The sequence below is a fragment of the Marinobacter sp. F4218 genome (genome assembly GCF_019443085.1).
Taxonomy (GTDB): domain Bacteria; phylum Pseudomonadota; class Gammaproteobacteria; order Pseudomonadales; family Oleiphilaceae; genus Marinobacter; species Marinobacter albus.
In genome coordinates this window covers 1,932,173-1,988,985 of the sequence record NZ_JAHZIL010000003.1, presented here as the reverse complement: position 1 = coordinate 1,988,985, position 56,813 = coordinate 1,932,173, and the positions used below count along the sequence as shown (strand labels likewise).

Annotated in this window: 54 protein-coding genes (1 of these 54 cut by a window edge); 22 read left to right on the top strand and 32 right to left on the bottom strand. The window is 61.3% G+C overall.

Annotation, left to right across the window (positions count from 1 at the left end; translation table 11 throughout):
- A protein-coding gene (locus tag K0B93_RS13090) for a nitrate- and nitrite sensing domain-containing protein (RefSeq protein ID WP_219867629.1) crosses the window boundary here: on the bottom strand, positions 1 to 179 show its 5' portion. The gene continues 1,120 nt to the left of window position 1, outside the view; 179 of the gene's 1,299 nt are visible here — the first part of the coding sequence; its start codon is at positions 177 to 179; its stop codon lies beyond the left edge, outside the window.
- Positions 180 to 524: 345 nt separating this feature from the next.
- On the opposite strand from K0B93_RS13090, the gene K0B93_RS13085 reads away from it, so the two are divergent.
- From K0B93_RS13085 to nirD, 3 genes are all read left to right on the top strand, one after another.
- Complete coding sequence (locus K0B93_RS13085) at positions 525 to 1,757, top strand: NAD(P)/FAD-dependent oxidoreductase (protein ID WP_219867628.1); 1,233 nt, start codon at positions 525 to 527, stop codon at positions 1,755 to 1,757.
- A 28-nt stretch (positions 1,758 to 1,785) separates the two neighbouring features.
- A complete protein-coding gene (gene nirB / locus K0B93_RS13080; protein WP_219867627.1) occupies positions 1,786 to 4,293 on the top strand; it encodes a nitrite reductase large subunit NirB in 2,508 nt (835 codons plus the stop codon).
- 157 nt (positions 4,294 to 4,450) lie between these two features.
- The gene (nirD, locus tag K0B93_RS13075) at positions 4,451 to 4,819 is read left to right on the top strand and encodes a nitrite reductase small subunit NirD (protein WP_219867626.1); all 369 of its coding nucleotides are present in this window, start codon (positions 4,451 to 4,453) and stop codon (positions 4,817 to 4,819) included.
- Between the two features lie 154 nt (positions 4,820 to 4,973).
- Here the strand turns inward: nirD and K0B93_RS13070 are convergent, their stop codons facing one another.
- Positions 4,974 to 8,144: an efflux RND transporter permease subunit gene (locus tag K0B93_RS13070; RefSeq protein WP_219867625.1), complete on the bottom strand. Its 3,171-nt coding sequence runs from the start codon at positions 8,142 to 8,144 to the stop codon at positions 4,974 to 4,976.
- Entirely contained in the window at positions 8,144 to 9,244 is a 1,101-nt protein-coding gene (locus tag K0B93_RS13065) for an efflux RND transporter periplasmic adaptor subunit (RefSeq protein ID WP_324125059.1), read from the bottom strand. The genes K0B93_RS13070 and K0B93_RS13065 overlap by 1 nt, the downstream gene beginning before the upstream one ends.
- Before the next feature lie 162 nt (positions 9,245 to 9,406).
- On the opposite strand from K0B93_RS13065, the gene K0B93_RS13060 reads away from it, so the two are divergent.
- Positions 9,407 to 10,771, top strand: coding sequence for a WS/DGAT/MGAT family O-acyltransferase (locus tag K0B93_RS13060; RefSeq protein ID WP_219867624.1), 1,365 nt, complete (start codon positions 9,407 to 9,409; stop codon positions 10,769 to 10,771).
- Here the strand turns inward: K0B93_RS13060 and K0B93_RS13055 are convergent, their stop codons facing one another.
- Both K0B93_RS13055 and K0B93_RS13050 read right to left on the bottom strand, forming a co-directional pair.
- On the bottom strand, positions 10,772 to 11,179 hold the full coding sequence (locus K0B93_RS13055; RefSeq protein ID WP_219867623.1) for an NINE protein: 408 nt from the start codon (positions 11,177 to 11,179) through the stop codon (positions 10,772 to 10,774).
- A gap of 257 nt (positions 11,180 to 11,436) precedes the next feature.
- On the bottom strand, positions 11,437 to 12,543 hold the full coding sequence (locus K0B93_RS13050) for an AraC family transcriptional regulator (protein ID WP_219867622.1): 1,107 nt from the start codon (positions 12,541 to 12,543) through the stop codon (positions 11,437 to 11,439).
- 224 nt (positions 12,544 to 12,767) lie between these two features.
- On the opposite strand from K0B93_RS13050, the gene K0B93_RS13045 reads away from it, so the two are divergent.
- Positions 12,768 to 13,673 carry a metal-dependent hydrolase gene (locus tag K0B93_RS13045; RefSeq protein WP_219867621.1) on the top strand — a complete coding sequence of 302 codons (906 nt, stop codon included), beginning with the start codon at positions 12,768 to 12,770 and terminating at the stop codon, positions 13,671 to 13,673.
- 47 nt (positions 13,674 to 13,720) lie between these two features.
- Here K0B93_RS13045 and K0B93_RS13040 read toward each other — a convergent pair whose 3' ends face one another.
- The 3 genes from K0B93_RS13040 to K0B93_RS13030 form a co-directional block, all read right to left on the bottom strand.
- Positions 13,721 to 14,503 carry a class II glutamine amidotransferase gene (locus tag K0B93_RS13040; RefSeq protein ID WP_219867620.1) on the bottom strand — a complete coding sequence of 261 codons (783 nt, stop codon included), beginning with the start codon at positions 14,501 to 14,503 and terminating at the stop codon, positions 13,721 to 13,723.
- A gap of 52 nt (positions 14,504 to 14,555) precedes the next feature.
- Positions 14,556 to 15,662, bottom strand: coding sequence for a GGDEF domain-containing protein (locus tag K0B93_RS13035; protein ID WP_219867619.1), 1,107 nt, complete (start codon positions 15,660 to 15,662; stop codon positions 14,556 to 14,558).
- Positions 15,663 to 15,769: 107 nt separating this feature from the next.
- Positions 15,770 to 16,585 carry an SDR family NAD(P)-dependent oxidoreductase gene (locus tag K0B93_RS13030; protein ID WP_219867618.1) on the bottom strand — a complete coding sequence of 272 codons (816 nt, stop codon included), beginning with the start codon at positions 16,583 to 16,585 and terminating at the stop codon, positions 15,770 to 15,772.
- Positions 16,586 to 16,654: 69 nt separating this feature from the next.
- Here K0B93_RS13030 and K0B93_RS13025 point away from each other — a divergent pair, with 69 nt between their 5' ends.
- Together K0B93_RS13025 and K0B93_RS13020 are read left to right on the top strand one after the other, a co-directional pair.
- Positions 16,655 to 17,245, top strand: a complete 591-nt coding sequence (locus tag K0B93_RS13025) for an NfeD family protein (protein WP_228743369.1) — start codon at positions 16,655 to 16,657, stop codon at positions 17,243 to 17,245.
- Positions 17,246 to 17,247: 2 nt separating this feature from the next.
- Complete coding sequence (locus tag K0B93_RS13020) at positions 17,248 to 18,282, top strand: SPFH domain-containing protein (protein WP_219867617.1); 1,035 nt, start codon at positions 17,248 to 17,250, stop codon at positions 18,280 to 18,282.
- A 25-nt stretch (positions 18,283 to 18,307) separates the two neighbouring features.
- On the opposite strand, the gene yfbR is transcribed toward K0B93_RS13020, so the two are convergent.
- The gene (yfbR, locus tag K0B93_RS13015; protein ID WP_219867616.1) at positions 18,308 to 18,901 is read right to left on the bottom strand and encodes a 5'-deoxynucleotidase; all 594 of its coding nucleotides are present in this window, start codon (positions 18,899 to 18,901) and stop codon (positions 18,308 to 18,310) included.
- Positions 18,902 to 19,025: 124 nt separating this feature from the next.
- Here yfbR and K0B93_RS13010 point away from each other — a divergent pair, with 124 nt between their 5' ends.
- Entirely contained in the window at positions 19,026 to 19,832 is an 807-nt protein-coding gene (locus K0B93_RS13010) for a substrate-binding periplasmic protein (RefSeq protein ID WP_228743368.1), read from the top strand.
- On the opposite strand, the gene K0B93_RS13005 is transcribed toward K0B93_RS13010, so the two are convergent.
- Entirely contained in the window at positions 19,829 to 22,627 is a 2,799-nt protein-coding gene (locus K0B93_RS13005; protein ID WP_219867615.1) for a DUF748 domain-containing protein, read from the bottom strand. The genes K0B93_RS13010 and K0B93_RS13005 overlap by 4 nt on opposite strands.
- Before the next feature lie 84 nt (positions 22,628 to 22,711).
- On the bottom strand, positions 22,712 to 23,998 hold the full coding sequence (locus K0B93_RS13000; RefSeq protein ID WP_219867614.1) for an MHYT domain-containing protein: 1,287 nt from the start codon (positions 23,996 to 23,998) through the stop codon (positions 22,712 to 22,714).
- A 223-nt stretch (positions 23,999 to 24,221) separates the two neighbouring features.
- On the opposite strand from K0B93_RS13000, the gene pdxH reads away from it, so the two are divergent.
- The 5 genes from pdxH to K0B93_RS12975 are packed head-to-tail and all read left to right on the top strand — an operon-like array spanning position 24,222 to position 27,002.
- Entirely contained in the window at positions 24,222 to 24,857 is a 636-nt protein-coding gene (pdxH, locus tag K0B93_RS12995; RefSeq protein ID WP_219867613.1) for a pyridoxamine 5'-phosphate oxidase, read from the top strand.
- Positions 24,826 to 25,602, top strand: a complete 777-nt coding sequence (locus K0B93_RS12990; RefSeq protein WP_219867612.1) for a 4'-phosphopantetheinyl transferase family protein — start codon at positions 24,826 to 24,828, stop codon at positions 25,600 to 25,602. The genes pdxH and K0B93_RS12990 overlap by 32 nt, the downstream gene beginning before the upstream one ends.
- Before the next feature lie 3 nt (positions 25,603 to 25,605).
- On the top strand, positions 25,606 to 26,187 hold the full coding sequence (locus tag K0B93_RS12985) for a DNA-3-methyladenine glycosylase I (RefSeq protein WP_219867611.1): 582 nt from the start codon (positions 25,606 to 25,608) through the stop codon (positions 26,185 to 26,187).
- Positions 26,188 to 26,244: 57 nt separating this feature from the next.
- Positions 26,245 to 26,550, top strand: a complete 306-nt coding sequence (locus K0B93_RS12980; protein ID WP_219867610.1) for a DUF6482 family protein — start codon at positions 26,245 to 26,247, stop codon at positions 26,548 to 26,550.
- On the top strand, positions 26,547 to 27,002 hold the full coding sequence (locus K0B93_RS12975; protein ID WP_219867609.1) for a DUF3429 domain-containing protein: 456 nt from the start codon (positions 26,547 to 26,549) through the stop codon (positions 27,000 to 27,002). The genes K0B93_RS12980 and K0B93_RS12975 overlap by 4 nt, the downstream gene beginning before the upstream one ends.
- A gap of 5 nt (positions 27,003 to 27,007) precedes the next feature.
- Here K0B93_RS12975 and K0B93_RS12970 read toward each other — a convergent pair whose 3' ends face one another.
- The 8 genes from K0B93_RS12970 to K0B93_RS12935 form a co-directional block, all read right to left on the bottom strand.
- Entirely contained in the window at positions 27,008 to 28,006 is a 999-nt protein-coding gene (locus K0B93_RS12970; RefSeq protein ID WP_219867608.1) for a sigma-70 family RNA polymerase sigma factor, read from the bottom strand.
- A 252-nt stretch (positions 28,007 to 28,258) separates the two neighbouring features.
- Positions 28,259 to 29,710 (bottom strand): aspartate kinase, encoded by a 1,452-nt coding sequence (locus tag K0B93_RS12965; RefSeq protein ID WP_219867607.1) that lies wholly within the window; start codon positions 29,708 to 29,710, stop codon positions 28,259 to 28,261.
- Between the two features lie 51 nt (positions 29,711 to 29,761).
- Entirely contained in the window at positions 29,762 to 31,030 is a 1,269-nt protein-coding gene (ectB, locus tag K0B93_RS12960; RefSeq protein WP_219867606.1) for a diaminobutyrate--2-oxoglutarate transaminase, read from the bottom strand.
- 196 nt (positions 31,031 to 31,226) lie between these two features.
- Positions 31,227 to 31,742: a diaminobutyrate acetyltransferase gene (ectA, locus tag K0B93_RS12955; protein WP_219867605.1), complete on the bottom strand. Its 516-nt coding sequence runs from the start codon at positions 31,740 to 31,742 to the stop codon at positions 31,227 to 31,229.
- 150 nt (positions 31,743 to 31,892) lie between these two features.
- Positions 31,893 to 32,843, bottom strand: a complete 951-nt coding sequence (locus K0B93_RS12950) for a hypothetical protein (RefSeq protein WP_219867604.1) — start codon at positions 32,841 to 32,843, stop codon at positions 31,893 to 31,895.
- 9 nt (positions 32,844 to 32,852) lie between these two features.
- On the bottom strand, positions 32,853 to 34,256 hold the full coding sequence (locus K0B93_RS12945) for a sodium:solute symporter family transporter (protein WP_219867603.1): 1,404 nt from the start codon (positions 34,254 to 34,256) through the stop codon (positions 32,853 to 32,855).
- Between the two features lie 168 nt (positions 34,257 to 34,424).
- Positions 34,425 to 35,393, bottom strand: coding sequence for a radical SAM protein (locus K0B93_RS12940; protein ID WP_219867602.1), 969 nt, complete (start codon positions 35,391 to 35,393; stop codon positions 34,425 to 34,427).
- Entirely contained in the window at positions 35,380 to 37,569 is a 2,190-nt protein-coding gene (locus tag K0B93_RS12935; protein ID WP_219867601.1) for an FAD-dependent oxidoreductase, read from the bottom strand. Before K0B93_RS12935 ends, K0B93_RS12940 begins: the two co-directional genes overlap by 14 nt.
- Positions 37,570 to 37,847: 278 nt before the next feature.
- Between K0B93_RS12935 and K0B93_RS12930 the strand changes: the two genes are divergently transcribed.
- Positions 37,848 to 38,465: an RNA polymerase sigma factor gene (locus K0B93_RS12930; protein WP_219867600.1), complete on the top strand. Its 618-nt coding sequence runs from the start codon at positions 37,848 to 37,850 to the stop codon at positions 38,463 to 38,465.
- Complete coding sequence (locus K0B93_RS12925; protein ID WP_219867599.1) at positions 38,459 to 38,695, top strand: anti-sigma factor family protein; 237 nt, start codon at positions 38,459 to 38,461, stop codon at positions 38,693 to 38,695. The genes K0B93_RS12930 and K0B93_RS12925 overlap by 7 nt, the downstream gene beginning before the upstream one ends.
- On the opposite strand, the gene K0B93_RS12920 is transcribed toward K0B93_RS12925, so the two are convergent.
- The 3 genes from K0B93_RS12920 to K0B93_RS12910 form a co-directional block, all read right to left on the bottom strand.
- A complete protein-coding gene (locus tag K0B93_RS12920; protein WP_219867598.1) occupies positions 38,658 to 39,023 on the bottom strand; it encodes a DUF6969 family protein in 366 nt (121 codons plus the stop codon). The genes K0B93_RS12925 and K0B93_RS12920 overlap by 38 nt on opposite strands.
- Positions 39,020 to 39,700, bottom strand: a complete 681-nt coding sequence (locus tag K0B93_RS12915) for a c-type cytochrome (RefSeq protein ID WP_219867597.1) — start codon at positions 39,698 to 39,700, stop codon at positions 39,020 to 39,022. Before K0B93_RS12915 ends, K0B93_RS12920 begins: the two co-directional genes overlap by 4 nt.
- 116 nt (positions 39,701 to 39,816) lie before the next feature.
- The gene (locus tag K0B93_RS12910) at positions 39,817 to 40,722 is read right to left on the bottom strand and encodes a DUF3179 domain-containing protein (protein ID WP_416383213.1); all 906 of its coding nucleotides are present in this window, start codon (positions 40,720 to 40,722) and stop codon (positions 39,817 to 39,819) included.
- A gap of 393 nt (positions 40,723 to 41,115) precedes the next feature.
- Here K0B93_RS12910 and K0B93_RS12905 point away from each other — a divergent pair, with 393 nt between their 5' ends.
- Genes K0B93_RS12905 through K0B93_RS12895 form a run of 3 tightly spaced genes read left to right on the top strand, consistent with a single transcriptional unit; the run spans position 41,116 to position 43,305 of the window.
- Positions 41,116 to 41,868, top strand: coding sequence for an amino acid ABC transporter substrate-binding protein (locus K0B93_RS12905; RefSeq protein WP_219867595.1), 753 nt, complete (start codon positions 41,116 to 41,118; stop codon positions 41,866 to 41,868).
- 19 nt (positions 41,869 to 41,887) lie between these two features.
- Positions 41,888 to 42,562: an amino acid ABC transporter permease gene (locus K0B93_RS12900; protein ID WP_219867594.1), complete on the top strand. Its 675-nt coding sequence runs from the start codon at positions 41,888 to 41,890 to the stop codon at positions 42,560 to 42,562.
- Positions 42,559 to 43,305, top strand: a complete 747-nt coding sequence (locus K0B93_RS12895) for an amino acid ABC transporter ATP-binding protein (RefSeq protein WP_219867593.1) — start codon at positions 42,559 to 42,561, stop codon at positions 43,303 to 43,305. The genes K0B93_RS12900 and K0B93_RS12895 overlap by 4 nt, the downstream gene beginning before the upstream one ends.
- 10 nt (positions 43,306 to 43,315) lie before the next feature.
- Here the strand turns inward: K0B93_RS12895 and K0B93_RS12890 are convergent, their stop codons facing one another.
- From K0B93_RS12890 to K0B93_RS12860, 7 genes are all read right to left on the bottom strand, one after another.
- Entirely contained in the window at positions 43,316 to 44,014 is a 699-nt protein-coding gene (locus K0B93_RS12890) for an SDR family NAD(P)-dependent oxidoreductase (RefSeq protein WP_219867592.1), read from the bottom strand.
- Positions 44,015 to 44,136: 122 nt separating this feature from the next.
- Complete coding sequence (locus K0B93_RS12885; RefSeq protein WP_219867591.1) at positions 44,137 to 44,823, bottom strand: TVP38/TMEM64 family protein; 687 nt, start codon at positions 44,821 to 44,823, stop codon at positions 44,137 to 44,139.
- A 431-nt stretch (positions 44,824 to 45,254) separates the two neighbouring features.
- Positions 45,255 to 45,488 (bottom strand): formate dehydrogenase subunit delta, encoded by a 234-nt coding sequence (locus K0B93_RS12880; RefSeq protein WP_219867590.1) that lies wholly within the window; start codon positions 45,486 to 45,488, stop codon positions 45,255 to 45,257.
- On the bottom strand, positions 45,485 to 46,363 hold the full coding sequence (gene fdhD / locus K0B93_RS12875) for a formate dehydrogenase accessory sulfurtransferase FdhD (protein ID WP_219867589.1): 879 nt from the start codon (positions 46,361 to 46,363) through the stop codon (positions 45,485 to 45,487). The genes K0B93_RS12880 and fdhD overlap by 4 nt, the downstream gene beginning before the upstream one ends.
- Complete coding sequence (gene fdhF / locus K0B93_RS12870) at positions 46,344 to 49,259, bottom strand: formate dehydrogenase subunit alpha (protein WP_219867588.1); 2,916 nt, start codon at positions 49,257 to 49,259, stop codon at positions 46,344 to 46,346. The genes fdhD and fdhF overlap by 20 nt, the downstream gene beginning before the upstream one ends.
- 2 nt (positions 49,260 to 49,261) lie before the next feature.
- Positions 49,262 to 50,821 carry a formate dehydrogenase beta subunit gene (locus K0B93_RS12865; protein ID WP_219867587.1) on the bottom strand — a complete coding sequence of 520 codons (1,560 nt, stop codon included), beginning with the start codon at positions 50,819 to 50,821 and terminating at the stop codon, positions 49,262 to 49,264.
- Between the two features lie 17 nt (positions 50,822 to 50,838).
- Complete coding sequence (locus tag K0B93_RS12860; protein ID WP_416383212.1) at positions 50,839 to 51,330, bottom strand: formate dehydrogenase subunit gamma; 492 nt, start codon at positions 51,328 to 51,330, stop codon at positions 50,839 to 50,841.
- Between the two features lie 127 nt (positions 51,331 to 51,457).
- Between K0B93_RS12860 and K0B93_RS12855 the strand changes: the two genes are divergently transcribed.
- On the top strand, positions 51,458 to 52,534 hold the full coding sequence (locus K0B93_RS12855; protein WP_219867585.1) for a substrate-binding domain-containing protein: 1,077 nt from the start codon (positions 51,458 to 51,460) through the stop codon (positions 52,532 to 52,534).
- Between the two features lie 121 nt (positions 52,535 to 52,655).
- On the opposite strand, the gene K0B93_RS12850 is transcribed toward K0B93_RS12855, so the two are convergent.
- Positions 52,656 to 53,279 carry a YbhB/YbcL family Raf kinase inhibitor-like protein gene (locus K0B93_RS12850; RefSeq protein ID WP_219867584.1) on the bottom strand — a complete coding sequence of 208 codons (624 nt, stop codon included), beginning with the start codon at positions 53,277 to 53,279 and terminating at the stop codon, positions 52,656 to 52,658.
- 174 nt (positions 53,280 to 53,453) lie between these two features.
- Between K0B93_RS12850 and K0B93_RS12845 the strand changes: the two genes are divergently transcribed.
- The 3 genes from K0B93_RS12845 to K0B93_RS12835 all read left to right on the top strand — a co-directional run bounded on the left by K0B93_RS12845 (position 53,454) and on the right by K0B93_RS12835 (position 54,786).
- A complete protein-coding gene (locus K0B93_RS12845; protein ID WP_219867583.1) occupies positions 53,454 to 53,786 on the top strand; it encodes an ankyrin repeat domain-containing protein in 333 nt (110 codons plus the stop codon).
- Positions 53,787 to 53,793: 7 nt separating this feature from the next.
- Positions 53,794 to 54,534 carry a spermidine synthase gene (locus K0B93_RS12840; RefSeq protein ID WP_219867582.1) on the top strand — a complete coding sequence of 247 codons (741 nt, stop codon included), beginning with the start codon at positions 53,794 to 53,796 and terminating at the stop codon, positions 54,532 to 54,534.
- Between the two features lie 75 nt (positions 54,535 to 54,609).
- Positions 54,610 to 54,786 (top strand): hypothetical protein, encoded by a 177-nt coding sequence (locus K0B93_RS12835; protein ID WP_219867581.1) that lies wholly within the window; start codon positions 54,610 to 54,612, stop codon positions 54,784 to 54,786.
- Between the two features lie 40 nt (positions 54,787 to 54,826).
- On the opposite strand, the gene K0B93_RS12830 is transcribed toward K0B93_RS12835, so the two are convergent.
- Positions 54,827 to 56,215: an alanine/glycine:cation symporter family protein gene (locus tag K0B93_RS12830; RefSeq protein WP_219867580.1), complete on the bottom strand. Its 1,389-nt coding sequence runs from the start codon at positions 56,213 to 56,215 to the stop codon at positions 54,827 to 54,829.
- Between the two features lie 37 nt (positions 56,216 to 56,252).
- Positions 56,253 to 56,813, bottom strand: a complete 561-nt coding sequence (locus K0B93_RS12825) for a TIGR00730 family Rossman fold protein (protein WP_219867579.1) — start codon at positions 56,811 to 56,813, stop codon at positions 56,253 to 56,255.

The window sequence follows — 56,813 nt, the reverse complement described above, 5'->3', positions numbered from 1 at the left end:
AACACGTTGGACGCTCCCCGTTCCCGCTGCAGTCCGTGCACCAGATTGCTGATGCTCTGGACCACCTTGCCCATTTGCAGGAAATACTGAAGGTTCATCAACTCACACTGCCGCGAGGCAATCAGGTAATCCGCCGCAGAGGGCGGAGTGGGGGCTTGCTGCTTTCGACTGGTGTTCATGGCGTGACTCCCGGCACGTAGCCGTACTTTCTCGATACCGAATAACTCAGCAATTACCGCGCCAGCAAAAGCCTCAAAGTCGTGCAATCCGCCCCAGTACAGGGCAACCGATTCCGTGTTTCCCCGACCCTTCCGCCCCCATTAGTACGTATCCAACTGATTTTAATAGCCTTAAAAAAGTGGCACGAAGATCGCTTAGCCAAAACCAAGGACGAACGTCCCGGCCATGGATTGGGCCGGACCATCAGATCATAGTTGTTGGCATTGGCGCCGGACCATCGATTCCCCCACGGGGATGAGATGCTCCGGCTTTTTTTGTTTGTTCGGAAAGTAAGAGGAGCAGGTATGACCCGGAACAGGGAACGCACTCTGGTCGTCTGTGGCCATGGCATGGTGGCACAACGATTCCTGGAGGAGCTGGTGGCCCGGGATCCTGCGCCCCGTCTGAACATTGTTGTCTTCAACGGGGAATCCCGTCCGGCCTATAACCGGATCCAGCTGTCGGCACTGCTGAGTGGCGATGCCGACGAGGACAGCCTGACCCTCAAACCCGGGGACTGGTTCAGCCGCCACGGCATTCAGGTCCATGGCGGCGAGTCGGTCCGGGCCATCGACCGTCAGGGCCAAACCGTGACAACCACCACCGGGCGCGTCCAGCGGTACGACCGACTGGTGATCGCCACCGGATCCCGGCCCGGACAGCTCGGCATTCCCGGGGAGGACCTGCGCGGGGTTACCCAGTTTCGGGACTTCAATGACACCTGCCACCTGATTGAGCAGAGCCGGACCCGGCAACGGGCGGTGGTGGTAGGGGGCGGCTTTCTCGGTCTGGAGGCTGCCGCCGGCCTGCTGCGTCGGGGGGTAGCCGTGACCGTCCTTCATCGCAGCGGGCACCTGCTGAACAGGCAACTGGACCCCACCGGCGGCAACCTGCTCGCCGACGCCCTGACGTCTAAGGGCATGGACATTCTGACATCGACCGCTCCGGTCCAGTTTCTGGGTCGGGACAGCGTTCGGGCGGTGCAGCTGAACGATCAGACCGTCATCAGTACCGACCTGGTGGTCGTCGCCACCGGTATCGTGCCGAACCGGGAACTGGCGGAAGCGGCAGGCCTGGACTGTGGCCGTGGCATCCGGGTGAACCGGCAACTGCGCACCAGCGATCCAAACATCCATGCCCTGGGGGAATGCTGTGAGCTGGAGAGCGAGACCTTCGGCCTGGTTGAACCCGGATACCAGCATGCCAGGGTGCTGGCCCAGGTACTTACCGATGAAACCAGCAGCGCCAGCTACCGGAGTTCGGTGCTCGCCACCCGACTCAAGATCAGCGACGTTCCGGTCTTCTCCTGCGGCCTGCAAGCCCCGGACGACAGCACCGAATCCCTGATCTGGCAGGACTTCGAAACCGGCGGTTACAGCCATCTGATGATCCGCGAGAACCGCCTGGTCGGCGCCATTCTGGTTGGCGACACCGGCCAGGGCCCCTGGTATCAGGAACTGATCACCGAGAACGCCAACATTGCCCGGTTCCGGGCGCAACTGCCCTTTGGCAGGCAATTTTGCGAGGTGGCGGCCTGAGCCGCCACCCAGGAGAGAGGACATACCCATGAGCAAGAAAACCCTGATCGTGATTGGCAATGGCATGGTGGGCCATCACTTCCTGGAACAATTCGTTGCCACCCCCTCGGCCTCCGACTACGAGATTATCGTCTTCGGTGAGGAGAAGCAGCTGGCCTATGACCGGGTCCACCTGTCCGAATACTTCGCCGGCTCGACCCACGCCGATCTCGCCATGGGGACTGCGGACTGGTACACCGAACAGGGCATCCAGCTGCGTCTGAACGAGGCGGTCACCAGCCTTGACCGTGACCAGCGCACAGTGACCACGCCCAAAGGGCAGTACCGTTACGACGAACTGGTGCTGGCCACCGGCTCCTACCCGTTCGTACCGCCCATCGAGGGTCGCGAGCACCCGCACTGTTTCGTGTACCGGACCCTTGAGGACCTGGACGCCATCCGGGCCAGTGCCCAGAGCGGCAAATCCGGCGTGGTGGTCGGCGGTGGCCTGCTCGGCCTCGAGGCCGCCAACGCCCTGAAAAGCCTCGGCCTGCAGGCGCATGTGGTGGAGTTCGCGCCCCGGCTGATGCCGGTGCAGCTGGATACCGACGGCGGCGCGCTGCTGCGCCACAAGATCGAAGAGCTCGGTGTGCAGGTTCATACCGAGAAAGCGACCACCGCCATCGTGGAAGGCGTGGATGCTCGCCTGCGCATGAACTTCAGCGATGACAGCCACCTGGAAACCGACCTGATCGTGTTCTCCGCCGGTATCCGCCCCCAGGACGCCCTGGCCCGGTCCAGCGGCCTGGAGATCGGTGAACGCGGTGGCATCGTCGTCAACGACCAGTGCACCACCTCGGATCCGCACATCCACGCCATCGGCGAGTGCGCCCTCTGGGACCAGCGGATCTTCGGCCTGGTCGCACCCGGCTATACTATGGCCCGCACCCTGGCCTCGGTGCTGAACGGCGATGCCGAGGCCGCTTTCACCGGCGCCGACATGAGCACCAAGCTCAAACTCCTTGGCGTGGATGTCGGCTCCATCGGCGATGCCCACGCCCAGACCCCAGGGGCGCGCAACATCCGCTTCAACGACGAACAGGCTGGGCATTACCGCCGCATGGTGATCAGCGAGGACGGCAAGACCCTGCTGGGCGCCATCCTGGTGGGCGACAACAGCCATTACGACACCCTGCTGCAGTACACCCTGAACGACATCACCCTGCCGGACAATCCGGAAACCCTGATCCTGCCGGAAAGCCAGGGCGGCGCCCCGGCATTGGGTCCGGATGCGTTACCGGAAACCGCGTCCATCTGCTCCTGCCACAACGTCAGCAAGGGTGACATCTGCGGCGCCATTGACGCTGGCTGCGGCGACCTTGGCAGCGTCAAGGCCGAAACCAAGGCCAGTACCGGCTGTGGTGGCTGCACCGCTCTGCTCAAGAATGTCGTCGACAGCGAACTGGAAAAACGCGGGGTCGAGGTCAGCAAGGATCTGTGCGAGCACTTCCCGTACAGCCGTCAGGAGCTCTTCCACCTCGTCAAGGTCAACGGCATTCGCACCTTCCGCACCCTGATCAGCCAGCACGGCAAGGGCCACGGCTGCGACATCTGCAAACCGACGGTGGCCTCCATCCTGGCCACCTGCTGGAACGACCACATTCTGGCCACCGACCACGTGCCACTGCAGGACACCAACGACACCTTCATGGCCAACATGCAGAAAAACGGCACCTACTCCATCGTGCCGCGCATCCCTGGCGGTGAAATCACCCCGGACAAGCTGATTGTCCTGGGCGAGGTGGCCAAGCAGTACAACCTGTACACCAAGATCACCGGCGGCCAGCGGGTCGACCTGTTCGGCGCCACCCTGAGCGAACTGCCGGAAATCTGGGAAAAACTCATCGCCGCCGGCTTCGAGACCGGTCACGCCTACGGCAAGTCCCTGCGGACGGTCAAATCCTGCGTCGGGAGCACCTGGTGCCGGTACGGCGTCCAGGACAGCGTGGGCATGGCCATCCTCCTGGAGAACCGCTACAAGGGCCTGCGCGCGCCGCACAAGGTCAAAATGGCGGTGTCCGGCTGCACCCGGGAGTGCGCCGAGGCCCAGAGCAAGGACTTCGGGGTCATTGCCACCGAGAACGGCTGGAACCTCTACGTCTGCGGCAACGGCGGCATGCGCCCGCGCCACGCCGACCTGTTTGCCACCGATCTGTCGGACGAGGAACTGATCCGGACCATCGACCGGGTAATCATGTTCTACGTGCGCACCGGCGACCGGCTGCAGCGCACCAGTGTCTGGATGGAAAACCTGGAGGGCGGCCTGGATTACCTGAAGCAGGTAGTACTGGAGGACAGCCTGGGGATCTGTGCGGAACTGGACGAGCACATGGACGGCATCGTCGACACCTACCAGTGCGAGTGGAAGACCGCGGTGGAGGATCCGGAGAAGCGCAAGCGGTTCCGGGAGTTTGTGAACGCGCCGGAGCAGAAGGACCCGGTGCAGCAGTGGACGACCGAACGGGATCAGCGGCGGCCGGTTTTGGAGTCAGCCTAGCCTGTTTTCTGGGTGCAGGAGCGTGGCGGCAAGGGAGTACTTTTCCTCTGGGAAAAAGAACTCGCTGCGCTCAGACATCTATTTCCCGGCGGAAAAGCACACCCATACCGCCTCACTCAGGGAACCCTGAGATAGACAAAGCTAAAGGAGAACAACCATGAAAGCTCGGACCTGTTGGGACGCAGTTTGTACCGTTGAGGATCTGGTGCCGGAATCCGGTATTGCGGTCTGGACTGACGACGGACCGGTGGCGGTATTCTATCTGCCGCACCGGCTGCCCGCCCTGTTCGCCATCAGCCATACCGATCCGTTCAGCGGCACTAACGTTCTGGCCCGGGGCATTACCGGTGATCTGAAAGGCGAACCGGTGGTTGCCTCACCGCTCTACAAACAACACTTCAGCCTGGTAACCGGTCAGTGCCTGGAAGATGAAAACGTGTCGGTCAAAACCTATCCCGTGCTGTTGGACGGCGACAAAATCCGTCTGGAAGTGCCAATCGACCAGTCAGAATCCGCCGTAGCCTGAAAAGCGGTCTATCTGAGCAGCCGAACAAGCCGATTTGGGGGTGCGGTGTCTTTTTTCTGCCAGGAAAAAGCTGTCTGAGCGCAGCGAGTTCCTTTTCCCAAACAAAAAAAAGACACCGCACCCCCGAAGCGGCGATACCCCCCAAAGAAGACCGCTACCGGCCAGCCCCCGAAGCAGCCTGCCAACGCTCCCGCCAGCCCAGAACAACAATGGTCAGCGCCGGCAGAAACGTCACCGTCACAATAGCCGCACCCACCAGGCCAAACAGCACAATCGCCCCCACACCACGATAGAGCTCCGTACCCTCGCCCGGCAGGAACACCAGGGGCGACAGGCCACACAGCGTGGTCAGGGTCGTCATGGCAATGGGGCGCAGGCGGGTGCGGACCGCATCCGTAACCGCGTCCACCACCGAGGCGCCCTTGTGGCGCAAATTCTGGCGCGCCTGGTCCAGCACCAGAATCGGGTTATTCACCACCGTGCCCATCAGAATCAGGAAACCCAGCATGGTGATCATGTCGAAGGGCTGGCGCAGCGGCTGCAGGCCGAGCAACGGCAGCTGGCCCCCGACCAGGTTCATCAAGGCCAGGCCGACAATGCCGCCGGCGACACCCAGGGGAATCGCGGTCAGGATCAGCAGGGGGAAGCCCCAGTGCGCAAAGATCGCCACCAGCACGAGGTAGACGATCGCTATGGCGATGATGAAGTTGCCGGCCAGGGCGTCACGGGTGGCGTTGAGCTGGTCACTGGCGCCGGAGATGTCGACGTTCACGCTGGCCGGCAGCGTGCCTTTCTCTCGCATCGCCTGCAGCAACTCGGTACGCACCCGTTCCACGCCGGCTTCCAGCGGGACATCCCCGGGTGGAATCACGTTGAGCGTGACCGTTCGCCGACCGTCCACCCGCCTGACCACACTGGTATCCACGGTTTCCTCGATGGCCGCCACACTGGACAGCGGCAGGGTGGCGCCTTCCGGAGTGTGCACCATGACATCCGGCAGCCGGGCGAGCTTTGAACCCCGGCCCTCTCGGCCGTACAGGTAGATATCGATCTTGTCGTCATCGAGGAAGAAATCGTCGATGTAACTGCCTTCAGTCAGCGACGCTACCGTGAAACCGATGGCTTCGGTATCCAGGCCCAGTTCGGCCGCCCGGTCCCAATCCGGGCGGATCTGGATCAGCGGCTGCGCCAGGGACAAGGTGGGCGGCTGGCTCTGGATCCGGGGGTTGTCGAAAATGGCCTCGGCCCGCCGGTAGGCGGCGTTGGCGGCCTGATAGACCGAGACCAGGTCCGGGCCGGAAATATCCAGATTGATGCTGCGGGTGCCGCCATCATTGCTGGAAATAATCGACCCCTTGGCGGCAAACGCGCGCATGCCCGGAAACTGCTCGTAAACCCGGGTGATCTCGTCCATCAACGCCTCGATGTGCGTCGGCTCCAGGGTCTCCGCGATGATTCTCAGGCCGGTGGGCGTGATCTGCAGGTTCAGGTAGGCCATGGGTGGAACGCCGGTCTCGCCGGCTGCGTAGGCCGCGCCATCCGCATTCACATGGGGCAGGAAATGGTCCTCCACCTGCTGCCCGATCGCGGCCATTTCGTCCAGGTTGTAGCCGGGCGGTGCGCTCATGGCGGCAAAGGTCTTGGGTTCCTCGCCCTCAGGCAGGTACTCCGCCGGTGGCGTCAGGAACAGGATCACCCAGGCGCTGACCAGCACCGTCGTGGCGATCACCAGGATGCGGCGCATTGATCCGGCCACCAGCCAGCGCACGGCCGCCATCACGGTGGTGGCCCAGCCGCCGGCGGTCTCATTGCCGTACTGGTCGGTCTGGACCGATCCGCGGCCAAAATCGAGCCGGGCGCAGAGCGTCGGGATCACCGTGATGGCCACCAGCATGGACGCCAGGATGGCGGCCGAAATGGCGATGGCGACGTCGGAATACAGCTGCCCGGCTTCCTCTTGAATGAACAGGATCGGCAGGAAGACCAGTATGGTGGTGGCGGTCGAGGCCAGCACCGCCGGCCAGACTTCCTTCACGCCCTTGAGGGCCGACTCGAAACGATCCAGGCCCAACCGTCGATGCCGTTCGATGTTCTCCAGCACCACGATGCTGTTGTCCACCGTCATACCGATGGCGAAGGCAATGCCCGCCAGCGAGATCACGTTGATGGTGCGACCGGTGATCAGCAGGCCGAGGAAGGCTGCGATGGCACACAGGGGGACCCCGCACACGCCGGCCAGGGTGGCCCGTCCGGAACGAAGAAACAGGTACATGACCAGGGTGGCGAACACCGCGCCTATGCCCAGGTTGGTCCAGACGTTGGCGACGGATGCCTCGACGTAGCGGGCATCGTCGGCCGTCAGTTCCAGGACCAGACCCGCCGGCCGGAGGACCTCCTCGTTGATGGCCGCCACCTCGTTCATCATCGCGTGCTTGATGTCGATAACGTTGGAGCCGCTTTCGCGCCGGACCTGCAGACCAATCACCCGGCGGCCATTGATCTTCGCCAGTTGCCGGATGCGCGAGTGCCCGGGCTCGATCCGGGCAACGTCCGCCAACCGCACCACACTGTCACCCGTGCGCCGCACCACCAGCCGTTCAAGCGCCTCGATATCGTCGAAGCGGCCGACGGTGCGCAGCAGGTAGCGGCGCTTGCCGGACTCGATTTCGCCACCGGAGATGTCCCGGTTGCGGTCGGTAACCGCATCGCGCAGCTCCACCAGGCTCAGGCCACGCTGGGCCAGCGCCGCCGCGTCGACAATGATCTGCATCTGCCGGTCAGCGCCGCCACCGACTTCCACCTCGGACACCCCGGGTACGCTTTCCATCCGGGGGCGCACCCGGTCTTCAATGAAATCGCGCATCAGCTCGATGTCCAGCTCCCGCGGGTTGCCTTCCAGGGTCGAGACGCGCAGGTACATGAACGAATTGGAGGAGAAGGAGGCGGCTACAATGCGCGGTTCATCCACGTTTCGGGGGTAATCAGGAACCTGGCTGAGGGCATTGTTGATCTGAATGAGGGTTTCGGTGATGTCGACACCGAACGGAAACTCCAGCTCGATCTCCGCATAGCCACTCTCGGAGGTCGCCATCATCCGGCTCAGGTTCGGCACATTGCGCAGGTAACGCTCCTGCTCGATCAGGATCTCTTTCTCGATGTCCTGGGGCGTGGCGCCCGGCCAACGGGTTTCCACGGTCACGGTACGGACTTCCAGGTCCGGGATCATCTGCACCGGTATCCGGAACGCAGCCGCCGTCCCGAGAATTGCCACAATCAGTGCGATAACCGCAACGAGGGTGCCGTGTCGGATGATGCCGGCAAACATCAACGCGCCTCCCGCTCGGCAATCCGGACGGTGATGCCCTCACTGAGCGACTCGTTGCCCCGGACCACGACCTGCTCACCGCCGCTAAGGCCATCGGTCACCTCGACCCGCCCCTTGAAGGCGGTCCCCAGACGGATCCGTTTCTCACTCACGGTGTAGGTTCCACCCTCGGCGGCCCGGGCGATCCAGACCGTCACCCGGCCCTCCGGGTAGCGATTGATCGCGTCCCGAGAAACGGTCAACCCTTCTTTGCCTGTGCTGACCCGAAGGACGGCCTGCACCGCCATGCCAGGCCAGAACCCGGCGCCTTCCGGCTGCAGCGCCCGAAGCAGGAAGGTTCTGGACTGCGGGTCGGTTACCGGAACCCGGGCGTTGATGGTCGCCTGAGCAAGGTCGGAACCCTGCCGCACAAGCAGCTGCGAGCGCTCATCCAGCCGGTTGAAATAGTCCTGGGGTACCTGGAAATCCAGCCGAAGGTTGGTGGTATCCACCAGCCGGAGCAGTTCGTCGCCCGGGGTCACCCACTCGCCCAGGTCACTGCTGCGCTCGCTGATGACACCGTCAAAGGGCGCCCGGACGTGATGCCGACGAACCCGAGCCTCCATCTGGTTGAGTACGGCGTGAAGCCGCGCAAGGGCAGCGCGGGCCGCCACCACTTCACTCTCGCGGCTTCGAACCTCGGTGGCGGCAATGTTCCGTCCGGCCCCCACCGAGCGGGCTTCCCTGAGCCGCCGCTCCGCTTCCGCCAGCAACGCCCGGGCCTGATCGGATTCGGCCCTGGCGGCCGCCAGTTCGTAGACGGCCTGCTCGTCATCGAGCTCGACCAGCACATCATCCCGGGCTACCCGGTCACCGGTTTCAACCCGCACCGAATCCAGCAGCCCCGCCACCGCCGGCGAGATTGAGGACACCCGCAACGGGTTTACGGTGCCGTTGAGCGACACCTCCTGGATGATGGCTTCCCGGGACACGGTTTCGAGCCGCACCCCGGGCGCCTGCTGCGCCGCGGCCATTGCCGCTACCTGCAGTATCAGCAACAATACCCCGCAGCGGGCACCCCTGAGGGCAGTACTGGTTTTCTGTCCTCCCGCTTCGCGCACCCGCAAACCTCCGATCTGGTTGATAGCCTGAATCAAAGACTACGAAATGAACCTTAGACCAGACCTGACCGTCGGCAACCCCCGAATTCGCGAATGGGTCAATTAAGGCCGCTGGTAATTACGCTACTATCTGCGCATACGACCAATAAAAAGGATGGCAGCGTGAAACCCCTGAGCCCCACCGACCAGCTGTTTCTCTGGCTTGAAAAACGGCAGCAACCCATGCATGTGGGTGGCCTGCAGCTGTTTTCGTTTCCAGACGACGCCCCGGATGATTACGTCGCCCAACTGGCCGAACAATTGCGCCAACACTCCCAGGTAACGGCGCCCTTTGACCGGCGGCTGGACACCCGGCTGGCACAACCGGTGTGGGTACACGACGAACACCTGGATCTGGAACACCATTTTCGCTTCGAGGCGCTGCCCACGCCCGGGCGAATCCGGGAACTGCTGACCTTTGTCTCCGCCGAGCATTCACACCTGATGGACCGGGAGCGGCCGCTCTGGGAGTTTCATCTGATCGAGGGGCTGAGGGATCGGCAGTTCGCGCTCTACATCAAGGTTCACCATGCGCTGATGGACGGGGTTTCTGCCATGCGCATGGGCCAGCGCATGCTGAGCACGGATCCCTCGGAACGGAACATGCCACCGATCTGGGATCTGCCGCTGGGCGGCCGCGGGGAGACCGATGACCGGGCAACACTCTGGCGCAGCATTGCCCACCTGCTGGGAGAATCCGGGAAACAGTTGGGGACGTTACCGACGGTGGCACGGGAAATCCTGCGCACGGTGAACGAGGCCCGCAAGAATCCAGCCTACGACTCCATCTTCCACGCACCACGCAGCATCCTGAACCAGAAAATCACCGGCTCCCGTCGTTTCGCGGCACAGTCTTACGGTATGGAGCGCATTCGTCAGGTCTGCCAGGCGTTTGGCGCGACCGTGAACGATGTGGTGATGGCGATGTGTGCCAGTGCGCTGCGTACCTACCTGATGAACCAGGATGCCCTGCCTGACAAGCCGCTGATAGCCATGGTGCCGGTTTCCCTGCACCGCGACGACAGTGCCGAAGGCAACCAGGTCGGCATTATCCTGGCGTCCCTGGGCACCGATCTGATCGATCCGGTGGCCCGACTGATGCACATTCATCAGGACGTCAAGCTGGCCAAGGACCGCTACGCCAAGATGTCCTCGGAGGAGATCATCAATTACACCGCGCTGATCCTGGCGCCGGCGGCGTTCCACCTGCTCACCGGGATGGCGCCGAAATGGCAGACCTTCAACGTGGTTATCTCCAACGTTCCCGGGCCCAAAGAGACCCGCTACTGGAACGGCGCCCGGCTGGAAGGCATGTATCCGGTGTCGATCGCCATGGACCGACTGGCATTGAACATGACCCTGACCAGCTACCGTGACCAGGTCGAGTTCGGCCTGATCGGCTGCCGCCGTACCCTGCCAAGCCTGCAACGCATGCTCGACTACCTGGAGGACGGCCTGGTGGAACTGGAGCGGGCGGCCTCCATCTGATCAGTCGAACCGATGCTCCCGGTTGCGTTCGGAAATCTGGTCGTTCAGGGTCCAGAAATCGTAGAGCACACCCAACAGGAACAGGCCGCCGGTGAGCAGGTAGATGATGCCGCTGATCCATTTACCCATGTACATCCGGTGCAGGCCGAATACGCCAGTGAAGGTCAGCAGCAGCCAGCCAATGTTGTAGCTGACCTCGCCCTCGCGGAACCGGAAGTCCGCCTCCCGGTCCATGGACGGGATCAGGAACAGGTCGATGATCCAGCCGATGAAGAGCAGGCCCAGGGTAAAGAACCAGATGGTGCCGGTGATGGGTTTGCCGTAGTAGAAACGGTGGGAACCGAGGAATCCAAAGATCCAGAGGAGGTAACCGAAGAGTTTGCTGTGGGTGTCAGTTCTGGTTTCCATGATGCTTTCCTTCTGGCTTCCATTGATGGTTCGACTGCGGACCTGGCCTTTGGGGTTTGGTGGCTGGCCCGGGGGCTGGATTATTTTTCCCTTGGAAAAAACAACTCGCTGCGCTCAGACATCTTTTTCCTGGCGGGAAAAATAATCCAACCCCCGCCCGTCAAACAATAAGGGCATAGTCCCTGAATTCAAAAAATAAACATCCACCCTGCGACCACACGTCCAACCAGGCAGCCCCAAGAACCGAATTCCCAACCTCAGGGCCCCACCTCCGGCGCCGGATCCGGCCCGTCCTCCCGAAACTCGCTGGCAGACTTGCCGGTCCACTTGCGGAACGCCCGGCTGAAATTGGACAGGTCCGCGTAGCCCAGTTCGTAGGCAATTTCGCTGACCGACTGATTGGTATAACGCAGCAGCTGGATGGCCCGGTCCTTGAGCACCGCCTCGACGATTTCCCGGTAGTGGGTGTCCTTTTCCGCCAGCCGCCGCTTAAGGGTCCGGGACGAGACGCAGAAGCGCTCGGCCATGACCTCCAGTGACGGCAGGGGGCCCGGCATCATCCTCAGCATGTTGCGGATGGCCAGGGAGATGTCGCCCTGCTCCTTGAGGGCTTTCTGCAACTCGAATTCACACTGCTCGCGGGCCATCTCCGAGGCGTCCGCATCGGCCAGGCGCATGCGAACCTCCAGCAATTGCCGGGGGAAGACCAGCATTTCCTCCGGCTGACCGTACTGGAACTGGACCGGAAACTGGTCGGCAAACCGTCGATAATAAGGCGGCTCCGGCGCGCTCAGGCGCACGGTGACACCCGGCAGTTTTCCCTGCTCGAGGGCGAACCCCTTGCCCTGGGCATCGTCGCGGTCGAGCAGCTGTTCGGTCAGGAGAATCAGGGTGGCGCTGACGGTTTCGGCCAGAAACGGGTAGAGCTCCGGAACGTCGAACTCGGTGCACAACTGCACCAATACCCGCTCGCCAGCCAGGGACTGCTTCATGCTCAGAAACGGCGCGCGCAACTGCAGGTATCGGTGCACCGAATCCAGCGCACCCTCAAAGGTGGGGCTGGTGAGGGCGGCAAAACCGAGCGTTCCGTGAATGGTCAGACGCAACTCGCGGGCGAGGGCGAAGCTCAGGCCGTCCGGCCCCGCCAGATCGAGGGCACGTTGTGCCATCAGGATCGCGTCGGTCACAAACACCCGGCTGTCGTTGGCTTTGAGGTCATCGGCGGTAAAGTTGAGGCCCTCGTAGAGCTTCCGATCATTGTGGCCGAGCTGCCGGACCGTTTCCGCCAGTACCCGCATGTAGACACCGGGCACCAGGAACAGCCCCAGCGTCCGCAGCTCGTTTTCCGGTCCGGTTGTTGCCATACAAGATCCTTTAGGGAAGGTTTCGAAACGCGACACCCCGACTCTATCAGAAGGTCCCCGGCGCCACAGTGGGGCGGGGGGCAGGTATGGTTCCGTCAACATAGTCAATCGTCACACCTGCTCTGGCCCATCCTGAACGATGGCCGTCCCTTTCGCGCATTCCGTCCCGGCGTTGACTCTCCCACACTTGAGCCATGCCATCAGCCAAAGTGAGGAGTACACAGATGCTGAGCACGAAAACATCGGAAAAACGGGCAGCAGCCGTCCACAAGGGGTCCAACACCCCCGACAACGTCACCATCAGGCCCCAGCGCATGGGCTTTGAATTCGACGTTCGAGTGCCCCGGTACTGGGTCGACAACAACTACCTGATCAGTCACACCATGAACGCCCTGTCGGTCCTGTTTCCCGAGGGCGAGCAGTTCTTCGTGGATTCCGTGCGTGCGTTCCGAAGCCAGATCCAGGACCCCAGGCTCAAGGACGAGGTCCGGGGGTTCATCGGACAGGAAGCCATGCATTCCCTGGAACACATTGCCATGAACCGGCATGTGCGAGACCAGGGCATGCCGGTCGAAGCCATGGAGAAAGATCTCAAGGTACTGCTCGATGTGGTCCGCCTGCTGCCCAAACGCCATCAGTTGGCAGTCACCTGCGCCCTTGAGCACATCACCGCGATGATGGCCGACATGCTGCTGGAACGGGACGACGTGCGTGAAGACATGGACGAGAGCATGCGTCCACTCTGGGTCTGGCACGCCATTGAGGAGACCGAGCACAAGGCCGTGGCCTATGACGTGTTCCTGCAGGCCGGCGGTACCTACGCCGAACGCGTGGTTTACCAGCTGGTGAGTACCGGCGTGCTGGGCGTGGTAGCGACTTGGTTCACCGGGCGGATGATGCTCAACGATCGCGGGAATTTCTCGGTGAGGGCGGCGGCTACGGGGATGTGGCGCATGTGGGGCATAAACGGCTCTTTCTCCAGCCTGATTCCGGCGTGGCTGGAGTACTTCAAACCGGGTTTTCACCCCTGGGACAAGGACAACAGTGACCTGATTGCCCGGTTCAAGGAGGAGATCCAGCAGTACATCGCGCCCGAGTACCAGAACGGCAATCGCCGAACTCTGCAGTAACGCCGCTCAGGGCGGCGATTCGGACGTCCGGAACCGGGTGGCAAAGGTCATCCGGCTTCGTCCTTCCCGGACATGACGACCTCGCCCTTGCGCCACAGGCGCCATTCACCGGGCCGGTAGATGTCCCAGACCTCGTCCGTTGTCAGCGGTTCGGTAACAATCACGCTGACCACATCATCGGGCGTGGTTTCGGATTCGAAGTCGACGATGACATCGGCATCTTTCAGCCTCGCCGGTCCGAACGGGGCTCGGCGGGTGATGCTCGCCATCTTCGTGCTGCAGAAGGTGAACAACCAGTCGCCGTTACTGAGCAGGAGATTGAACACCCCCGCACGCGCATAGCCCTGTGCCAGTGCCACCAGATGCGCGACGATGGTTTCCGTTGGGGTATCACGGCCACAGTCACGCCGGAGGTGATTGAGAATATCGCAGAACAGCGACTCGCTGTCGGTGCTGCCGACCGGTTCGTAGAAACCCGGAGTCGGCCGGAATCCCGAGATCTGGCCATTATGGGCGAATACCCAGTAGCGGCCCCAGAGCTCTCTCTGAAACGGGTGTGTGTTGGCCAGACAGATTGCACCGACATTCGCCTGTCGGATATGGCAAATGGCCACCTCGCTCTTGATCGGGGTGGTCTGGACCACTTCGGCGATGCGGGAGTTGGCACTGGCATCGACATCGTGGAACGCCCGCACCCCTTTGCCCTCATAAAACGCCACACCCCAGCCGTCCTTGTGGGGCCCGGTATCACCACCGCGACGGGTCAGACCGGTGAAGCTGAAACAGAGATCCGTGGGCGTATTGGCACTCATGGCCAGGAGTTCGCACATGACGGGCATTCGTTCCTTGCGGGAAATGGCTCATGACCCAAGGGTACCGGATTTAACTGGCCCGACCAGAGAGAATTTCACGCGGTATCTGCGACGCCACGCCATCGGGGCGGGCGACGCAGTTACGGCCGGACCGTTTACCGGAATACAGGCCGCGATCGGCCATGCAGAACAGGGTCTGGACGTCCCGGCCATCCGCCGGCCACTGGGCAATGCCAAACGAGGCCGTAACCCTGATGTGAACCTCGCCGTAGGTCAGGTCCCGTTCAGCAATACGCTGGCGTAGCTCGTCCATCAATTCGAACGCCACCGCCGGCTTCACGTCCCGCAGGATCAGGCCGAACTCCTCACCGCCCAGCCGCCCGACCGAATCCGTGGTCCGTAGACGCTCGGTCAGGCGCCGTCCGATGCTTTTCAGCACCTGGTCGCCGGCATCGTGGCCCAGGGTGTCGTTAACAACCTTGAAGTGGTCGATATCCATGATCACCAGTGCAAATTCGGTACCGCTGCGTGCGCTTTCGGCGATGGTACGGTTCAGGATGCCCTGGAATTTGCTGCGGTTGGCCAGCCCGGTCAGGGCATCGGTTTCCGCCATATCCACCAGGCGCTGTTCGGCTTCTTCCCGCCAGATTTCATAGACGTGTATGAACGCCAGCATGAGTACACCGCAGAGCATCATATTCAGGAGGTCAATCAGCATTTCCGGGCTGCCGACCCTGCCAAGGTGCAGGTAGTAGACAACTCCGCCCAGAAGCATGAACGGCACACTCAGCAGCATACCCTCGCGTTTGCCCAGCAGCAGATACGCCAGCACCGGAATCATCAGGACCCAGACAAACGCCGACACCGAAGCCTGCGGCAGCAGCATGATGATCATGAAGAACGAAAACAGGGTAATCAGGTAGGCGTAGGTCCAGTGCTGGAGGTGCGGTGTGGCACGCAATCTGCCCACGCCAAAGAACAGGAGCGCACTGGCAAAGAGTTCCATGGCACCCACCCACCAGTACCCGTTCAATACCTGGAGGCAGGCAAACACAACCAGAGATGAACCGGTGACCGCGAACAGGAGTCGCATGATCGACCGGCGATGGCTTTCCCTGAGGCCAGAACGACTCCGCTCCAGAGTCGCCCCCAGATCCGTATGGAGAGGCGTGTTCATGCTGGATTCTTTCCCTGAATGAACCCCAAGTATAGGACCTGCCTCGACTGTATGTAAAATGTACAGCAGGTGTTACCCCTTTCCACCTGCCGCCATTCTGTTATGCCTCAGACATACAGGTTCTTGCGGGAGAAGCGCTCAACCAGCGGCTGATACGCGGCGCCCAGCAATCGATTGATGGCCTCGATGCCCCAGGCATCCGGGCCGACCAGAATGCGCGACTCGTCCCGGAGTATGCCTTTGACGATGATTTCCGCCGCCTTTTCCGGCGTGGTCATCGCCAGTTTGTCGAAACCCTTGCGCTGGGCGGCCGCGTTCTCCGATTTGCCCATGCGGGCGGCGTTCGCGATGTTGGTGCGGATACCTCCCGGGTGTACGCAGCTGACGGCAACCGGCTGATTCTCCAGTTTCATCTCCTGGCGCAACGCTTCGGTGAAGCCGCGAACCGCGAATTTGGCGGCGTTGTAGGCGCTCTGCTTGGGTACACCGATCAGGCCGAAGACACTGGAAATGTTCACCACATGGCCCTCGCCGGAGGCAATCAGATGCGGCAGGAAGGCCCGCGTGCCATGGGCGACCCCCCAGAAATCAATATCCATGACCCACTTGAAGTCTTCATCGGTCATCTCGCGAACGCTGGCGGAGAGGGCCACGCCGGCGTTGTTGACCACGAGATTGACCTGTCCGAAATCCTTTGCCACCGCGGCGGCGTGGGCATAAATGGCGTCCCGGTCCGACACATCAAGGTGGTAGCTCTTCACCTCGGTACCCTTGAGCGCGTCCACCGTCTCCGCCAGCCCGGACTCGTTGACATCGGATACGGCCAGACGGCACCCGCGCTTCGCCAGCGCCAACGCCAGTGCCCGCCCAATACCGGAGCCTGCGCCAGTAACCACTGCAACCTTGTTGTTCAGATCCTTCATGGCCACACGACCTCTTGTTGTTGAATGTCCTGGAAAGCCATCACTTTAACAGCTGCCCCGGTGCCGGATATGGCTGCAGTCGACATCTCACTCAGGCATTACGGCCACCCTGAGACGCGCCCGCCGGATTTGGGTACAATCGATCTCCGCTGGCGGGCAACCGCCGCCCCGATCACCACTATGGAACAATGGAAGTCGTATATGGAATGGAGCCTTACGCATTTCTGGCTGATCCTCGCCCTGGTTCTGAGCCTGGCCGAGCTCACCTCCGGCGTCCTGCTGTTGCTGGCACTGGGTGTAGCGGCGGCACTGACCTCACTGCTGGCGTTCTTTGGTGCGTCCTTCGAATGGCAACTGGTCGGCATGGGCGTTTTTTCCGGCCTTCTGGTTCCGATCGCAATACGCTGGATCCGGCCCCGGTTTTCCCCACGGGGGGTCGCCTACGGCACCACCGGCACCGGTGTTGAACATGGCCAGCGCTATCGCATCCTGAAACGGGATTTTGACGGCGCCTGCGGCATCAAGGTGAACGGTGACTTTTATCGGCTGAGAGTCGAGAGCACCGGCACCTCCGAGCTTCCCGAAGGCACCGAGGTTATCTTTAAGCAATTTGACGGCACCACCGCCGTCGTCGAAACGATCACTCACACGGAGCAGTAAACATGGAACCGTTCATCACACCGGGGCTGGTTCTCAGCCTGGTTTTCGTTGTAATCGGCATTTTTATCATCGCCAAAGGCCTGGTGATTGTCCGTCAATCCGAGGTGATGGTTATTGAGCGCCTCGGGTCCTTCAACCGGGTCCTCGAAAGCGGCGTCAACATCATCATTCCGTTCATCGAGCGGCCGCGCCCGATTACCATGATCCGCTACATGCGCGTGGGCGAGGAATACCACCCGGTCACCACCGACGAGACCCGCATTGATCGCCGTGAAACGGTCATGGACTTCCCCGGCCAGCCGGTCGTCACCACCGACAACGTGACCGTGAAGATCAACGGAGCCCTGTATTACCAGATTATTGATCCACGCCGGGCGGTGTACGAAGTCGCCAACATGAGCCAGGCGGTGGAAGTCCTGGCCAAGACCACACTGCGCTCGGTGGTCGGCAAGATGGAGCTGGACAAACTGTTTGAATCCCGCAGCGAGGTGAACAACGCCATCCAGGCGGAGATGGAAGAGCCAGCCTCCAAGTGGGGCGTGAAGCTGACCCGGGTCGAGGTCCAGGACATCAGCATGCCCGAAGAGGTTGAGGAGGCCATGCGCCTGCAGATGGCCGCCGAGCGGAAGCGCCGGGCCACGGTCACCGAGGCCGAGGGCGAGAAATCCGCTGCCATCGCCATGGCCCAGGGGCAGCGGGAATCCGCCATCCTCAACGCCCAGGGCGACAAGGAATCGGCGATTCTGCGCGCCCAGGGCGAGCAGGAGTCCATTCGCCTGGTACTCAGCGCCATGGGCGACTCCGAAGAGAACAAACAGACCGTCATCGGCTACCTGCTGGGCCAAAGCTACATCAAGGTCCTGCCGACGATGGCGAAAGACGGTGAACGGGTCTTCGTTCCCTACGAATCGTCAGCGCTGCTTGGCTCCATGGGTATGTTCCGGGAACTGGCAGGCAGCCCCGAAGACGCAGTCCGCCAGGCGTTACGCCGTGACGGCCTGAAGGGCGGTCTGGTGGGCTCCGCCGCCGACGCCTGAAGGCAACCAACCGCCTCCCGGAGCATCACTCCAGCAGGTTATCCAGTGGCTGTTCGTAACTGGGCGCAAAGACGCTCATGAAATAGGCCACTTCCCGCAGCCCGTCTTCCTCCAGACGGGCCCGGATCTGTCTCGCGGCCGGTTCAAATTCCTTGTTACCGGCGCGGATTTCCGCCTGGCACTTGAGCCAGGCGGACAGACGATCCGCCGCCTTGATCAGTTCCCTGTCCTCCGCCGGCAGCCTCGATTCCCGCACGTAGGGTGAAAAATCCGCCCGCAGATCCTCCGGCAGCAGCGCCAGCAATTCGGCCTCGGCCTTGTGCTCAATGTCACCGAAGGCCTCGCGCATCACCCTCGAGTGGTACTTCACCGGCGTTGGCATGTCCCCGGTGATGACCTCGGTGGCGTCGTGGTAAAGGGCCGCCGCTGCGATCCGGTCAGCATTGGCCTGGCCGCCAAAGTGCCGGTTACGGATCAGGGCCAGGGCGTGGGCCAGGGTTGCCACCTCCCAGGAATGCGTCGCCACATTCTCTTCAATGGCGTTGCGCATCAACCCCCAACGCTTGATCCAGCGAAGTCGGGAAACGTAGGCGAAGAAAGGGCTCGACGCATTAACCATGACGCGGCTTCCGGTTTTGCATAAGTTTATAATCCAGTTGTTCAGTCCCACCCATTCCAGTGCTAGTCTGAATGAGTATTCATTCTTTACAGGTGTAAGACCCAGCGTGCCCGCAACCCATCGAATGAGCAGAACACTGGCTTTGGTCACCGGCGTATTCGCGATGTGCTGGGGCTCGGCCGCATCCCCGAAGACCGAGATCACCGTCGGTGCCTACTATTTCCCGCCCGTTGCCGAAATCAGCCACACCAACGAACCTCAAGGCTTGCTGGGTGACCTGATTCAGGGCATCGAGGCTGCCAACGAGGACGTCGAGATCCGGGTCTTCTACACCTCTCCCAAGCGTCGCTATCTCGACTTCGAGGCCGGCCTCTACGACGTCATTTTCTTTGAGAGCGCCGACTGGGGCTGGTCAGACCGGGACGTCACCATGAGCCGCCCGATCCTCACGGACGAGGAGCTCTATGTTGCCCTGAAAAAACCCGATCGCGACCTGTCGTTTTTCGAGGACATCAGCCGCCATCATATCGTGGCGATGTCCGGTTACCACTACGGGTTTGCCGATTTCGAGACCGACAGCCAGGTCCTCCTGGAAAAATTCAATATTGAGTTTTCCGACAGTCACAGCCGCAACCTCCAGCTCATCAAAGCCGATCGGCCATCGGTTGCGGAGGTGGCGATTATCAGCCGCTCCTACCTTCAGATGCACCTGTCGGAACACCCCGAGGACTGGCGTACCCTGCTTATTTCGGACAAGCTCGACCAGCGCTACCAGCTCCGCATCATTGCCCGGAAAGATGGCCCCGTGACTGCCGATGACATGCTTCATCTCATGTCGCCGCTGGTAACCAACGGCGCCTATCGACTGATGGTCGAAAAATGGGGCCTGCAGCTGCCCCGGGGCTTCCTCACCGACTTCGACCTGCCCTAGCGAACATCCAGAGTAAACTGGACGGTCACCGCGCCATCGTCGTTGACGTTCGCGTCGCGAGAGGGGTCCAGCATGAACAGCTGGTCCGCGGGCACCTTGTGGGTATCCAGCAATACCTTCCGGACCGCAATACCGCGGGCGGAGGCCAGATCGTTCAAGGCCTCGGGCGGTAATTGACGCTCACCGGCGAGGTAGGCCTGCTTCGCCGCTTCCCACTCGTCATCGGACAACGATTTCCGGCCACCCGATGTCAGTTCCTCCCGCAGCAACGCCAGGCCATCCGCCTCGGGTGCGACACCGCCACGGACGTTCAGCAACAGTTCCGGACGCTCCAGCAGGCCGTCCGCGAGGGCCGCGAGCTTGGCGGGTTCGCCTTCGGTCAGCGCCACGCTGCCTGGCTGGAAACTGACCTGCCCCAACTCGTCGCTGCTGAACCCCGCTATCTCGGCAATGGACCCCAGCATGCTGAACGGCGACGTCGCTGCCTTGACCAGCAGGTTCACGAAGGCTCGCATGATCACCTGGCCCAGGCTGAAATCCGGGTCCGAGAGGTCACCGCTGATGGGCAGATCCACCTCAATCACGCCGTCCTGATCCTTGAGCAGGGCCAGCCCCAAAGCCACGGGCGCATCGACGGCGTTCTCACTGGCGACCGGCTGCCCCAGCTCGAAGCGGTCCATGACCACCAGGTTGCTGGCGTCTATCCGGCTACCTGAAATTTCATAGGCCAGGTCCAGGTCCAGCTTGCCGCTGTCCACGCCGTAACCGATGTAGCGGCCGAAGTACGGTGACAGCGCCGGCAGCGACAAACCCTTCATGGTCAGCTTCAGGTGGCTTACATCGTCGGTACCGAGGGCCCCCAGGGTGCCCCCAAACTTCGCTGTGGCGACGTCACTCACGCGCCCACTGATGTCCACCTTGCCCTGCTGCGGAGGAATATTACTGAGCCCGGTCACTGACCCACTGAGTTCGTCGAAGGAGGTGGTAAATGCCGGGCTGATGCTGCGGTCGGTGTAGGCAATCGCCCCCTGCTCAAGCATCAGTTGGCCAATCCGGAAGATGAACCCGGGCTTGTCACCAGCAGCTTCATTCGATTGACCACCGGCGCCGGAGCGGACAATACGCGACAGGTTATGCACATTATTGCTCGCGCGCACCACACGGACTTCGGGCCCGGTCAGTGTCACGGTGCCGATTTCCAGTCGGGCCGGATTCACGTTGTATTCGATGGGCGCCAGGCGGAGAGATTGCCAGGTCAACAGCCGATCGTTCCCGTCCCTCAATTGCAGCGCGAGGCCGGCCACTTCCGCCGTGCCGCTAAAAGTGCCGGTCAGGGGCTCCTGCTGGCCATCCAGGTCGAGGTTGCCATCGACCCCGAGGGTACCGTCGGCAATGGTCAGGTTGGCCCCTTCCTGCACGTAGGGTTCAAACGCCGCCAGCGCCACCTGGGAGCCGGATATACCGGCTTCGAGGGTAAACGGCTTTGGCGTCAACTGGCCGTCGAATGACAGCGTACCGCCACTGGCGAGGTTGGCCTGGAGCTGATAGTTCACCGGCTCATCGAGTCTGTGGCTCAGGGCGCCGGTGGTCAGGGAAATTTGTTCCAGAGTCAGATCCGCCGGAGTCTCCGTCCGACGATCCTGCCACCGTACGCGCCCCTCCGACAGGCTAATGCCGGCGACGGACCACCGGAAAGGACGGGCTCCCGCTGAGGCCCGCGAGTCAGATTCCCCGTCGGTTGTTTGCCCGTCCTCCTCCGGGGCCAGCGGCGCCAGCCAATCGATTGTCCCGGTTTCATCACGGGCAAGGGCAAGCTCCAGGGCATCGAGGGAGACCTGACCCACGCTGGCCTCCCTGGCATTGAGATCGAAACCGATCTGGTCAACGCTGATGGTCCCGGAAGTCAGGCGGGCTTCTTCGCTGTCGGCATTGACGGCGACCGCCAGATCCTCGAGCGAAAGGGTGCCGTTACGGGTTGCCAGGAACAGCATGTCGCCGGCCTGGAGTTCATAATCCGAACGCAGGCTGACCCGGCCACCACGCAGATCGTAGGGCAGGTAGGGGGCGAGAAAATGCTTGAGGGTCTGGAAACCAATGCCGCTGATGCTGAGCGATCCCCGGGAGTACAGGGGAGTGACACTGAGGTCGCCCTGCCACTCGATAGTCTCGTCCCCGATGGCAGCCTGAAGGCTGTAATTGCTGTCCTCCCCATCCCGTGGCCAGGTCGCGAGATCATTCAGGCTGAGATCCAGCGGGGTTATCCGGAACTCGGCCGGCTCGGCCTTGCTATAGTCCCGGAACAGCAACTCACCGCCTTCAATGGCAATCCCGGTGAAATAAAAGCGGGGTGGGCCTGACTCGTTACCGTCAGGTGCCGTCTCCTTGGTCGTCGGATTGTTGTCCTGCCAGTCCCGGGCGAAATTGACGCTGTAATCCTCAAGCAGGTCCAGCCGGATGAACGGTTCCTGCAACTCAATAGCCTCGAACCCGATGATCCCCCGAACCAGCTGAAAAAAGTTCAGGTTCAGGGACAACCGGTCGAAGGCAACGACTTTTTCGTCATCACTGTCCCGCGCCGAAAGGCCAAGCGTCTCAACACTGAGTGCGAATGGATTGACCGAGATCCCGGTGACTTCGGCCTGCCACCCCATGCGCTGATTCAGCTGCTCGGGCAGTGTCCTTTCCAGCCACCAGGGCAGGAGGAGGAAACCAGCAAGCCCGTAGAGAACAACAAGTACGAGGAGCCCGATGAGCAGGTTCCTGGCGAGGCGGTTCGGTTGACGGCTCTCGGCCACAGATCTCTCCTTGTAAGAGGCACAATCCCGGGGGCTTCGTCGCCCCCGCCTGTTCACAAGGATAGTCGGCCCCGACCGGTTTTGTCAGCTGCCACGGACCTGGCCGGGCAGGGCCAGGTCCGGATCGGCCTTCATGTTGGCGAAATGTCCGATCTCGCCCGGGTCACGGGGCAGCATGGCTGCCCGCACCAGTTTTCGGCTTGAATTGCCGGTGGTCGGGAAAACCGACTGACCAATGCGCCAGGTTATGGCCACACCGGCGGCAGTGATTGATCTGTCAATCTGTCGCAGGTGCTTGTACATGAACGCGTGATCGGCACTCTCCGGGTCTGGCACCAGGGCCACAAAGGCGCTGGATGAATACCGGGCGAGGTATACGGTTTCGGTCAGAACCCCCCGCACGGCGTTACTGATCTCAAGCACCGCACTCTCCAGCTCCCGATGCCCAAGCCGGTCAGCAAGTTCCCGGAAATTGGCAACATCGAGATAGAGCAGCGCAAACGGATGCTCACGCGCGTCGGGCCGGGCAAGGTTATCCAGTAGCTCCTGCTCCAGTCCCGAACGATTGGGCAGCCCCGTTACCGAATCCACAAACGCCATCCGTTCAACCCACCGGCTTTCTTCCGCCTTCTTGAATTCAAGCTCCCGCCGGGCGCGCACATCCAGAACGGTCACCACCAGCGCGACCATCAGGAGCAGGACACAGGCCACCGCCAGGGGAATACCGATCCATTCGCCACGCAGGCCATTGTCTACAGCAGGCACGGCATCCGCCGGAAACTGCAGCGCAACCATGCCGGTGTAATGCATACCGCAGATTGCAGCAGCCATCACCAGGGCCGCCGCGAACTGAATCGTCATGGCACGTCCGCCTTGCAGCCCCTGCAGCTTGCGACATATTGCCAGGGCCGCTCCGGACGCCACCACGGCGATAACCACGGAGAGCACCAGGAAACCGGTATTGACGGTCGGGTCCGCCGACATTCGCATGGCGTACATGCCGAGGTAGTGCATGACCACCACACCGCCGGACATCGCCAGTGTGGCAGCGGCAAAGAGCGCAACGCTGATCCGGGAACGACCGATGATGTTCAGCGCCACGCCGGAGGCCACGACAGCCGCGAGCCACGACACCGCCGTCATCACTGAATCAAAGGACAAGGGGGCCTCCATCGGCATCGCACGCATGCCCACGAAGTGCATGGTCCAGACGCCGGACCCCATCAGCAATGCTCCGGTTGTCAGCCAGCGCCGGCGCTCGCCGCCACGGGCGGCGTTTAACCGGGTTCCAAAGTACAGGGCGGTGTAGGCCGCGAGTACCGCGACCACATATGACGCAATGACCAGCGAAAAATCGTATTCTAACAACATGGTTTCTTCTCTCTTTTTTCAGCGCGGCGTTCCCGATTGGTATCGCTGCGCCCTGGCACCAATCAATGTGGGAAGTAATACGGGGCGAAATGTGAACCAGCGCTCACTCTTTTGTTTATTTGTGTAACCGAAACGGACATATGCGACGCCTGACAGCCGACACCGAACCGGTTATGCTCAGCGGTCGGAGTGATCTTGACTTGTTAATGACGAGGGGAGCGGTATGGACATCGGCGATATGCGCCGGGACTTTGAAAGCGAAGGGCTTGATCGCGAGGCCCTCGACGACAATCCAGTGCGCCAGTTCCAGCACTGGTTCGAGGATGCCCGCAATGCCGGGATTCTCGAACCCAATGCCATGTCATTGGCAACTGCCGGCCGGGATGGACTGCCCGACCTGCGAACCGTGCTGCTGAAATATTTCGATCAGAACGGCTTTGTGTTCTACACCAACTATGGCAGCCGCAAGGCTCGTGAAATCGAGGAAAATCCCCAGGCCGCCCTGCTGTTTCCCTGGATCGGTCTGAATCGGCAGGTCCGGATTCAGGGGTCGGTGGAAAAGGTCAGCAAGTCGGAGTCCCTGCGCTACTTCGCCTCGCGCCCCCGCGGCAGCCAGATTGGTGCCTGGGTATCGGAACAGAGCAAGGTCATTAACTCCCGGGGATTGCTGGAGCAGAAGGTGGCCGAACTCAAGCGCAAGTTCAGCGTTGGCGAAATCCCGCTGCCCAGCTTCTGGGGCGGCTACCGGGTGGTGCCCGACCGGATCGAGTTCTGGCAGGGTCGTCCAAGCCGGCTCCATGACCGATTCGAATACGTGAGGGATGGCGATGGCTGGCTCATCCAGCGCCTGCAGCCCTGATCCGCGGCCGGCAATATGGCTGTGCCGGGAGGGGCGCCGGGAATCCCCCGGATTACCGGACTGGCTCACAGACTACGAGCGCGAGACGGCGGCCAAGTTCAGCGGCCCACGCAAGCGCGAATACCTGTCGAGTCGTTGGCTGATCCGCCGGGCGATCGCCGGAGCCAGCGGTCTGGAGGCCTCCGATTGCAGACCGGTTAATGGCCGTCCGGTGGAGTCGGCGGCGCCGGTTGGCTGGCACTTGTCACTCAGCCACAGCCACGGTCTTTCTGCCTGCGCAACCAGCCCGGGGCAAAGAATTGGTCTGGACCTTGAGCCCTGTACCCGCCATCCCCACTGGCAACGGGTCGCCAGGCGCTGGTTCACGCCACGGGAGCAGGCATGGCTGCTTGCTGAGGATTGTCCGGAAACATTTCTCAGGGTCTGGACGCTCAAGGAAGCCTGGCTGAAAGCCACGGGCCGGGGCATCGCCGGCAACCTGCAAACCCTGGAAGTCGGGCCGGGCTTCGAACTCCGGGGCGACCAGAACGAACCCGACTGGCAGGCCGATTGCTGGAAGGTGGACGGATTTCTGGTGACGCTGGTCTTCCGCCAGACCGACCCGGCGCCCCCGGCACTCTGGCGGCTTGGCTCTCCACCGGATGACTTCGGTCTGGCCGGGACAGGAGCGGTGCGAGGCGCCGAGCCCCCGATGTTGCGTCGCCGCATTTCCCCTGCAACCCGTTACTCAGAGGAGCGAAAGTAAGCGATGACAGACACCGGACGCTGCCCCTGGTGCGGCACCGATCCCCTCTACGTGCACTATCACGACACCGTTTGGGGACGGCCCGAGTACGATGAGCTGGCCCTGTTTGAAAAGCTTTGCCTGGATGGCCAGCAGGCCGGTCTGAGCTGGATCACCATCCTGCGCAAGCAAGGCAGCTACCGTGAGGCATACGATGGCTTCGATCCGGAACGGATCGCTCGATACGACGACGCGAAAGTCGCAGAGCTGCTGGCCAACCCAGGCATAATCCGCAACCGCCTGAAAGTCCGGTCGATCATCAAGAATGCACGGGGATTTCTTGAGTTTCGCGAAAAGGGCGAAAGTTTCAGCGACTTTCTGTGGTCGTTCGTCGACGGTGCCCCGATCCAGAACGCCTGGGAGCACTTCGACGAAGTCCCGGTCACAACCCCCGAATCCGAAGCCATGTCCCGGGCACTAAAGCGAGCCGGCTTCACCTTCGTCGGACCAACCATCGTCTATGCCTTCATGCAGGCAACCGGCATGGTGAACGATCACCTGGTTCGTTGCCCCCAGCATCAAAGGTGCCTGGCGCTCGGCAACTGATCTCATTGCGTACCGGAGTCGTAACACTGGCAATAAAACCAACTCCGGAGCTTCACAGTGAGAATCACCCTGGAAGAACTGCGTAACAGCAAAGGTCCGGTCATCGAACTGCTGGAAATCATCTCCCTGGAAGGCCAGCACTACATGGCTCGGCTCACGCTGGATGGTCGCCTCCTGTTGCTGTCTGACAAGGACGGCGTCACCAGCCTCTTCCGAAGCGCCTGGCAGATCCAGGACACCCTCGCCGGGTTTCAGGTTCGCGAAACCCAGGTCGTACACCCGTCTGCCTACCACGAGATGGTGGGTATGGAGCCTGCCGACATAGAGCCCATGCGTATACGGGTCCAGAGGGAAAAAACGTGATTGCCGTCGCCCGATTGGCCATGGTGTTTGGCGTCGCCGGCCTGCTGCCATTCCTCGCCGCGGTGGTGACTGTGTTCGTGATGCCGCAGTACAGCGTCGCCGCCGTTTCCTGGTTTTATTTGTACAGTGCGGGGATCCTGGCGTTCATGGCGGGTGTGTACTGGCCCATCTCCATGCAGCTGGACGATTGCTGCTACCCCCAATCTCCACTCGTTACCATGGTATTCAGCCAGCTGTTCTTTATCGTGGCGGGCGTCGGGCTGTTGCTGTCGACGCCCGGACGGATTCTGCTCTACACCGTCGCATACATCGCCCTGTACCTGGTTGATGCACGCTGGATGAAGATCTACTGGCCGGACTGGTACCTGCGACTGCGCCTGATTCTCACCTTCGTGGTGGTGCTCTGCCAGGTAGCGATAGGCATCTGGTACGTCTTCTTCCAAGGAGCCTGACCGGCTCAGGCTCCGAACACGTCCTCGGGATTATTGAATCGACTCTGCAGCTTCTTCACCGCCATTTTTTCGATCTGGCGGACCCGTTCCCGGCTGATACCAAGGTCGTCGGAGATGGCCTGCAGCGTCTCGGGCTCGGGCAGTCCAAGGCCATAGCGCCGTGACAATATGGCCTGCTCGCGATCGGTAAGCTCCCCCAACATGGCAGTCAGGGTCCGGCTACGGTCCCGTTGGGACATCGGGTGATCCGGCGCGAGCTGCTCCCCGGCCTCAAGGCTATCGCCCAGGGTTACAGACCCGTCGTCGACCAGCGGAACGTCGGTGGATACCTCTCGCAGCGCGAGCGCACGCAGCTCGCCGATCCGCGATGGAGATGCCTCCATCTCCCTGGCCAGTTCCGCCTGGGAAGGCGTCCGGCCCAGCGTCTGGTGCATACCCAGCGACACCCGGTGCAACTGACGAATTTCGTCAACCACGTTCTCCGGGGTATGCACCAGGCGGGTTCCGCGCTGCAGACAGCGCTTCACCTCTTCGCTGATCCACCAGTATGCGTAGGTCGAAAACCGGAAGCCCTTGCCCGGATCAAAACGCTCAGCCGCCTTGATCAGACCGATGTTCGCATCCTGGATCAGGTCTGACATGGGAATACCATGCTGGCCATAGCGACGTGCAATGTGGACGGCCAGACGCAGGTTGCTCTGGATCAGCTTGCGACGGCAGGCCGTCGCCAGATGGAAGGCCCGGCGACATCGCGCTGAAAAGGCACAGGCATCCCCCAGGCTGCCGATCACTTCCCGAAACGTCTGTGGCGTGTCTGCCGGCAGCGCCAATTCGGTGCTGATGATGCGGTAACAGCGTGTCAGCTTGCGGGAGAGACGGCGTTCTGCCGCCTCAGTCAGGAGCTCATACCGGGACGCATCCCTGAAGTACAGCCCAACCAGGGAATCCCTTTCGCCATCGTTGGGCGTGGTCGGAGACGGTCCCAGCCTATCCGTTTTACGCATGGCTATGGTACCGGTCGGAAATTTAAAGAGAATACGTTGGTCAGTCGCCGATGGATTTACCGTCGGTGAGCTTCCGGGCAGCGGGTAAGGGCGGGAAATCGCAGGTTAGCAGGCGGTCCGCAGAAGGGATCGGACGGTGCCCGACCTGAAAACCTGCGAACGCAGGTCGTACAGCCGGGCACCCCGATCTGGAGGCAAGACAACCTCCATTACCCGCAGAAGAAGCGACCGGTTTCCGCTGCGGGTAATCCGTTACTCGATCGAGGCCGCCACGATAGCGTACTCGTGGTTGTGTGGCTCAATCAGGGCACCGTGGAGGGCTGCGATGGCCTTCTCGTAATGGTCCTCGTCTACCACAAACTGGATGTCCACCTGACGCATACACTGGTGGATAGCCAGCACACTGATTTCGTTATCCGTCAGCGAATTCACGGATCGGGCGAGAATGCCCGGCACCTTCATGTCGCTGCCAATCGCCGAAACCAACGATACCTTCCGTGTACTGAGCTCAGCGTTGGGGAATTCTTCCTTGAGTGCCCGCACCACCCGCTTCACGTGCTTGAGCGTGCTGTCCACGTAGTGGGTGATGGTATTGGCATTGGTGTCCTTGGCCATGAAGCGCACCTTGAAGCGACCCAGTACATCCAGGATGCGGCGGTCGGAACCGGGCTCGCCCTGCATGTCCTGATCAAACACTTCGATGGCAAACACGCCCTTCGCACCGGCAATGATTTCGACCTGCGGAGTCTCGCTGACGTAATCACCGGTGATCAGTGTCCCGGTGTGCTCCGGCTCGAAGGTGTTCATTACCCGCAACGGGATTTCGTTCTGGCGCATGCCCTTGCCCGCACGGGGGTGGATGGCTTCCATCCCGAGGTTGGCAAGCTGGTCCGCCACGTCGTAGTTGGTGCGACCCAGCGGAACCACCTTGTCAGCACCGACGATGTTGGGGTCGGCGGAACTCAGGTGGTATTCCTTGTGGATGATGGCCTCACGGGCTTCGGTGATCACCGCCACCCGGCTGAAGGTCATTTCGCTGTAGCCCCGGTCGAAGGTGCGCATCAGACCTTCCTTGCATTGCGCGTAACCGGTAACGATCGGCAGCTCCCGGGTCAGGTCGACCGCATCGAACGCCTGCTTGAGCTTTTCATCCAGCGGCAGCAGTTCCGCATCCCGCCAGCCGGTCAGATCGACAAAACGGGCATTGATGCCTTCCTGCTGAAGCTTCAGGGCGGTGTTGAACGCACTGTGGGCTTCACCAATCCCGGCCAGCATTTCACGAACCGTCAGCAGGTGCTCCTCGAGCTGGAACTGACCGTAGGAGCACAGGCGCTGGAGATCGATCAGACAGCCCCGGACCCCTTCAATGCGGTCGGTGATGAACTGGTCGGCCTGCTGCTTGAGCATCGGGTCTTGGAACAGCTCGCCATTGATGTCGGTCAGAAATTTGACCAGCTTGGTGAGGTCATCCCCCCAGGCCCAGTCCGACTCGGCGTCGGCAAACAGGGCGTAAACGCCCGGCTCGCCGGTTTTCTTGTGTTCCAGCAATTCGTTGGTAACGCCACCGTAGGCCGAAACCACGAAGATACGCTGGTACAGGTCGTCCTTTTCACGATTACCGATAATGATGTTATCGCGGACGGCCTCGTAGTTGCTCATCGAGGTACCGCCAATTTTTTCGACGGTATGTTGTTGAGTAGTCATAGGTTTGCCTTCGCTATCCTGCAGAATGAATGTGCTTAGCCATGAAACATCTCAGGATGCCTCGCTGACCCCTTCCTGCATGATCTCGTCGACGCTTTCACCCAGCAGCGCGGCGCCCTTCTTCAGGTCATCCTCACTGGTGGTAAGCGGCATCAGGCACTTGATGACCTCGTCGTTCGGACCACTGGTCTCAATGATCAAGCCACGCTCGAACGCGCGCTTGGTGATCGGACCGGTCAGATCGGCGTTCTTGGCTTCGATACCGCGCATCAGACCACGACCTTTCATTTTGAACTGGCCGGGATACCTGTCGCAAATTACCTGCAGGGCATCGCCCAGCACCTTGGTCTTGGCTTTCACCTCATTGGCGAAGGCGTCGTCTTTCCAGTAGGTCTCGACAGCCGTGCGCGCGGTGATGAAGGCCATGTTGTTGCCACGGAAGGTACCGTTGTGCTCGCCCGGATCCCAGACGTCCAGCTCCGGCTTGAACAGTACCAGCGCCATCGGCAGGCCATACCCACTGAGGGACTTGGACACGGTCACGATATCGGGCTTGATGCCCGCGAACTCAAAGCTGAAGAACTCACCGGTGCGGCCGTTACCGGCTTGGATATCATCCAGAATCAACAGGATGTCGTGCTTCTTGCACAGCTCGGAAAGACCCTTCAGCCATTCTGCGCGACAGGCGTTCAGACCACCTTCGCCCTGCACAGCCTCAACGATCACCGCCGCCGGCAATTCAAAGCCGGACGAGCCATCGCTCAGCAGCTTGTCCATGATGGCAAGGGTGTCCACATCGTCCCCGAGGTAGCCGTCGTAGAACATGAAATCAACGTTACCCAGTGGCGTACCGACACCACCGCGGTGATGCTTGTTGCCGGTAGTGGCCACGGCGCCCATGGTTACACCGTGAAAACCGTTGGTGAAGGAGATGATACCGCTGCGGCCCTTGACCTTGCGGGCCAGCTTCAGGGCAGCTTCAACGCAGTTGGTACCGGTCGGGCCAGTGAACTGCATCTTGTAGTCCAGGCCTCGCGGATCAAGGATGTGCTTCTTGTACGATTCCATGAAGTCATGCTTGGCCGTGGTAAACATGTCGAGTCCCTGGCTCACGCCATCATCCTCGATGTACTCAAGCAGGGCTTTCTTCAGGATATCGTTGTTGTGGCCATAGTTCAGGGAACCGGCACCGGCCAGGAAATCCAGGTATTCCTTGCCGTCTTCGGTGTACAGGTGCGCGTTCTTCGCGCGATTGAAAATGACCGGAAACGCACGGCTATAAACACGTACTTCGGATTCAGTTGACTTGAAAATTTCCATTGTCTTGCCTCTTAGCATGTCAGGTTCGAGGTAGATGCGCGGGGGGCCTATCGGGTAATGCAGAGTCGGTCGCGATAAGCCCGCCGTGCGTTGGTTAAAGCCTGATGGCAGACCTACCTCAGTGGTCTGCCGGCTAGTCCAAAACACAGTCTCACAGTCGTTCACGGCCGGCGGTCACCGGCGTGGACCGGGGCTCTCAGACAGGCTTCGTGAAGGGCCCAATGCGCAGCAGAAATTCGGAATCATGCTGCCCACCAAAGTGGGTCTCTTTCTCGAAGTGCTCGTGGTAGGTGAGCTCGGCTCCCATATCACGGGCGAATGAGCGGAACAATGCCCATGAGGCCTCGTTGTCAGCCGTGATCGTCGTCTCCATGTGCGTGACGTCTTTGCACGCATCACGAGCAACGATCTCTTTCAGCATCCGCTTGGCCAGGCCCTGTCCACGACCTTTCTCGTGAACGGCCACCTGCCAGACAAACACGGTCTCGGGCTGTTGGGGAGGGATGTATCCGGAGATAAAGCCGACCAGATCGCCTTCCTTCTCCGCGGCCACGCCGGTCTCGGCAAAGTGGCTGCACTGCAAGAGATTGCAGTAAATCGAGTTGGGGTCCAGCGGCGGGCACTCTGCCACCAGCTGGTGGAGCCTGTAGCCATCATCCTTCACCGGTGTGCGAAGCGAGATGGCGGTGGTATTCGATCCTTCAGATGTCATAACGTGATCAATTCGCCTCAAAAAGTTAGTGCTGAATTATATAGACCACAAAATATAATTCAAGTCAGCTTTCCTCGGCACCCCTGAAGCGGGCCCCGACTCGTTCTTTCAGAATAGACCGGATTGAGGCATTCGCCAGTGACAAAATGGTTAGGAAACGGAAGGAAAAACCATCTCACCGGGATCCAGGGAAGTGCCCGCGAGAATTCGCTGTCGATAGGATTCCGCAGCATCCGAGCCCGCTGGCCAGAGATCGTCGAACCGCTCCAGCCAGGCTTGGGCATCAAAGGCTACGGGCAGCAGGGAGACAAGAGCGCCCGGCTGCTCACAGCCTGCCACGGCCTCGATCGGGGGGCGGGAAAGACCAATCCGCGTAATCAGGCCCCGGGGATCCTCCCGCAGGTTACCCATGCCCGCCGAGCCGTTATTGACCACTGTGCGCACCCGGCCCTGAACCCGCCCCGACCAGAGCACGGGCAGGCAGGTGTGAGTGCAGGCAATGACATCGGCACCGGTGGCACGCAGCCACTCCTGCACCACCAATTCATTAGCTGCACTAAAGGACTCGTGGGCCAGCCCCCAGCCGGCCAGGGATTCCGGATCGCCGTGCAGAACCAGAATCTTTAGGCCTCCAAATATCAGACACAGGTATCGGGGGAGCAGTGACAGCCGGTTCTGGAGATCAGGGTGGCGGTCAGCCACCCCCTGAAGCCGAACCATGATCCGATTCGAACGTTCAACCACTCCCTGATCCACAAAATCGGGGTAGGCACAGCCGCAGCCAGCTTCAGCACTCGGGTTGGCAAGCTCGTATTCAACATTGCCCAGACTGACGGTATGTTCGAGGACCCGCGTATTGATGTCGCGAAACAGGTCATCACGGGCGTTGAACCAGTTGAAGTCACCGTTGAATACCAGCCGGACCCGATGCCCAAGGCGCTCCTCGGCAGCGACCATCCGCTCGATTTCGTCCAGGGCATAGGGATTGCCGTAAAGTCCGCCGACGATGTAGAGCACGTCCTCAGACACAGGCGTAGCCTGTTCACACAGGGCGTCGGGACGATAACGGTAGGCTAGCGGACAACTCCGGCCTGCACTCATGACACCACCTCAGGCCTCCCCGGCCGCCAAAGAGCGACCAGCCAGACGGCGCAGCGCGAGCGGCACGAAGAACCCGAAAGAGCAGATCAGGAAGCCATAGGCGTTTACCCCGAGCAGCATGGCGTACTTGCCATCACCGATGGCCCAGCTGTCCGGAATCAGACCGGTCGCGAGCAGCACACCAAGCCCCAGGCCGGTCCAGAAACTCAGATGGAAGCTCCAGGGCGACCAGCGGGTGAAGCCATAGAACAGGAACACCGGCGCCAGCCCCATCACCATGGTGCCGGAAATGGTGGTCGCCTTGAGGATATCGGTGCCGGCAAACATTGGCAGATTGCCGGCAATGGCAAAGATCACCATGACCACCGCACCCACCCGGATACTGGGTAGACGGTTCTTTGCCCGTCTGGCCAGCCGCGGCAGGTCCACCGCCAGGGATTTGGCCAACGAGGTGAAAGTGGAGTCCAGGGTCGAACCGGCCGAGGTCATCATCACCACGCTCATGAAGAACAGCGCCGCCAGACCAAGGGACTGGCCAACCGCCGCCGGAGCGTTGCCCATGGCGTCAATGCCATTGAGACGGGCATGCACGCCCACGAGACTGAAGATAAACACCGCCACAAAACCCAGCAGCCCGGCGACCACGAAACTCTTCAGCATGGTCTTTTCCTTGTTCACAAAGCCCCGGTCGGTCAGGACCGGATCGTGGAACGGATAACTGAACATCTGCAACAACGCCACCAGCAACAGGTCAAAGCCGGCATCCAACCTGAACTCGCCATTGCTCAGAAGGGCACTCGTGTCATTGGCAGGAATGATCAGGAACAACACCGCGCCAACAAAGAAGACAAACACAAACGCCTGAATCACATCGGTGAAGATCGACGACCGCAAGCCACCCTTGAGGCTGTAGGCGAGGGTAAATACCGTGAAAAGCATGGCCGCCGCGTAGTACTCCCATTCGCCGGGTAAGCCAAAGTAACCACCCACAACCGCCGTGTTGCTCCAGACCTCGTTGTACAACCGGATCAGAATCGCCGCCGCAAAGGCCAGAGAGGCCAGCCGGCCAAACCGCGACGTCAGGAAATCCTGCAGACTCCGGGCCCCGGTCTGGGTCCGGATCAGATAGATGATGTAACCGGCCACCGGAATCGACAGCCAGTAACTGGCGTAGGCCAGGCCCCCGGTGACGCCATAGGCGGCACCCAGATTGGCGGCGTTGGTCACGGACTTGGCAAAAATCCAGCTGATAAAGATACTCGCCGTCAGCGACCACTGACTCACCGGATTACCCTGATCGTCAGCACCTTTATAAAAGGAATTCGCGTTCTTGCTCCGAGGCGACAGCACATACATCACAATGCCGTAAACCACCAGAAACCCCCAGAACAGGGCACCTTCAAATGTCGTCATCTCAGTATTCCAAGTCTTTACCAACGACCAGCACGGCGTTACGTGCGGTCTGTGGGGCGGGAATTAATTTCCGCCAGAAAAATATGTCTGAGCGAAGCGAGTTATTTTTCCAAGGAAATTAATTCCCGCCCCGCAGGCCGCCAACTCCCAACAAGCAGGCTGCGACAATCAACCGGGCGCCGAACAACTCGCCCCAAACCGATAACAGGAAAAGCACCGGTGATGCCGCAGCATAATGCGCTCATCCATGCTCTCCGCCAGCGACCCGCCCAGATCGTACTGCGGATCATCATCCACCAGCGTGCAGGCATACACCCGAACCTTATCGCCCTTCTTCACCAGCATCCGCGTATAGGTACACATGAAGTGCGCCCGACTCTCCCGCGTCGGATACTTCTCCATGCACGCCTCGGTAATCTCCGGGCTTCCGTCTTCCGAGCCCGGCGTGCCCAGATCCGGAAACGCAGTGAACGCCAGGTTCTCCGGAATCTGCCGCGCCCGGAAGATTTCCCGGAAGGCGGCCTCCACGTCCGCCGGAATTTCCTCCGGATCGGTCTGGCGGGCAATCGACACCTTGAAGCCCTGCTCCAGCAGCCAGCGAACGCCCTCAAGCGCCTGCTCGAAACTGCCCTCGCCCCGATCCCTGTCGTGCCGGGCGAGATCCGGGAAATCCAGACTGACCCGGAAATGAATCGGGTAGGCGTTGTCCAGTAACGGCAGCACCTGGTGCCGGCGCTTGAGCAAGGGCTCGGTGGCGTTGGTCAACACGAAACAGGGCCGGCGCTGACTGGCGTAATCCAGGATGTTAACGAAATCCCGGATCACGAAGGGCTCGCCGCCGGTGAAGGAGAATTGTTCGACACCCATGTCCAGGGCTTCATGGATAAACGGCTTCACATCGCTCAGCTTCATGCCCGGGATACGGCCGTCTCCGGGGTGAGAACCCTCCAGACAGAACGGGCAGGCCAGGTTGCACGCCGTCCCGGTGTGAATCCACAGCTCCTTGAGCTTGTCCGCATCGATGTAACCCCGGGGGGCGCCCTGGCGGGTATGGGTCCAGCTGTCGAAGGCACGAGGCTCAAGTATTTCCACCGCCGGGATACGCTTCCGGGCTGGTCGTACTTCAGTCAGGGGCATAAGCGCTCCTTGATACATTGGTGTCTTTTCCACGGCGCCAGCCGTGCAGTTTTTCCAGCAGTTTCAGCACCCCTTGGGGCGCATGAGCCCGCTTCCACTCGCCAGCCGCGAACTTGGCCGACTCATTCCAGGTCGGGTAGGGATGGATGGTGCCGAGAATCTTGTTGAGTCCCAGCCCGTGTTTCATGGCCAGGGTAAATTCGGCCAGGATTTCACCGGCGTGGGTACCCACCACTACGGCCCCCAGGATCTTGTCCTTGCCCGGCGGGGTCAGCACCTTGATAAAACCATGGTCATCGCTCTCGGCGATGGCACGGTCGAGATCATCCAGACCGTAGCGGGTGACCTCGTAGGCCACACCCTGGTCCTTGGCCTCCGCCTCACTCAGACCCACCCGGGCCACTTCCGGCGAGGTAAAGGTGACCCAGGGCATGACCCGGTAATCCACATTGAAGCGCTTGAACTGGCCAAACAGCCCATTCACAGCGGCATACCAGGCCTGGTGCGCGGCGGCATGGGTAAACTGGTAGGGGCCAGCCACATCGCCGCAGGCGAAGACGTTGGGGTAGCGCACACTCATGTCCTCATCCACCGGGACCGTGCCATTAGGCAGTGTTTCCACACCGATCCGGTCGAGATGAAGACCGTCCGTATTGGCCGCCCGACCAACCGCCACCAGCACCTGATCGAATACAATCCGCACCCGCTCACCCCGATGTTCGCAGTAGACCACCTTCTCACCGTCCTCAATGACAAACTCCCTGGCGGCATGGCCCAGGCGCACATCAATGCCGTCCTGTTCGAAGCGGTTTTTCACCAGTTCCGACACGTCGCTGTCTTCCCTGGGCAGCAACCGGTCGCCCATTTCAACCTGGACCACCTGGCTACCCAGCCGCGCAAAGGCATGGGCGAGTTCCGATCCGATAGGCCCTCCACCAAGCACCAGCAAGCGTTCCGGCTGGGTGTCGAGTGACCACAGGTTGTCGGAGTTCAGCGGTTCCATCTCCTTCAGTCCCGGAATCGGCGGCATCGCCGGTTTACCGCCCGTGGCTACCACGATACTGCGGGCGGTCAGGCGCTCGGTGCGGCCATCGCTGTGTTTTACCTCAAGCTCCCAGGGAGATACGAAGCTGGCTTCACCGGAGATGCACTCAACCCCCAGCTTGCGGTAACGCTCCGGGGAATCGTGGGGCTCGACTTTGGCGATTACCTTCTGGACCCTGTCCATGATCGTCTTGAACGAGCCCTTCACCGGCACGGCTTCCAGCCCATAGCGATCCGCGTGGCGCAGGGTGTCCGCCGCCTTGGCACTGCGTATCAGAGCCTTGGAGGGAACACAGCCGGTGTTGAGGCAGTCGCCCCCCATCTTGTGTTTTTCGATCAGAGCCACTTTGGCCTTGACCGCCGCCGCAATGTAGGCAGACACCAGACCGGCGGAGCCACCGCCAATCACCAGCAGATTGTAATCAAACGATTCCGGCTTCCTCCAGCCGGCATATACCCGGCGACGGCGGATGAACCCAACCACGAACTTGGCTATCAGGGGGAACAGGCCGAGCAGGGCAAATGACAGCAAGAGATCGGCGGAAACGATGTCGCCGGTGGATTCAATCTGAGCCAACTGGGTACCCGCGTTGACGTACACAAAGGTGCCGGGAAGCATTGCTATCCAACTGATCAGGGCATAGGTGCGCAACTTCATGCCGGTCAGCCCCATGGCAATATTGATCAGGAAGAACGGGAAAACCGGGACCAGGCGAAGCGTGGCCAGATAGAAGGCGCCATCCTTTGCAATGCCCCGGTCCATCCGGGCGACGGTGGCAGCGTATTTTTCCCGAAGGCTGTCGCGCGCCAGAAAACGGGCCACCAGAAAGGCAATGGAGGCACCGATCGTGGAAGCAACTGACACCGCGGCGAGACCGTAGAGATTGCCAAAGAAAGCACCGCCGGCCAGGGTCATGATGGTGGCGCCGGGAAGTGATAATGCAGTGACCAGGATATAAACCAGCATGTAGCCGCCCACCGCCAGCCAGACATTACCGGCAATCCAGGCGTCCAGGCTCTGCTGGTGGGCTTTGAGGGATTCGAGGGTGAGATAGTCGTGGGCACCGCTGCTCCAGAAGGCAATCACCACCACCAGAATCGCCAGTATCATCAGCCACTTTTTCCGGTTCATCACTTTATCCCGCGTCGTTGATTGGTTGCATCACTGACTCAATAACGTTTCCGTTGTTACAGATGCCGTCAAAAATCCTCGGCACTGACGGCAGCATCCTTTTCGAAGGGTACGTGGTTTTCTGCCCAAAGAGGTCACAAATTCATAACAATCCCGTCAAAAACACCTGACATGTCCTAAACTTGCAGACAATCTTCCGTTTTTATTCCGGTTCCGGGAACCGCGGCTCTCTTGTACTGACCAGGGGCCGGGACCAACGACCGACAGAGTAAGTACGCGTGATTCAACAAACAGACCTTGACGAAAGCAGCCTGGTTGAAGCCTTGAAACGCGGCGAGTCGTCGGCGTACGCCCGGGCAGTCTCGCACTTCAGCCCTGGCATGCTCGCGGTGGCCCGATACTATCTGGATGCAAGCAGCGCTGAAGAAATCGTTCAGGATTGCTGGGTTTCCGTTATCGATGCCATCCAGAAATTTGAAGGGCGCTCCGGTCTGAAAACCTGGTTGCATCGAATTGTCGCCAACCGATGCAAAAACAAACTGCGATCCAGCCAACGGGAAATCCCCACCGACTTTTCCGAGCGCCTCGATCCGGAACTGGCCAGCCGATTCAATACCTCAGGTCGTTGGGCCTCGCCCCCGAAGCTGCGCTTCGACGAATCCGCTGACGCTCTGATGGAAAACGAGGCCCTGAGTGACTGTCTCGACAAACACCTGAGTCACCTGCCGGAAACCCAGCGCTCGGCGCTGATTCTGTACGAGGCTCACCAGCATAAATCCGAGGACGTCTGTAACATTCTCGACGTCAGCGCCTCTAACCTGCGTGTGATGCTTCACCGCGCTCGGCAGAAAATCCTATTGATGGTGGAAACCTTTCAGGAGACCGGCGAATGCTAATGTGTCGCGAACTGGCTGGCATTGCCAGTGACTACATAGACGGGGAACTCAGCGCCGGTCGGAACCTGTCCGTGAAAATGCACCTGATGATGTGCAGGCACTGCCGGTCGTTCATTGGCAATCTGCGCGCGAGTACCGAGCTGATGCGGGCGCACTCATCCGCCCGGGTAGACCCGGCGGTTATCGACCGAATCAGTGACCGGGTATCCGAAGCTCTGCGCGACCGCTAGCAACGGCCGCAGCAGGACGACTAGGCGCCGCCAGCTCCGGCAGGGCAGCATCCCGCAGGAACAGGTGAAAATGCCCGTGTTCCGGATGGTCACTGCGGTGCGCGTGGTAATAGTACTGCGAGCCCGTGGAGGCGTCGAAAACGTCGTCTTTCGGGTAGTGATCCAGCTCGTAAAAAGGCCCTTGCCCGCGAAGCACTTCGCCGACGATATTCAGGTCACCCTTTTTCAACACCCGGTAGCATTCGCGGATCTCGGCCACGGCCTCAAGGCTGGCGCGAATGCAGGGTTCACCCAGCGTCTTCAGGTCTGGTATGCGAAGCTCGGTCATTGCCATTGCTCCTGGACCTTCAGCATGTAAGCCGTCAGTGCCGCCAGCTCCTCACTGTCCCACGGGAGCGGCTCATCCGCCATGGGCTGCACCATGCAGACCTGGACCATTTCATCCATGTGCACGGACTCCATGCCGAATATGTTTTGGGCCATGGCCACGGAGTGCGGATAGGCATCGGCGAAAGTGGCCTTGTAGCCCGCGCCGTCGTTGTGGCAACTGGAGCAGGACAGGCCATTGCTGCTCAGCGAGGTATCGTTGAACAGTTTCTCACCGGTGGCCACTAGCGCACAGGGATTGCCCTCGTACGGCTGGTAACCGGCCGGTCGGGTCACCCGCTTGGCGGCACAGGGATTGGGCTTGGCGGCGCACTGGCCGGTCGCGGCGCACGAGTTGCAGCTTTTCGTAGCGCAGGGGTTCTTGGTAGCGCATGGATTCTTGGCCGCACACGGATTTTTACCACTGCATGGGTTCTTGCCGCTGCACGGGTTGCACTTGGCCTTGCACTGTTGGGTGGCGCCGCATTTACCCTTGCAGGGCGAACAGGGGCCGCAGGCCGCTGCCGCCCCGCCAGGGCCAGCCAGCATCGCGGTCATCAGAACTGCCGACCACCAAGTGGTACGTCGGTGATCATGGCTCGTGCGAATGGCTTGTCGAAGTGGATGGATTGTAGTCATGACCTCTCTCCCTGATCACAGAGTTAGTGAGGGAACCCTTAGGGTCCGCAACCGCCTTTTCAGGCGGCCACTCAAGAGACACATGACTTATGCAACTATTACAGCAATTGCTGAAATTAATTGCTCTCGAAAATTAGCGTATCCGGGTGAAAGGTGTACCAGGCGAACCAGAACGCCCGGGTTGCCGGCAGCAGTGCGCCGTTCTCATCCCGAAGCTCCGCTGATGGGACGTCCGGGTCATAATGGACAGTTACGGCCTTCCCTCCAACCTCATCCCTGAGTGCTCCTTCGTGCCTGGCCAACTCGGGAAAAGGCCATACCTTTGCCTCGCCGTTGTGACTCCAGCCCAGCACCCAGGTCTTCGGATGATACTTGCGGCTGGTCTTGGATACCGGGAAGTGAAGCCGCTCCGACTGATCATAGTTGCCATATGGGGACTGCCGGTAATTGCGACGGTGGCCGGTGTCGGTCGACAACACCCTCGCCCGGTCACCAACCCGGTCGCGCCACTGTTGCCACAACTCGTGACGCACCGGCACCCGCTCCAGTGATTTACCGGCCAAGGGGCCGGAGACTGCCCGCCCCTCGATCTGCGACCAGAGCGACTCCGTTTGGTGGTCATACATCAGCAAATCGCTGTTATAGAGCAGGCCCGAAACACCGAAACTCAGTTCCCGACCGTCAACGACCGGATCAAATCCGATGCCTGATCCACACAGGGGGCAGAAAGTGATCAGCAGCGATTGGTCAGGCAGCTGTACATTGACGATTTCGTGCCAGTTCAGAATACCCACCGGAAAGGCCCGACTCTCACCGTCACCGTCCCAGGTCAACATCAGGTCATCCGGCTGCCAGGGCTGTGTGCTATCCGGGCGTTCGAACTTGGGCTCCCGGATCGCCGGAATTCCGTCCCGGGGCGGGCCACCCCGCAGGATCTGTTCCGCTGGAATTAGCGCGGACTGGAGGTCAAAACCGTTCTTCTGCTGGGCGTGCCCCCCGGCGGAGCCCAGCAACAGACACACTCCCAGCCAACAACTCAGCTGCCAATTTCGCGCCCTTCGGATGCTACAAGTGAGTGTGCCCATGGCTGGCACCCCTTCAACCTCGTTTCGTTTTTTGCGCAGTAAACACGCAACCAACCCTTAGACACTGCGGGTACTCGCTTGTTACATCCGGCACAGATCTGGTGACTCTGAGGACAGGTCCGCTAAAGTATAGGGAGTTGTCATTTAAGACGCGCCCGAGTAATACCCGGCTTAACCCGAGGGCGGCCGACGTCTTAAGGTAAGCCCGTATCGGATGAGCCGGCGAAGGTTGTTAGAATCGGCGCAGTTTTTTGATCCCGGCTCTCCAAGTCATCAGTCCGTGCCACCGTCGCTGACGAAAGCACGGCAACAACCCGGAAGGACCTGACCATGAAAACCCTGTTAGCAACCACACTGTTAGTACTGTCTTTGGTCGCGACCCCGCTCCTGGCCCAGGACGACACAATCCGGGTCGGCATGTCCGGCCAGTATTTCCCGTTCACCTTCGTTGAGCAGGACACTTTGAAGGGATTCGAAGTCGACGTTATGAATGCTGTGGCCAAAGAGATGGGTCGCGAGGTGGAGTACAAGACCGCGGCCTTCTCGGGCCTGTTCGGCATGCTCGGCGCGGGGCGGATTGATACCGTGGCCAACCAGATCACCATCACCGAGGAGCGCCAGAAGGCGTACATCTTCAGTGAGCCGTACGTCTACGACGGCGCACAGGTGGTCACCAAGGCCGGCAATACCGAGATCGAAGGAGTCGAGGACCTGAAGGGCAAGACCGTGGCGGTGAACCTCGGCTCCAATTTCGAGGCCCTGCTGCGCGATTTACCCTATGCCGACGAGATCGATATCAAGACCTACGACAGCAATATCGAGCGGGATACCGCGCTGGGCCGCGTCGACGCCTTTGTGATGGACCGGGTCAGCGCCAGCCAGATCATCAAGGAAAAACCCCTGCCGCTGGAATTGGCCGGCCCCACCTTCTCCCAGATCACCAACGCCTACCCGTTCAAGGACACCGAGGAAGGCCGGGCCCTGCGGGACGAAGTAAATGCAGCCCTGAGCGCGCTTCGAGAAAAAGGCACGTTGCGTGAAATTTCCGAGGAATGGTTCGGCACCGACATCACGTCCCCCTAACGGCACAGGACTCTGAACTATGGGCGCGCTCGACGTCGATTACATGCTGGGGCTGGTCCCCGTCCTACTCGGGTACCTGCCGCTGACCCTGCAATTGGCGTCCGTGGGCATGGTGCTGGCGCTGATTCTGGCGTGCCTGTTTGCGGTCATCCGGGTGCTGCGGATTCCGGTGCTGAACCAGTTCACCATCATCTTTATTTCGTTTTTCCGCGGCACGCCGCTGCTGGTCCAGCTGTTCCTGTTCTACTACGGGCTGCCCCAGCTGTTCAGTGCCCTGACCGTGATCGACGGCATCACCGCCACCATCATGGGCCTGACCATGCACTTCTCGGCGTACATGGCCGAATCCATCCGGGCCGCCATCGTCGGCGTCGATCGCAGTCAGACCGAGGCCGCGCTGTCCATCGGCATGACCAACGGCCAGCTGATGCGGCGAATCATTTTGCCTCAGGCCACGCGGGTGGCCCTGCCCACCCTGATGAACTACTTCATCGACATGATCAAGGCCACGTCACTGGCGTTTACCCTGGGCGTTACCGAGCTGATGGGGGCCACCCAAAAAGAGGCCTCCGGCAGCTTCCTCTACTTCGAGGCGTTCATTGTCGCGGCGGTAATGTACTGGATCGTGGTCGAGATGCTGTCCTGGCTGCAGGGCAACCTGGAAACCCGACTTAACAAGGCCTACAGCCGATGATTGAACTCAAGGGACTGCGCAAGCAGTTTGGCGAGGCCGTGGTCCTCGACGGTATCGACCTGACCATCAAGAAAGGCGAGATCGTGGTGATTATCGGGCCGTCCGGCACCGGGAAGTCCACGTTGCTCCGCTGCGTGAACTTTCTCGAGCAGCCCACCGCCGGCGAGATCACCGTTGGCGACCTGACCGTGGATGTGAACCGGGCCCGTAAAGCCGACATTCTGGAATTGCGCCGGCAGACCGCCTTTGTCTTCCAGAACTACGCCCTGTTTGCCAACAAGACGGCGCTGGAAAACATTGCCGAACGGTTGCTGGTGGTGGATCGCTGGCCCAAGGCCAAGGCCCATGAGCGGGCCCGGGAAATTCTCCGGCGCATTGGCCTGGAAGACAAGGCCGACGCCTACCCGGCCTCCATGTCCGGCGGCCAGCAGCAGCGGGTAGGCATTGGCCGGGCCATGGCTGCCGGTGCCGAGGTCATCCTGTTTGACGAACCCACCTCCTCCCTTGACCCGGAATGGGTGGACGAAGTGCTGTCGCTGATGAAGCAGCTGGCCAGGGAGCGCCAGACCATGTTGCTGGTGACCCACGAAATGTCGTTCGCCCGGGACGTCGCGGACCGCGTCATCTTTATTGATGGCGGCCGGATCGTGGAACAAGGGCCGCCGAGTGAGATTTTCTACCATCCCAGGGACCCCCGAACCCGGGATTTCCTGCAGAAAATCCTGGCCACCCATCAGGTCTGAACGCTGCCCCTTACCAGGACTCGCCGAAGGGCCGGACATCCAGTTCGAAAGTCCAGGCTGACGGATCCTGCTGGGTGAGCATCCAGACCGCATCGGCCACCGCCGAAGGCTGCACGAAGAAGTCGTCCGGTTTGTCGCTCATCGCCTTACGGGTGCGCGGCAGATCCACGACCCCATCGATGACGACTATCCCCACATGGATCTTTTCTGGCCCCAGCTGCCGCGCCAAGGACTGCGCGAGGCTGCGCTGAGCCGCCTTGGCGGAGGCGAAGGGTGCGGTGTTGGCCCGGCCCCGCAGGGCGGCCGAAGCACTGGTGACGACAATGCTCGCGCGGTCGTGCTGCCGCAACTGGGGCAAGGCGGCCTGGGTGGCGGCCACCAGGCCTTTGACGTTCAGCCGCCAGTTGGCCTCGAAATCCTCCAGGCTGGCGTCCACGGCGCTCTTGAACACGCCGCCACCGGCGTTATAGAGCAGCACCGAGACCGGGCCGAGTTGCTTTTCGATCGCCTTGAACGTCTCACCCACCTTGTCGGTGTCGGTGGCGTCATAGGAGAAGGCGTGACTATTGGCGACGCTCTGTGCCAGGGATTCCAGATACTCCCTGCTTCGCGCCAGCATCGCCACCCGATAGCCCTCTTCGCTGAAACGCCGCACGAGGGCCTCACCATTGCCCTCGCCCACACCTATCACTACACACACTTTGTCCACGACCCTTTCCCCCCTGATTATTGGCCGGCAATGCCTTCTGACAAGCGTAGACCAGCGGGGGCCATGAGGGGTCGTAAATCGAGATTCGGTGAAGCGGTTTAACGGATCGAGAAACGCCAGGATCAGGAGCTAAGGTGAAGCCAGCGCGAAAGACGGGACTGCGGCCTGCGGCTCAGATACCAGGGCAGGGTGCTCATGATCACCAGAATCAGGGCGGCGGCGGCAACGGTCAGTAACGGATTGAACTCAAAACTGTGGCCGAGCCCGGCAAAGACAAAGGTCATCGGTAACATGCCGATGGCCGAGGCCAGGGCGAAACGCCAGGCCCGAATCGCCGTGACGCCCGCCGCATAGCTGATCAGGGCGAACGAGAACAGGGGGATCAACCGGGTAATCAGGACCGCAACAAACAGGAACCGCTGCGAGCCGTTCACAGAAAACACCGGATTGTTTTCAAGCTTGCGCTGGACCACTTCTCGGCCCAGTACCCGGGCCAGGTAAAACGCGATCATAGCGCCGATCATAGCGCCTGCCACAGCAATCGCCGTGCCCTTGACCATGCCGAAGGCAAGACCCGAGGCCGCGCTGATCGGCAAGGTTGGAATCGGCCCGACAACCACCCCGAGGATCATCATCAGCATCAGCAACAGCGGCCCGAACATGCCTTGCTGGTTGAGCCAGTCGGAGATGGCTGCGGGCGACAGACTGGCCGGCATCCCCAGTTGGCGAAGTACCAGCCAGGTGGCCGCCATCACCAGCGCGACAATGGCCAGAAAGGAGAGACGAAATACCCAGTGTGAACGGTTCATTCGGGCATTCTACCCGTCAGGCGAGTCCGGGGAAGAAAGAATTAATGAATGAATGCGCAACCCTTCGCCTGTTTAGGTGTCCAAACGTTGTAAGGCATCTACCTCCGTTGGCCTGTCGGAGGCGGATGGCAGCAACAGACATGGAGGACATAGCGATGAAAACCCTAACACTGGCCGGACTCTTACTCGCTTTCGCCATGAGCGGCTCAGTTCTAGCCGAAGGCGTAAGCAGTGAGGACCTCAAATGTGAAAACAACCCAGCTTGCCTTCAACAACCAGCGGGAGAAGACAGGCGTTAACGGGTCAGGCTATTGACCTGCCCAAAGAAACCGGCCGGCACTGGAATCAGGTGTCGGCCGAGTGATAAAACCGTCGTAGTAAACCTTTCCGCGACCGTGAGCGAGGTCGAAAACAAAACGCCCGGTGAATCCTCACGCTTCCTGGGGCTCTGACAGTCGTTTCACGGCGAGCCGGGAGACCGTGGAAAGTTCCAGGCCATCAGACTCGGCATAATCAATGATCTTCTGCTTCATGCTGCGAGCCCAGAACTTCCGAAGGTGGGTCGCGATCACCTCGGCAGACTGCTCCGCATCGCCATGGTGGAGATTGTTGGCACTGATCTGGTTGACCATCTTGATCAGATGCTGGAGCTGCTGATCACTCATTCCGACGTCTCCTCGCAGGCTGGGGCGTCCCCCCGGTTATAGATCACGTGTCGGCCGGGTCGGGCGAAGCCGATCAGGGTCATGTTGGCTGTGCGGGCTTCCCGAATGGCCAACGCGGTAGCGGCCGACACCGCCACCAGACAGGAGATACCGACACAGGCGCTCTTCTGCACCATCTCGAAACTGGCCCGGCTGGAGATCAGGACGAAGCCGTCGTCAAAGGCATCGGCGCCGTACCTCCGCATGCGGGCGCCGATCAGCTTGTCCAGGGCGTTGTGGCGACCGACGTCTTCCCGGGCCTGCAGGATCCGGCCGGTAGCGTCGCACCAGGCCGCACCGTGGGTGGCCCCGGTCTGGGCCTGCAGGGCCTGATGCTCCTTCAGCTGCGCCAGGGCCGCCTGCACGACGGCGTCCACGGGCACCGGCCAGGGCGGGACCGACGGAATCGGCCGTACCGCATGGGCCAGGGATTCGGTGCCACAGAGACCGCACCCGGTCCGACCGGTCAGGTTCCGGCGCTGTTCCCGCAACCGGGTGAACCGGTCGCCGGCGATGCGCATCTCCACCGACACGCCATCGCCGGTAACCTGGATGTCCAGATCAAACAGTTGCTCGGCGCGATCCAGGATCCCTTCACTCAGGCTGAAGCCCAGGGCGAAATCTTCCAGATCAGACGGCGACGCCATCATCACGGCATGGGAGACGCCGTTGTAGACCATCGCCACCGGCACTTCTTCGGCCACAGCGTCCTGCCCGGTCGCAGCACCCTTGATGCCGCCGCGCCCCTCCACCGGGGCGGAACTGACCGCCGCCGGCAGAGCCTGGTGACTATCGAGCGGATGAACAATCACCGGACTACTTGAGTGCCGTGGCATCGGAGGCCTCCGCGTGGATGGCGGCCGGGGTCAGCAACTGGTGCTGGCGCTGGTCGAACTGTTCGAAGTGGCGCTGCCAGGCCGAGGGCTGGGTGACCTTCTCCACCTGCACCGCCGTGACCTTGTATTCCGGGCAGTTAGTGGCCCAGTCCGAGCTGTCCGTGGTGATCACGTTGGCGCCACTGCCCGGATGGTGGAAGGTGGTGTACACCACCCCCGGCAACATGCGTTCGCTGATCCTGGCCCGCAGCACGGTCTGGCCGACCCGGCTGCTGACACCCAGCCAGTCGCCCTCGTGGACCCCCCGGAGCTCGGCGTCGCTGGGATGAATCTCCAGCACGTCCTCGTGGTGCCACTGGCTGTTCTCCGTACGCCGGGTCTGGGCGCCGACGTTGTACTGGGAGAGGATCCGGCCGGTGGTCAACAACAGCGGGAACTTGCGGTTGGTTTTCTCCTCGCTGGCAACATACTCGGTGACCGCAAACCTGCCCTTGCCGATGGGGAAATCGAGGGTGTGCATGGTCGGGGTTCCGTCCGGGTGCGCCTCGTTGCAGGGCCACTGGATACTGCCGAGCCGGTCCAGCTTTTCGTAGCTGACACCGGTGAAGGTCGGGGTCAGCCGGGCGATCTCGTCCATGATCTCGGACGGGTGACGGTAATCCATGGGATAGCCCAGGGCATTGGACAACGCCATGGTCACCTCCCAGTCTTCCAGCCCGGCCACCGGCGCCATCACCTTGCGCACCCGGTTGATGCGGCGCTCGGCGTTGGTGAAGGTGCCGTTTTTCTCCAGGAAGGTGGCGCCGGGCAGTAACACATGAGCAAACTTTGCGGTCTCGTTCAGGAAGATATCCTGCACGATCAGGCAATCAAGGGCCGACAGGGCGACCTCCACATGCTGGGTATTGGGGTCGGACTGGGCGATGTCCTCGCCCTGCACGTACATGGCCTTGAAGCTGCCGGCGATAGCGGCGTCAAACATGTTGGGAATCCGAAGCCCGGGCTCGTCGTCAATGGTCACGCCCCAGACGTCCTCGAACCGGGCCCGCACCGCCGGATCACCGACATGCTGGTAGCCCGGGAGTTCGTGGGGGAAGGATCCCATGTCACAGGAGCCCTGGACGTTGTTCTGGCCACGCAACGGGTTCACGCCCACGCCTTCCCGGCCGATATTGCCGGTGGCCATGGCCAGGTTAGCGATGCCCATCACCATGGTCGAGCCCTGGCTGTGCTCGGTGACCCCCAGGCCATAGTAAATGGCGCCATTGCCGGCTTCGGCGTAGGCCCGGGCGGCCTCCCGCACCAGCTGTGCCGACACCCCGGTGACCGCTTCCATGGCCTCGGGCGAGTTCCGCTCCCCGGCGATAAACTCCCGCCACTCATTGTACTGCCGGGGCTCACAGCGGCTCTCGATAAACGCCGTGTCCTCCAGACCCTCGGTCACCACCACGTGGGCGAGGGCATTGACCATGGCCACGTTGGTGCCCGGGCGCAGCGGCAGGTGGAGGCCCTTGCCGCCGTGGGGCGTGCTCAGCAGATCGATCCGGCGCGGGTCGATGACGATCAGTGTCGCGCCCTCGCGCAAGCGACGGCGCATCTGGGAGGCGAACACCGGGTGAGCATCCGTGGGGTTGGCCCCAATGACCACTATGGTGTCGGCTTTTATCACCGAGTCGAAGGTCTGGGTACCGGCGGATTCTCCGATGGTGGTTTTCAGACCGTAACCGGTCGGGGAGTGGCAGACCCGGGCACAGGTGTCGGTGTTGTTGTTACCGAACGCGGCCCGGATCAGTTTCTGCACCAGGTAGGTTTCCTCGTTGGTGCAGCGCGAGGAGGTGATGCCACCGATGCTTTCCCGGCCGTATTTGGCCTGGGTGTCCTTGAGCTTGTTCGCCGCAAACGCGATGGCCTCGTCCCAGGACACCACTTCCCACGGCGCGTTGGTGGCCTCCCGGATCATCGGCTCCTTGATCCGGTCCTTGTGGGTGGCATAACCAAAGGCGAAGCGGCCTTTCACACAGGAATGCCCGTGGTTGGCGTCGCCGCCCTTGTAAGGCACCATCCGCACCAGCTGATCGCCTTTCATTTCCGCCTTGAACGAGCAGCCCACCCCGCAGTAGGCGCAGGTGGTGACCACGCTGTGCTCAGGCTGACCAGCGTCGATCACACTCTTTTCCATCAGGGTTGAGGTGGGGCAGGCCTGGACACAGGCACCGCAGGACACACATTCGGAATCCATGAACGGCTCACTCTGGCCCGCGGCCACCTTGGACTCGAAGCCCCGGCCCTCGATGGTCAGGGCAAAGGTGCCCTGCACTTCCTCACAGGCACGCACACAGCGCGAGCAGACAATGCACTTGCTGGGATCAAAACTGAAGTAGGGGTTGGAGTCGTCCGTCTCTGCGTCCAGATGGTTCTCGCCCTGGAAGCCGTAACGTACCTTCCGCAGGCCCACGGTGCCGGCCACGTCCTGCAGTTCGCAGTTACCGTTGGCCGGGCAGGTCAGGCAGTCGAGCGGGTGGTCGGAGATATACAGCTCCATGATGTTGCGACGTAGTCTGGCGAGCTTGGCATTCTGGGTGGTGACCGCCATGCCCTCGGCCACCGGCGTGGTGCAGGAGGCCGGGTAGCCCCTCTGGCCCTCGATCTCGACCGCACACAGCCGACAGGAGCCGAAGGCCTCCAGGTTGTCCGAGGCACACAGTTTGGGAATGTTAATACCCGCCAGTGCCGCAGCCCGCAGCACTGAGGTGCCCTCGGGCACACGGATGGTGGTGCCGTCGATCGACACTGACACCTGGGCATCCGAGGGACTCGGCGGCGTCCCGTAGTCCAGGTCGGGGTTCAGGCCACCGGTGCCGGGATCGGTCTTGCTCGGGTCGTAGTAGTCCAGCATGGTCATGCCTCCACGCGCGTCGGTCGGACCGTCAGGTCGTCCGGAAAATGTCTGATCACGCTCTGCACCGGAAACGGGGTCATGCCCCCCATGGCGCACAGCGACCCATCCACCATGGTCTCGCACAGCTCTTCCAGCAGTACCAGGTTGGCATCCGGGTGGTCGCCGGCACGTATGCGGTCGATCACCTCCACCCCGCGCACCGAGCCGATGCGGCAGGGTGTGCACTTGCCGCAGGACTCGACGGTGCAGAATTCCATGGCGAAGCGGGCCTGCTCGCCCATGTCCACGGTGTCGTCAAACACCACCACGCCGCCGTGCCCAATGCCCGCGCCCAGTTCGGCGAAGGCTTCATAATCCAGTGGCGTATCCCACTGACTTTCGGGCAGGTAGGCCATCAGTGGTCCACCCACCTGGACGGCTTTCATCGACCGCCCGGTGACGGTGCCAGCGCCGAAATCCTCCAGTATGGCCCTGAGCGTGGTGCCGAAGGCCAGCTCGATCAGGCCGCCCTGCCGGATATTGCCCGCCAGCTGGATGGGCAGGGTACCGCGGGATCTGCCCATGCCGTAATCAGCATAGGCCTGGCCGCCGTGGGCCAGGATGAACGGCACCGCCGCCAGGGATAGGACGTTGTTGACCACGGTCGGCTGACCAAACAATCCCTTGATGGCCGGAAGCGGCGGTTTGGCCCGCACCATCCCACGCTTGCCTTCCAGGCTCTCCAGCAACGACGTTTCCTCGCCACAGATGTAGGCCCCCGCCCCCAGCCGGACTTCCAGGTGGAAGGCCCGGCCGCTGCCCCGGACATCATGGCCCAGATAGCCCGCGGCCCCGGCCCGCTCGATGGCCTCGTTGAGAATGCGATGGGCCAGCGGGTACTCCGAGCGCAGATAGATATAGCCCTGGGTGGCACCAACGCCCAGTCCGGCGATGATCATGCCCTCGATCAGCATGAACGGGTCGCACTCCATGACCAGCCGATCGGCGAAGGTGCCGGAGTCGCCCTCATCGGCGTTGCAGACAATGTATTTCTGTTGTTGCCAGGCTTCGTCGTGCACCGTCTGCCACTTGATCCCGGTGGGAAACGCCGCGCCGCCGCGGCCGCGCAGGCCGGAGGTTTTGACTTCGTCCACAATCGCTTGTGGGGCCAGGGTCACCGCCTTGTCCAGTCCCGCAAAACCGCCGTGGGCCCGATAGTCGGCAATCGACAGCGGGTCGATGATGCCGATGCGGGCAAAGGTCAGGCGCTGCTGTCGCCGGAGATAGGGCAATGTCTCGATGTCCCCGTGGCACAGTGCATGATCGGTGCTTGCCTCGAACAGGCCTGCCGCCACCAGGGCCGGAACGTCGTCCGGCTCCACCGGCCCATAGGCGACGCGGCCGTTGGGCGTCTCGACTTCCACCAGTGGTTCCAGCCAGAACAGGCCACGGGAGCCGTTACGCACCAGCTCGATGGGGTGTCCACGCCGGTCTGCCTGGACCTGAATCTGGCGCGCTACCTCATCGGCACCAAGCGACAGCGCAGTGGTATCACAGGGCACGTACACTCTCGTCACCATGATGGTTGCTCCTGTGGTTATTCCAGTTCCAGGGTGGCGGTGATCAGCCTGTCCGTCAGCCGGTCGAACTTCTGCGGGGTCATGCGGCCGTGTATGTCGTCATTGACCCGGATATTGGGTGCGCAGGCGCAGTTGCCCAGGCAATACACCGGCTCCAGGGTAAATTCGTTATCCGCCGTGGTGCCGTGATAGTCCACCCCGAGCCGCTGCCGAACGTGCGCCTCCAGAGTCCGGCCACCCATGGCCTGGCAGGCTTCGGCCCGGCATACCTGCACCACATGGCTGCCGGCGGGCTGCGTGCGGAAATGGTGGTAAAAACTGATCACCCCGTGCACTTCGGCCCGGGTCTGCTGGAGGGATTCGGCGATGATGGCAACCGAACCCTCGGGGATGTAGCCAATCCGGTTCTGGACCGCATGGAGGATTGGGAGCAGGGCGCCGGGCTTGTGCTTCAGGGCGTCCACTTCCTCCCGAATCATGTCAGGCGTCCAGTCCCCTGCGCCGGCCATCATGACACCATCCACTGGTTGCTTGGCCCGCTCCGAGATATGCATAACTATTCCTACCTGCTTTTGTTCTGATAGAGTAATAGGCCTACGCTAGCACCCTGCCTTCGGCCACGGAATATGAAACTCTATGCATAGGAAGAAGCTGAACATCACACCCGCCTGGGTCTTTCGCACCGACGACGGCGAACTGTTCGAGCCGATCCTGTTCCGTCTTCTCGAGAGCATCCGCGACACCGGCAAACTGACCGCCGCAGCGCAAGGGGCCGGTATCTCCTACCGGCACGCCTGGAACCTCCTTCATCGTGGTACCGATTTCTTTGGCATGCCACTGGTTGTGATGCAGAAGGGCCAGGGCACCCGACTCTCGGAACTCGGCGACAAGTTGCTGTGGGCCGACCAGCGGGTGAAGGCACGGCTCGGCCCCCAGATCGACAGCATGGCCTCGGAACTCAACGACCAGATCCAGCAACTGCTGGCCGGCAGCCATCCCGTCCTGCAGCTTTACGCCAGCCACGGATACGCGGTGGCCCTGTTGCCGGAATTCTCGGACCAGGTCGAGACCAACCTCCAGTATCGCAATCCCGAAGAAGCCCTGTCGGCACTCGCCAACGGCGAATGTGATCTGGCCAGCTTCCACTTCCCCACGTGCCCGGAGCGGGCCCGGGACATCCTTGCCCACTACCGGCAGCATCTGTCCAACGACAACCTGAGGCTGATCCGCTTCGTCACCCGTCGCGAGGGCCTGATGATGCGCAAGGCCGACCAGGACCGGATCCGGAGCCTGCAGGATCTGGCCGCCTCCCAGCTGCGTTTCATCGGCCGGGACCGGCATTCAGGCAGCCGCGTTCTGTTTAACCTCCTGCTTCAGCAACAGGGCCTGGGGGAGGACAGCATCAACCGATCGCCTCAGCACGAATTCACCCACACCGCCGTGGCCGCCTTTGTCGCCGCCGGCATGGCGGACGTCGGATTCGGCGTGGAAGCCGCTGCCCAACAGTTTGACCTGGAATTCCTCGAGCTGGCCCGTGAGCACTATCTGCTGCTCTACCGCGAAGACCGGGTAAACCGGACCAGCCTCGGTCATCTTATTGACCTGATGCGTTCTGAACCCTTCATTGCCCGCCTGCAGGAGCTGCCCGGTTACGATCCGGACAAGCCCGGAGACGTCACCAGCTTTGAGGCGCTGATTGCCGAGGATGCCTGAACCAACCCGGCGGACGGCAGAAGAATGAATCAGGGCACAGGGGGCTTTGGAGGGAAAGCCGGAACCGGACAGTGCCGGTTCCATGGATACCAGATAATGGGTACTTAAGGCGGGATTGAGCTCAACGGAGCTCAGGGTTCAGGGTATAGGTCCCTGTCACCCGGGCACTGGCCAGAACGTGACCGGCCATGGCTTCGCGCACATCATTGCCATCAAATTCGCCACTCAGGCCCAGACTTTCCACGTCCAGGGCATGAACCTCGAAATGGTAGTGGTGGATGATTTCATCATTCCAGGGCGGGCAGGGGCCGTCATAACCGGCGTAGGTACCGGCCATATCCGGGTTGCCGGCCAGGAACTGGGTGTAGTTGTTTACCCCGCGGATGCCGATGGGGCCCGGACCAGGCTCCTTGCCCTTGGGAATGACGCCATCGCTGTCCTCACCCTCGGGAATGCGGCTGATGGTGGCGGGGACATCCACCAGCAGCCAGTGGAAGAAATCCACCCGGGGCAGGTCTTTTGCCACGGTCTTGCCTTCCTGGTTCACATCGTCCGCGACACTTGGTACATCCGGATCGAACATCATGACCACGAAGCTCCTGGTACCTTCCGGTGCGTCCTCCCAAACGGTCTCCGGGTTGCGATTGGGCCCGAAATTCATATGATCTTCTTCGCTGTAAACGCCAAACGCGAACTTTTCCGGTACCGGCTGACCTTCTTCGATGCCTTGAACCTTTAGTTTCACGGCGTTGCCTCCTGTTGATCGTTGGCTTATATCTCAGTCATGGTGTCTGGAACAGACCCGATCTGTGATAAAAGGGTTTTAGCAAGGGTATTGCCGGTCTGTCCAGATTAGCAGACGGCGAAGTTTCTACGCCCGGCGACTAGTACAGGCTCACTCACCACCACGGGAACCACCATGAGCGACCAAAATTCCGGCCAACCACAGCCGCCAGAAAACCAGATGGATGAAGACGCCATTGCCTTTGCCCAGGGCCTTTTCGAACTGGCCCGCAAAGGCGCCGCAGGCCTGCTTGTGCCCCTGCTGGACGCCGGCGTGCCGGTGGATATCCGCACCAGCAACGGGGAAACCCTGTTGATGCTCGCCGCCGCCGGCAATCACGCTGACACCGTGCAACTGCTGCTGGAAAAAGGCGCTAACCCCGAGGCAACCGATGTCGACGGCACCACCGCGCTCGGCCACGCCCGCGCGGCCGGAGCCCAGGACACGATCGCCAAACTGAGTCAGTGACCGACCGATGCTCAACAAGGGGGAAATCATTCACCATGTTCGGGATACCCTCGGCAGCATCCTGGTGATCGACTACCGCAAGCATCGGGTCCTGACCTTCAACTCCGTTTTTGAGCAGAGCAAGATCGACCGCCGTCGGCCCTACCTGCCGGTCCACGAATACAACCGCGCGATGATGCTGCCAGCGGCCTTCGCCTCACCCGGGCACGTCACCATTCTGGGCCTTGGCGGCGGGGTCATGGCCAGCGCCTTCCACCACCTTTACCCGGAATGCCACATCCATGCCGTGGAACTGCGACAGGCCGTGCTGGATGTGTCCCGGGCCTTCTTCAGCCTGCCCCAGAGCAACCGGCTGACCGTCTCTGTCGGCGATGCCCGCAATGCCCTGGAGCTGCTCCCGGATGCCAGTACCGATATGATCCTCGCCGATCTCTACAATGCCGACCGCATGAGCCCGGCCCAGGCCCAGCGGATGTTCATCAATCACTGCAGCCGCGCGCTCAGTCCGTCGGGCTGGCTGGCCCTGAACTACCATCGGACCCCGGACCCCGAGGGTCCGTATTTTCGGCAGCTGCGCAAACAGTTTCCGGTGCTTCTGATGTTCCGCAGCAAAACCAACAACACGGTTATCTACGCCAGCAAGAAACCCTTCGAAGCCCTGCATGAACGGGACCCGGCCCTGTTGGCGCTGGAAAAGCGGCTGCCCATCGGCTGGCGCAAATTAATGGCCAGGGTGAGCCGGCTTTGAACTCGCACCCTTGATCAATGGTCAGGATGATCCATAGTAATAACTAGGGATGTTTGCCACTTGAGGGGACAGGTCATGAGCGATGAAGACTACAAGAAACTCCACCCGATACTGAACGAGGTCACCCAGACCTACGTGAGTCTGTATACCAACAGACCCAATGAGAAGAATCGGGAACAGCTGATCAAACTCGAAGCCCTGTTGCACGAAAAACTGGAGCAGCTGAAGAAAGCGCGGGACGAAAACGAATAACCCAACCGCCAATCCGAGCCGTGCCCGCAGAACGGAAACATCACACCACCGCTTCCGTGGCCTTGCGCTCAAAGTAATCCCGGGTCATCCGGACCACCAGGGGGGAAAGCAGCAGCAGCGCGATCAGGTTGGGCACGGCCATCAAGCCGTTGGCGATGTCGCACAGCCCCCAGATCAACTCCAGATCCATCACTGCACCCAGCGGCAGTAGCAAGCAGAAGAGTTTCCGGTAGACCCGAATCCGCCGGTTGCCGAACAGGTAACCGGTGCCACGATCGCCATAGTAGCTCCACCCAACCACGCTTGAAAACGAGAAGAACAACAACGAGAGGGTGACCGCCAGCTTGCCCAGATCGGGTACGGCGGAATTGAATGCCATGGTGGTCAGTTCCGAGCCGCTGACCCCGGTGGTCCAGACCCCGGTGGTGATGATGACCAGGGCGGTGATGGTGCACACCACCAGGGTATCGAACAGTGGTCCGTTCATTGCCACCAACCCGGCCCGCACCGGCTCATCTGACCGGACTGCCGCCATCGCAATGGGCGTTGTTCCCAAGCCTGCCTCATTGCTGAACACACCCCGGGCCACGCCAAACTGAATGGTGGTCATGACCGCCGCACCGGCAAAACCACCGGTGGCGGCGGTACCGGTAAAGGCATCGGAAATAATGCTGACGAAGGCTGCCGGAACCGCGTCCGCATTCAGCCCGAGCACCACCAGCGCACTGCCGACATAAACAACAAACATCAGCGGCACCAGCCGCGAGACCACCCAGCCAATGCGGCGGATCCCGCCCACGATCACCAACCAGATCAGCGCGCCATAGAGGATGCCGATGGCCAGCTTGACCCCGAAAACCGTCCCCACCCGGGGCTCGTAGCCGACGATGTCACGCAAGGAGAACTCCAGGGTATCGGCCACAGAATTGGCTTCCACCATGTTGCCCGTGCCATAGGCGGCGATGATTGCGCAGAGGGCAAAAAACTGGGCCAGGGGTTTCCATTTTGGCCCGAGCCCGCGCTCAATGTAGTACATGGGTCCACCGGCATAGCCGGTTTCCGGGTCGTAAACGCGGAACCTCAGGGCCAGCGTGGTACTGGCAAAAACCGTCGCCATGCCGACAAGGGCGGTAACCCACATCCAGAAAATGGCACCCGGGCCACCCAGGGCGATGGCGGTCGCCACACCGGCAATATTGCCGTTGCCAATGGCCGCGGACAGGGCCACGGTGAGTGCGCTGAAATGACTGAGCTCGCCGGTCAGGGAATCTTCCACATCCCGGCCGCTCGCAATCCGAAGGGACAGGCCGAGACGGAACAGCTGGATAAAACGCAGGCGCACGCTCAGAAACAGTCCGGTTCCGACCAACAACGCGATGGTCAGCGGCCCCCAGACAATTTCTCCGACGCCCTCCACCAGTTCCTGCATGCCAGCATGTCCCTTTTGGCCGGGCCCGTAACTCTGATCAGGTCCATTTTTCGTGCGGCGGCCGGTACTGACGGAACCCTTCCAGAAGCTGCCCGGGAGTATCCGCCACCACCAGCATGTCGATGTATTCCTGTTTCAGGAAACCCGCCGCCTTCATGGTCCGGACCATTTCCAGCAGCGGATCGTAGAAGCCACCAACGTTGTAAAGTCCGCAAGGCTTTCGATGGAATCCAAGCTGGCCCCAGGTCCAGGCCTCGAAGATTTCCTCGAGCGTCCCGATGCCTCCGGGCAGGGCAATAAAGCCGTCGGCCAGCTCGGCCATCTTCGCCTTGCGCTCGTGCATGTCCCGGACCACAAACAGCTCGGTCAGGCCCGAATGAGCCAGCTCCCGATCCCGCAGGTGCTCCGGAATCACGCCATAGACCTGGCCGCCACTCTCCAGCACCGAGTCGGCAACGACCCCCATCAACCCGACGTGACCGCCACCGAAAACCAGATCCACGCCATTGGCACCAAGGAATTCCCCCAGCTCCCTGGCCTTGCGGGCATACTGCGGGTCAGTTCCCGATCGGGAACCGCAATACACGGCAACTTTCAT

Excerpts from the sequence above, each read along its gene's own strand:
- K0B93_RS13085 (WP_219867628.1), top strand. The coding sequence starts at position 525 with ATGACCCGGAACAGGGAACGCACTCTGGTCGTCTGTGGCCATGGCATG.
- nirB (WP_219867627.1), top strand. The coding sequence starts at position 1,786 with ATGAGCAAGAAAACCCTGATCGTGATTGGCAATGGCATGGTGGGCCAT.
- nirD (WP_219867626.1), top strand. The coding sequence starts at position 4,451 with ATGAAAGCTCGGACCTGTTGGGACGCAGTTTGTACCGTTGAGGATCTG.
- K0B93_RS13070 (WP_219867625.1), bottom strand. The coding sequence starts at position 8,144 with ATGTTTGCCGGCATCATCCGACACGGCACCCTCGTTGCGGTTATCGCA.
- K0B93_RS13055 (WP_219867623.1), bottom strand. The coding sequence starts at position 11,179 with ATGGAAACCAGAACTGACACCCACAGCAAACTCTTCGGTTACCTCCTC.
- K0B93_RS13050 (WP_219867622.1), bottom strand. The coding sequence starts at position 12,543 with ATGGCAACAACCGGACCGGAAAACGAGCTGCGGACGCTGGGGCTGTTC.
- K0B93_RS13045 (WP_219867621.1), top strand. The coding sequence starts at position 12,768 with ATGCTGAGCACGAAAACATCGGAAAAACGGGCAGCAGCCGTCCACAAG.
- K0B93_RS13040 (WP_219867620.1), bottom strand. The coding sequence starts at position 14,503 with ATGTGCGAACTCCTGGCCATGAGTGCCAATACGCCCACGGATCTCTGT.
- K0B93_RS13035 (WP_219867619.1), bottom strand. The coding sequence starts at position 15,662 with ATGAACACGCCTCTCCATACGGATCTGGGGGCGACTCTGGAGCGGAGT.
- K0B93_RS13030 (WP_219867618.1), bottom strand. The coding sequence starts at position 16,585 with ATGAAGGATCTGAACAACAAGGTTGCAGTGGTTACTGGCGCAGGCTCC.
- K0B93_RS13025 (WP_228743369.1), top strand. The coding sequence starts at position 16,655 with ATGGCTGCAGTCGACATCTCACTCAGGCATTACGGCCACCCTGAGACG.
- K0B93_RS13020 (WP_219867617.1), top strand. The coding sequence starts at position 17,248 with ATGGAACCGTTCATCACACCGGGGCTGGTTCTCAGCCTGGTTTTCGTT.
- yfbR (WP_219867616.1), bottom strand. The coding sequence starts at position 18,901 with ATGGTTAATGCGTCGAGCCCTTTCTTCGCCTACGTTTCCCGACTTCGC.
- K0B93_RS13010 (WP_228743368.1), top strand. The coding sequence starts at position 19,026 with ATGAGCAGAACACTGGCTTTGGTCACCGGCGTATTCGCGATGTGCTGG.
- K0B93_RS13000 (WP_219867614.1), bottom strand. The coding sequence starts at position 23,998 with ATGTTGTTAGAATACGATTTTTCGCTGGTCATTGCGTCATATGTGGTC.
- pdxH (WP_219867613.1), top strand. The coding sequence starts at position 24,222 with ATGGACATCGGCGATATGCGCCGGGACTTTGAAAGCGAAGGGCTTGAT.
- K0B93_RS12990 (WP_219867612.1), top strand. The coding sequence starts at position 24,826 with ATGGCTGGCTCATCCAGCGCCTGCAGCCCTGATCCGCGGCCGGCAATA.
- K0B93_RS12985 (WP_219867611.1), top strand. The coding sequence starts at position 25,606 with ATGACAGACACCGGACGCTGCCCCTGGTGCGGCACCGATCCCCTCTAC.
- K0B93_RS12970 (WP_219867608.1), bottom strand. The coding sequence starts at position 28,006 with ATGCGTAAAACGGATAGGCTGGGACCGTCTCCGACCACGCCCAACGAT.
- K0B93_RS12965 (WP_219867607.1), bottom strand. The coding sequence starts at position 29,710 with ATGACTACTCAACAACATACCGTCGAAAAAATTGGCGGTACCTCGATG.
- ectB (WP_219867606.1), bottom strand. The coding sequence starts at position 31,030 with ATGGAAATTTTCAAGTCAACTGAATCCGAAGTACGTGTTTATAGCCGT.
- ectA (WP_219867605.1), bottom strand. The coding sequence starts at position 31,742 with ATGACATCTGAAGGATCGAATACCACCGCCATCTCGCTTCGCACACCG.
- K0B93_RS12950 (WP_219867604.1), bottom strand. The coding sequence starts at position 32,843 with ATGAGTGCAGGCCGGAGTTGTCCGCTAGCCTACCGTTATCGTCCCGAC.
- K0B93_RS12945 (WP_219867603.1), bottom strand. The coding sequence starts at position 34,256 with ATGACGACATTTGAAGGTGCCCTGTTCTGGGGGTTTCTGGTGGTTTAC.
- K0B93_RS12940 (WP_219867602.1), bottom strand. The coding sequence starts at position 35,393 with ATGCCCCTGACTGAAGTACGACCAGCCCGGAAGCGTATCCCGGCGGTG.
- K0B93_RS12935 (WP_219867601.1), bottom strand. The coding sequence starts at position 37,569 with ATGAACCGGAAAAAGTGGCTGATGATACTGGCGATTCTGGTGGTGGTG.
- K0B93_RS12925 (WP_219867599.1), top strand. The coding sequence starts at position 38,459 with ATGCTAATGTGTCGCGAACTGGCTGGCATTGCCAGTGACTACATAGAC.
- K0B93_RS12920 (WP_219867598.1), bottom strand. The coding sequence starts at position 39,023 with ATGACCGAGCTTCGCATACCAGACCTGAAGACGCTGGGTGAACCCTGC.
- K0B93_RS12915 (WP_219867597.1), bottom strand. The coding sequence starts at position 39,700 with ATGACTACAATCCATCCACTTCGACAAGCCATTCGCACGAGCCATGAT.
- K0B93_RS12905 (WP_219867595.1), top strand. The coding sequence starts at position 41,116 with ATGAAAACCCTGTTAGCAACCACACTGTTAGTACTGTCTTTGGTCGCG.
- K0B93_RS12900 (WP_219867594.1), top strand. The coding sequence starts at position 41,888 with ATGGGCGCGCTCGACGTCGATTACATGCTGGGGCTGGTCCCCGTCCTA.
- K0B93_RS12895 (WP_219867593.1), top strand. The coding sequence starts at position 42,559 with ATGATTGAACTCAAGGGACTGCGCAAGCAGTTTGGCGAGGCCGTGGTC.
- K0B93_RS12885 (WP_219867591.1), bottom strand. The coding sequence starts at position 44,823 with ATGAACCGTTCACACTGGGTATTTCGTCTCTCCTTTCTGGCCATTGTC.
- K0B93_RS12880 (WP_219867590.1), bottom strand. The coding sequence starts at position 45,488 with ATGAGTGATCAGCAGCTCCAGCATCTGATCAAGATGGTCAACCAGATC.
- fdhD (WP_219867589.1), bottom strand. The coding sequence starts at position 46,363 with ATGCCACGGCACTCAAGTAGTCCGGTGATTGTTCATCCGCTCGATAGT.
- fdhF (WP_219867588.1), bottom strand. The coding sequence starts at position 49,259 with ATGCTGGACTACTACGACCCGAGCAAGACCGATCCCGGCACCGGTGGC.
- K0B93_RS12865 (WP_219867587.1), bottom strand. The coding sequence starts at position 50,821 with ATGGTGACGAGAGTGTACGTGCCCTGTGATACCACTGCGCTGTCGCTT.
- K0B93_RS12860 (WP_416383212.1), bottom strand. The coding sequence starts at position 51,330 with ATGGCCGGCGCAGGGGACTGGACGCCTGACATGATTCGGGAGGAAGTG.
- K0B93_RS12855 (WP_219867585.1), top strand. The coding sequence starts at position 51,458 with ATGCATAGGAAGAAGCTGAACATCACACCCGCCTGGGTCTTTCGCACC.
- K0B93_RS12845 (WP_219867583.1), top strand. The coding sequence starts at position 53,454 with ATGAGCGACCAAAATTCCGGCCAACCACAGCCGCCAGAAAACCAGATG.
- K0B93_RS12840 (WP_219867582.1), top strand. The coding sequence starts at position 53,794 with ATGCTCAACAAGGGGGAAATCATTCACCATGTTCGGGATACCCTCGGC.
- K0B93_RS12835 (WP_219867581.1), top strand. The coding sequence starts at position 54,610 with ATGAGCGATGAAGACTACAAGAAACTCCACCCGATACTGAACGAGGTC.
- K0B93_RS12830 (WP_219867580.1), bottom strand. The coding sequence starts at position 56,215 with ATGCAGGAACTGGTGGAGGGCGTCGGAGAAATTGTCTGGGGGCCGCTG.
- K0B93_RS12825 (WP_219867579.1), bottom strand. The coding sequence starts at position 56,813 with ATGAAAGTTGCCGTGTATTGCGGTTCCCGATCGGGAACTGACCCGCAG.